Genomic DNA, 57,252 nt, shown 5'->3' with positions numbered 1-57,252 from the left:
CCGACATCGCCGGGCAATCGCCGCTGCATCACGCCGGCCTGCACGAACTGGTCGGCAAGGGCCGCAAGAACGCCGGCATCACCCTGCGTGAGAAGAAGCTGCGTGGGCATCTGGTGATCCGTGGCGACGCCCGCGACGCTACCTTCTCCGGCGGCGTGCACAAGGCCCTGGGCCTGGAGCTGCCGGTGGCGCTGACCCTGGTGGCCGATGGCGATACCTCGTTGCAGTGGTTGGGCCCCGATGAATGGCTGCTGATCGTGCCGGGTGGCACAGAGTTCGAAGTCGAACGCACGCTGCGCACGGCCCTTGAAGGCCAGCATGTCTCGGTGGTCAACGTCAGTGGCGGGCAGACCCTGCTGGAGCTGTCCGGGCCGAAGGTGCGCGAGCTGCTGATGAAGTCCACCAGCTACGACGTGCATCCGAGCAACTTCCCGGTCGGCAAGGCAGTCGGCACCGTGTTCGCCAAGTCTCAGCTGGTGATCCGCCACACCGGCGAGGAAACCTGGGAGCTGGTGATCCGCCGCAGCTTCGCCGACTACTTCTGGCTGTGGCTGCAGGACGCCAGCGCCGAGTATGGGTTGGCGGTCGAGGCCTGAAGCTGAACCAGAGGCATACGCTGACAGCCCCCTCTCACTCCGGGAGACGACTGCATGGGTGCAGGAGGTAGGGCGACGCAGGATGCCAAAGCCGAGGGTTGGGGTGAGGGGAAGGGTAGGTCGCTACGCCGCGTGCTTGGCGTCGGTCTCACAAGCAGCCACGAACAGCCCCCTCTCCCTCCGGGAGAGGGTTGGGGTGAGGGGAAAGGCAGACCGCGTTGTGTCGGATAGCCCTCACCCCCGGCCCCTCTCCCGGAGGGAGGGGGGTGAACAGCAATGGAGTTTTTTCGTAGGGTGGACGACGCTTTTTTCGTCCACCGCGGGACTGACGGCAGGATCAGATGTAGCCACGAACGGCTCCCTCTCCCGGGGGAGAGGGTTGGGGTGAGGGGAAGGCAGACCGCGTTGTGTCGGATAGCCCTCACCCCCGGCCCCTCTCCCAAGGGAGAGGGGTGAAAATCATAGGAGTTTGTTATGAGCCGCACCCCTGACACCTGGATTCTCACCGCCCATTGTCCGAGCGTGCTCGGTACCGTGGACGCGGTGACGCGCTTTCTCTTCGAGCAGCGCTGCTACGTCACCGAGCATCACAGCTTCGATGATCGACTGTCGTCGCGCTTCTTCATTCGCGTCGAGTTCCGCCAGCCGCAGGATTTCGACGAGGCTACCTTTCGCGCCGGTGTAGCCGAGCGTCTGGCGCCCTTCGACATGCAGGTCGAGCTGACCCCGCCGGGCTACCGCGCCAAGGTGGTGCTGATGGTGTCCAAGGCTGACCACTGCCTTAATGATCTGCTCTATCGCCAGCGCATCGGCCAGTTGGCCATGGAAGTGGTGGCGGTGGTGTCCAACCACCCTGATCTCGAACCGCTGGCACGCTGGCACGGCATTCCCTATCACCATTTCCCGCTCGATCCGGCCGACAAGCCGGCGCAGGAGCGCAAGGTGCTGCAGGTGATCGAGGACACCGGTGCGGAGCTGGTGGTGCTCGCCCGTTACATGCAGGTGCTCTCACCCGAGCTGTGTCGCAGACTGGATGGCTGGGCGATCAACATTCACCACTCGCTGCTGCCGGGTTTCAAGGGCGCCAAGCCCTACCACCAGGCCTACCAGAAGGGCGTCAAGCTGGTCGGCGCCACGGCGCACTACATCAACAACGACCTCGATGAAGGGCCGATCATCGCCCAGGGCGTGGAGGCGGTGGATCACGCCCACTACCCCGAAGACCTGATCGCCAAGGGCCGCGATATCGAATGCCTGACCCTGGCCCGCGCCGTCGGTTATCACATCGACCGCCGCGTGTTCCTCAACGCCAGCCGTACGGTGGTGCTCAACGCCTGAGGGCAATCGCAAACCCGAATATTGGTGGGCTTTAGCCCACCAGTCGCAACGAAGAACTTTGTGGGCCAAAGCGGATCGCCGCTCGGCCCACCCTACGGGAACCGCCCTGCCAGGCTTTACCGGCGGTGACCGGCAACAGACGCAACAAGCTCCAGTGCAAGGCCGCGCGACCCGTCGGTCGCGTCTTGTGTCCACAACAAGAAAGGAGAGTTACGCATGTCTGGTAATCGTGGTGTGGTTTATCTCGGTACGGGCAAGGTCGAAGTACAGAAGATCGACTACCCGAAAATGCAGGACCCGCGCGGCAAGAAGATCGAGCACGGGGTCATCCTCAAAGTCGTTTCCACCAACATCTGCGGCTCCGACCAGCACATGGTGCGCGGCCGTACCACCGCGCAGGTCGGCCTGGTGCTGGGGCATGAGATCACCGGCGAGGTGATCGAGAAGGGCCGCGACGTCGAGCGCCTGCAGATCGGCGATCTGGTTTCCGTGCCCTTCAACGTCGCTTGCGGCCGTTGTCGCTCCTGCAAGGAGCAGCACACCGGCGTGTGCCTGACCGTCAACCCGGCGCGTGCCGGCGGTGCCTACGGCTACGTCGACATGGGCGATTGGACCGGCGGTCAGGCCGAGTACGTGCTGGTGCCTTACGCCGACTTCAACCTGCTCAAGTTGCCGGATCGCGACAAGGCCATGGAGAAGATCCGCGACCTGACCTGCCTGTCCGACATCCTGCCCACCGGCTACCACGGCGCGGTCACTGCGGGCGTTGGCCCGGGCTCCACCGTTTACGTCGCGGGGGCCGGCCCGGTCGGTTTGGCCGCTGCCGCTTCGGCTCGGCTGCTGGGTGCTGCCGTAGTCATCGTCGGTGACGTCAACCCAACGCGCCTGGCGCATGCCAAGGCTCAGGGCTTCGAAATCGCCGACCTGTCCAAGGACACGCCGTTGCATGAACAGATCGCCGATCTGTTGGGCGAGCCGGAAGTGGATTGTGCGGTCGATGCCGTGGGCTTCGAAGCGCGTGGCCATGGCCATGCGGGCGCTCAGCAGGAGGCGCCGGCCACGGTGCTCAACTCGCTGATGGGGGTCGTGCGCGTAGCCGGCAAGATTGGCATTCCCGGTCTCTACGTGACTGAAGACCCGGGCGCGGTGGATGCGGCGGCGAAGATCGGTAGCTTGAGCATCCGCTTCGGCCTCGGTTGGGCCAAATCGCACAGCTTCCACACCGGTCAGACCCCGGTGATGAAGTACAACCGCGCGCTGATGCAGGCGATCATGTGGGATCGCATCAACATCGCTGAAGTGGTCGGTGTGCAAGTGATCAGCCTGGACGATGCGCCGCGTGGCTACGGCGAGTTCGATGCGGGTGTGCCGAAGAAATTCGTCATCGATCCGCACAAGAGCTTCAGCGCGGCGTGATGGCGTAGCCCGGATGCAATTCGGGAGGGAGTAACACGCGTTGTCCCGGATTGCATCCGGGCTACGTGGGGTGGTGCTGCGCATGGCGCCACCCAGCTGTTTTCACGGCCAAGGCGCATAGGCCTGCGCCTTCCTTTGGGAGCCTATGAGCTGATGCTGGTCAGATAAGTTTTTATCACCCTCTCTTACGTGCAGTAGAAGGGACGTTTTTGTAGGAGCCAGCTTGCTGGCGATGCTTTTTATGGCGAATCGCCGGCAAGCCGGCTCCTACAAAGATCGAGGGCAACGGCTTAACTGACAGGCATTAGCCTGCGGGCTCCTTTTTTAATTATTGCAGCCCGTATTTTTTCACCTTGTCGAACAGCGTGGTCTTGGCCAGGCCGAGTGCCTGTGCCGCCTGGCTGAGGTTGCCGGCGTGGCGCTCCAGCGCGCCGGCCAGCAGGTTGCGTTCGAAGGCTTCCACGGCTTCGTTGAAGCCCAGCGCGTTGCTGTCGGCCAGGCCGCTTTTCTTGAACACGGGCAGGCCGAGGGCGAAGCGCTCGGCAACGTTGCGCAGTTCGCGCACGTTGCCGGGCCAGTCGTGGGCGGTCAGCGCCGCCAGGGTGTGTCGATCCAGCTCCGGCACGCCGCGGTCGAAGCGTAGCGCCGCCAGTTGCAGGAAGTGTTCGAACAGCAAGGCGATGTCCTCACGCCGCTCGCGTAGCGGTGGCAGCTCCAGGGTCACCACGTTGAGGCGGTAATACAGGTCACTGCGAAACTCGCCGCGCTTGCCCAGCTCGCCGAGATCCGCCTTGGTCGCGGCGATCACCCGACAGTCGACCCTGATCGACTGGTTCGAGCCAAGCCGCTCCAGGCTGTGCTCCTGCAGCACGCGCAGCAGCTTGATCTGCAGGTTGATCGGCATGCTCTCGATCTCGTCGAGGAACAGGCTGCCGCCGTCGGCGTGCTCGATCTTGCCGATGCGGCGCTTGCCGGCGCCGGTGAAGGCATGCGCTTCGTGACCGAAAATCTCGCTCTCGAACAGGCTCTCCGGCAGGCCGCCGCAATTGAGTGCTACGAACTGCTTGTGCTGGCGTCGGCTGAAGTCGTGCAGGCAGCGGGCGATCAGCTCCTTGCCGGTGCCGGTCTCACCCTCGATCAGCACGTTGGCGTTGGTGTCCGCGACGTTGGCGATCAGTTCGCGCAACTGCTGCATGGCTGGCGAGCGGCCGATGATGCGCTGCTCCAGCGCCTGGCGCCCGGCCAACTGGCGGCGCAGGGCGCTGACCTCGCGGGCCAGGCTGCGCTGCTCCAGAGCGCGGCGGGCGACGTCCACCAGGCGTTCGGGGGAGAAGGGTTTTTCCACGAAGTCATAGGCACCGTCGCGCATCGCGCTGACCGCCATGCCGATATCGCCGTGGCCGGTGATCAGTACCACTGGCAGGCTCGGGTCACGCTGCTTGAGGCGGGTGAGCAGCTCCAGGCCATCGATGCCGGTCAGGCGTATGTCACTGACGACGATGCCGGCGAAGTCCGCGTCGACCTGCGCCAGCGCTTCTTCGGCGCTGCTGACGCCGATGCTGGGGATGTCTTCCAGCGCCAGGGCCTGCTGGCAGCCGAGCAGCACATGGGGATCGTCTTCGACGATCAGTACAGTCAGGCGGTCGCTCATGCTTGTGGCTCTCGCGGGTAGGGCAGGCTGAGGACGAAGGCGGTACCGCCCTCTTCGGGATGGCGCGCGGTGAGGCTACCGCCGGCAGCGGCGGCGAGGCTGGCAGAAAGGGTCAGGCCGAGGCCCAGACCCTGCTCGCCGGGCTTGGTGGTGAAGAAGGGCTCGAACAGGTGTGCGCGGGTTTCCGGGGCGATGCCGGGGCCATTGTCGCGCACTTCCAACTGATAATGCCCGGCCTCGCTGGCACCGCTCAGCCAGATCTGTCGGTCGGTCTGCGGCTGCAGGGCATCGAGGGCGTTGCTGATCAGGTTGACCAGAATCTGCTCCAGGCGAATCTGCTCGATGTTCAGGCGCGTCTCGGTGAACGCGTGGTGGATCTGTACGCGGGTGCGCTGCAGGCGCGGGTGCAACAGCAGCAGCGCCGCGTCTACCGCCTGTTGCAGCGAAGCCTCGCCCTGGTCGCCAGTGCGGCGGGCGAAGGCGCGCAGGCTGGCGGTGATCTTGCCCATGCGATCGACCAACTCGGCGATGTTCTGCAGGTTGCTGCTGGCGACATCCAGCGCGCCGCGCTGGAGAAAGCGCACGGCATTGGCGGACAGGGTGCGCAGCGCTGCCAGCGGCTGGTTCAGTTCGTGGGCGATGCTGGTGGACATCTGCCCGATCACCGCCAGCTTGCCGGCCTGCACCAGTTCGTCCTGGGCCTGGCGCAGGGTGGTTTCGGCCTGCTGGCGTTCACGCACCTCGGCTTGCAGGCGTTCATTACTGGCCTGCAGGTCGGCGGTGCGCTCGGTGATCTTGCGTTCCAGTTCGTCGTTGGCTGCCTGCAATGCCTCGCGAGCAGCCAGACGCGTGGCGATGACCTTGCGCCGCTCGTTCCAGGCGATCAGCAGAAAGGCCAGTAGTGCTGCCGCCACGGCCGCCAGCATGCCGTGGCTCATGGCCGCGCTGCGTTGCTCCTGCAGTGGGCTGAGCAGTGTCAGGTGCCACGGCGTATCTTCCAGACGACGCGTCTGCAGCAGGTAGTTGGCGGGCGTGCCGGCGGTGGCGAAGCTGACCTGTTCGATGCCTTCGTCCAGAGGCGAACGGTTGAACAGCTGCAGTTCTTCCAGCGCCGCCCAGTGATATTGCAGGCTGCGCGCCAGGTGCTCCTTGGTGGCTTCGTCGAGCGGGCGCACGGACTTCAGGCGCACCATCGGATCACTGGCGAGGATGATGATGCCGTTCTCGTCGCTGACGTAGGCTTCCAGCAGCGCGCGTTGCCAGCGCTCTTCGAGGGTGTCGAGGCGCACCTTGACCACCGCCACGCCGATGATGCGATTGCCCTCGCGCAGGCCATGGGCCAGGTAGTAACCAGGCTCGCCGGTGGTGCTGCCGATGCCGTAGAAGCGGCCGGGTCGGCCCTTGATGGCGTCCTGGTAATAGGCGCGGAACGACAGGTCTTCGCCGAGGTAGCTGTCGGCCTCGTCCCAGTTGCTGGTGGCGATCACCCGGCCGTCCGGGTCGAGTACGTAGATGGCCAGGCTGCCGCTGCGTTCGTTGAGGCCCTGCAGGTACACGTTGACGTGATGGCGACGGTAGGCCGTGGGTGCCAGCAGCAGGCGCGAGACGTTGCCTTCCAGCTCCAGCAGGCTGGGCAGGTAGGTGTATTTGGTGATTTCGCTTTCCACCGCGCGGGCGTTGAGTTCCAGCTGGCGCTCGCCGTTCTCGGCCAGCGCGCGGATGCCGGCGCGGTCGCTGAGGTGATAGGCGGCGTAGCCGCAGCCGAGTACCAGCAGCAGGAACAGCAGAATCAGCGACAGGTGGCGGAGCAGGCGCGGTTTCACGATCAGATCGGCGCGAGGAGGGGCGGGCAGGCATTGCATCATAGTCGTCCCGGACTGGCCAGATGGGCGGGCAGTTGCCCTCTCCCCCGGCCCCTCTCCCATAAATGGGAGAGGGGAGCAAAGCCCGATCTTAGTGCTGAAGGATCTTCGCCAGAAACTGCTGGGCGCGTTCGGAACGGGCGTTGATGTCGCCGAAGAACTCCTCCTTCGGGCAATCCTCGACGATCTGCCCGGCGTCCATGAAGATCACCCGGTCGGCGACCTTGCGTGCAAAGCCCATCTCGTGGGTCACGCACATCATGGTCATGCCTTCCTGAGCCAGCTGTACCATCACGTCGAGCACTTCGTTGACCATCTCCGGGTCGAGCGCCGAGGTCGGTTCATCGAACAGCATCACCACCGGGTCCATTGCCAGGGCACGGGCAATGGCCACGCGCTGTTGCTGGCCACCGGAGAGCTGACCAGGGTGCTTGTGCGCATGGGCAGCCAGACCGACACGATCGAGCAGGGCCAGGCCTTTCTTGGTGGCTTCTTCCTTGCTGCGGCCGAGCACCTTGATCTGAGCGATGGTCAGGTTCTCGGTGATGGTCAGGTGCGGGAACAGCTCGAAATGCTGGAACACCATGCCGACACGCGAGCGCAGCTTGGGCAGGTTGGTCTTTTTGTCGGCGATGGAGGTGCCGTCGACGTTGATGTCACCCTTCTGGAACGGCTCCAGTGCGTTGACGCACTTGATCAGAGTCGACTTGCCCGAGCCGGACGGCCCGCACACCACGACCACTTCGCCCTTCTTCACCTCGGTGCTGCAATCGGTCAGCACCTGGAAATCCCCGTACCACTTGTTGACGTTCTGGATGGAAATCATACGGCTAACCTTTTTTGCAGGAGCTTGACCAGGCGCGAAGCGGCGAAGCTGATGGTGAAGTAGACCAGGCCGGCGAAGATCAGGAACTCATGGGGCTGGCCGATTATGTCGCCACGCGAGCGGGCGGCGTTGAGGAAGTCCATCAGGCCCACGGTGTACACCAGCGAGGTGTCCTGAAAGAGGATGATGCTCTGCTGCAGCAGCAGCGGCGTCATCTTGCGGAAGGCCTGCGGCAGGATGATCAGGCGCATGCTCTGGCCGTAGCTCATGCCGAGCGCCTGGGAGGCACCCATCTGGCCCTTGGGAATGGCCTGGATACCGGCACGCACGATCTCGCAGAAGTAGGCCGCCTCGAACATCACGAAGGCCACCAGGCACGAGCTGAATGCACCTATCGGGGTGTCTTCGCCGGTGATCCAGCGCAAGATGAACGGCACCGCGAAGTAGAACCAGGTAATCACCAGCAGCAGCGGGATCGAGCGGAAGTAGTTGACGTAGGTGGCAGCGATATTCGCCAGCAGCTTGTTGTGCGACAAGCGCATCAGGGCCAGCAGAGTGCCCAGTGCCACCCCGCCAATGATGCCCAGGGTCATCAGTTGCAGGGTCATCGCCATGCCATCCCACAGGCCTGGCAGGGCGGGGATGATTTCGCTGAAATCCATCATTTACCCCCTACGGAGATCAGGCCGGGCACGGCAACTTTCTTCTCGATCATGCGCATGATCATCATCAGACTCATGTTCAGGGTGAAGTAAATCAGCGTGGCCAGGGTGAAGGCTTCGAACAGGTTGGCGCTGAATTCGGCGGTCTGCTTGGTCTGTGCCAGCAGCTCCATCAGGCCGATCAACGAGGCCACCGAGGAGTTCTTGAAGATGTTGAGGAACTCGCTGGTGAGCGGCGGAATGATGATGCGGTAGGCCTGCGGCAGCAGCACGTTGCGGTAGATCTGCGGCAGGCGAAAACCCATGGCGTAGGCGGCGGCGGTCTGGCCCTTGGGCAGCGCCTCGATGCCGGTGCGTACCTGTTCGCAGACCCGCGCGGCGGTGAACAGGCCGAGGCACACCACCACCGAGAGGTAGGCCGAGGTGGCCGGGTTGAGGTCCTGCTTGAACCACAGCTCCAGCGGCTCGGGCAGCAGGTCCGGCACCAGGAAGTACCAGAGGAATAGCTGCACCAGCAGCGGCACGTTGCGGAAAATTTCCACGTAGGCGGTGGCCAGGCCGGACAGCCAGCGGTTCGGCAGAGTGCGCATCACGCCGAGCAGCGAGCCCAGCGCCAGGGCGATGATCCAGCCAGCCAGGGCGATGGCGATGGTCCAGCCCAGGCCGGTGATGAACCAGTCCAGGTAGGTTTCGCTGCCAATGCCGGTGGACTTGAAGTAGATGCCCCAGTCCCAGTTGTAATTCATTGCAGATTCCCTCTTGTGAGGAAACGATCTGCTGCGCGTCGGCTCTGCTGCGTTAAAAGCAGATTCGGAAGTCGCTTGCGACTAACGCACTTCAGTGCGGCCCCGAAGGGGCGAACGAAGTGAGTCATGCTCATGTGCTACAGCACACTCCGCTTCCTCATCTGTTTTACTCGCTGGCGCTCGCCCTTCGGGCCAGCCTTTGGCTGTTACTCCCGTTGGTCGTTGCGCCTTGCATAGCTCTAGCTCGCGAGATCGTGGATATGTTTCTACTTTGACGAAGGCAAGAGTTGCCCGTATCCGCGTAGGCGGACGGTCTCGGCTTCGTCAGGAATTAGGTTGGGGAAGCCGCTGGCTTCCCCGGGGTCCCCGCGCCGTCACGCCTTGTGAGCGTGGCGGCGCATCACCGTCAGATCTGTTCTGCAGATTTGTCGGTCGGGTTGGCGATCAGCTTCTTCAGCTCGTCGCTCATGGGGAAATTCAGGTTCAGACCTTTCGGCGGAACCGGCTGGAGGAACCATTTGGCGTAGATGTCGTTGATCTCGCCGGAGGCGAAGGTAGCGCTGATGGCCTTGTCGACCACTTGCTTGAAGCCAGCGTCACCCTTGCGCACCATGCAGCCGTAGATCTCGAAGGATTGCGGGGTGCCGACCACGGACCAGTCGTCCGGCTTCTTGGCCTTGGCCATTTCGCCGGCGAGCAGGGCGTCGTCCATCATGAAGGCGACGGCGCGGTTGGATTCGAGCATCAGGAAGGACTCGCCGTGATCCTTGGCGGAAATCACGTTCATGCCCATCTTCTTCTCGGCATTCATCGACTTGATCAGGCGCTCGGACGTGGTACCCGCGGTGGTCACCACGTTCTTGCCCTTGAGGTCTTCGAAATCGTTGATGCCGCTGGTCTTCTTGGCCAGCAGGCGGGTGCCCACCTCGAAGATGCCGACGGAGAAGTCGACCTGCTGCTGACGTTCGATGTTGTTGGTGGTGGAGCCGCACTCCAGGTCGACGGTGCCGTTCTGCACCAGCGGGATGCGGGTCTGCGAAGTGACCAGGTTGTAGCGTACCTTCAGGTCCTGCATGCCCAGTTCCTGCTTGATCGCCTCGACCACCTTCAGTTGCAGGTCATGGGAGTAGCCGATCGGCTGGCGCGAGTTGTCGCCGAAGTAGGAGAAGGGAATGGACGAGTCGCGGTGGCCCAGGGTGATGGTGCCGCTGTCCTTGATTTTCTTCAGGGTGCCGGTCAGTTCCGCAGCGGTCACCGGGGTGGAAAGGACGGCGGCGGCAATGGCCACGCTCAGTACACGGTGGAAGGTACGCATGAATCGAGTCCTCAATGTTGTTGTTGTGATGGCGCGGTACGCCACTTTGCTCAGGGAAGGTCTATCGCATTCCTGAGGAGGACGGAGCAGGATATGTGCCAGTGCCTGTTAATCCAGTAAATGTTTGAATTTAAAGATTTTTATTTTTAATTGACGACGTAATGCGTTCGGCTTGGCGAATAAGTCGGGGTGGCTCGTTCGGAAATCCGAACGACAGGGCGTCGACAGCTGCTGAGGTCGCGCGCACCAATGGCTTTGGAAGATCGGTGCGCACGGCGCACCCTACGTGGCGCGCTCGCGCAGGCGCTCGATACGGGCATCCTTGTCCCGCCACAGCTGGCTCACCCACTCCTGCAGGTACTGGCGGAATTCGGCGTCGTTCTCGTAGTCGCCCTGGTACAGCGCCGGGTCCAGTTCGAGGGTCTGGATATCGATGATCACCGTCGGCACCCGGCCGCTGAGCAAGGCCCAGAAGCCCGGAACCTGCTGGCCGGGATACACCAGCGTCACGTCCAGCACAGCATCGATCTGCTCGCCGAGGGTGGCGAGGACGAATGCCACGCCGCCGGCCTTGGGCTTGAGCAGGTAGCGATAGGGCGATTGCTGCTGGGCCTGCTTGGCCGGCGTGAAGCGGGTGCCTTCCAGGTAGTTGACCACGGTCACCGGCAGGCGCTTGAACTTCTCGCAAGCGGCCTTGGTGATCTCCAGATCCTTGCCCTTCATATGCGGGTTCTTGTCCAGAAATGCCTTGGAGTAGCGCTTCATGAAGGGGTAATCGAGCGCCCAGAAGGCCAGGCCGAGGAAGGGCACCCAGATCAGTTGCTGCTTGAGGAAGAACTTGAAGTAGGGCGTCTTGCGGTTGAACGCCTGCACCAGGGCGGGAATGTCGACCCAGGATTGGTGATTGCTGATCACCAGGTAGGAGCGGTCTCTGCGCAGCTCCGCATTGCCGCGAATGTCCCAGTGCGTCGGTGTCAGCAGGGCGAAGATGCGTTTGCAGTTCTCCGCCCAGAATTCGGCCACCCACATCACCCCTCGCGAACAGGTGTCGCGGGCGCTTTGCCCGGGCAAGACGAACTTGGCCAGGGCGATCAGCAGCAGTGGGCCGATCAGGGTCAGGGTATTGGCGAGCAGCAGGACGATGTTGGCGAGGCCGGTCAGCAGCGGGCGCATGTCGACTCCATGGCGGGCAGTGAGCGGCCATCTTATGCAAGCCCGGCATTTTGCTCAAAGCATCACCCACTGGCCTATTGCCAGGTCAGCGTCTATAAACCAATGATCGTCACCACGGGACATCCCGCCCACGGAAGGCGCTTCAACCTGCCGGTATGCATCATGCTCAAACGGATCGCCGTCGCTGATCTACGCGTCGGAATGTTCATCCAGGAGTTCTGTGGTTCCTGGATGGATCATCCCTTCTGGAAGTCCAAGTTTGTCCTCAACTCCGAAAAAGACCTCGCTCGTATTCGCGACAGTGCGATCACCGAGTTGTGGATCGACGTCAGCAAGGGCACCGATGTCGCCGTTGGTGTGAGAGCTGCGACAGAGGCCGAGGTCCAGTGCGAAGCCGAGGCGCGGTTGCTCGCCGCTATCGAGCCGCCCAAGGTCAAGATGCTGTCGATGGAGCAGGAACTGGAGCAGGCCGTGAAGCTCTGCGCGCGCTCCAAGCAGGCGGTGATGGACATGTTCAGCGATGCGCGCATGGGCCAGGCGCTGCAGTTCGAGCAGGCCGAATCACTGGTCGAGGAAATTTCGGAGTCGGTGATGCGCCACCCCAACGCCCTGATCAGCCTGGCGCGGCTCAAGCACAGCAATGAATACACCTACATGCACTCGGTCGCCGTGTGTGCGCTGATGATCGCTCTGGCGCGCCAGCTCGGTCTGCCCGAAGCAGCCGTGCGCGAGGCCGGGCTGGCCGGTTTGCTGCACGATATCGGCAAGATGGCCGTACCGCAGGAGCTGCTGGACAAGCCCGGCAAGCTCACCGACAACGAGTTCGCCAAGGTGCGCAAGCATCCGGAGGAGGGTGGCGGCATTCTGATCGCCAGCAAGCAGGTCAGTGCGTTGGTCCTTGATGTGTGCCTGCATCACCACGAGAAGGTCGATGGCAGTGGTTATCCACACCGTCTGCAGGGCGAGCAGATCAGCCTGATGGCGAAGATGGGCGCGGTCTGCGACGTGTACGATGCCATCACGTCCAACCGACCGTACAAGCAGGGCTGGGACCCGGCCGAGTCGATCCGCAAGATGGCCGAGTGGAAGGGGCATTTCGACGAGCTGGTGTTCCAGTCCTTCGTCAAGACCGTCGGCATTTACCCGGTCGGCGCGCTGGTGCGTTTGCAGAGTGGACGCCTGGCGGTAGTCATGGAGCAGAATCCCAAGGCGCTGCTGGCGCCCAGGGTCAAGGTGTTCTTCTCCGCCAAGTCGCGTTTGCCGTTGCCGCAGAGCGTTGTCGATCTGAGCAAGATCACCGATCAGGACCGCATCGTCGGCCGTGAGTCGGCTGAAGACTGGGGTTTCGAGCGGCTTGACGAGCTGTGGAGTGGGATGGATCTGGAGGGGCGCGGGCGCTAGTTTGCAGCACGTTGTAACGCTTTCAGAGGGAACATGCCGGGTGCAGGGCAGTCCCAGGTTCGGTCACCGCAAACGAGAGGACCTAACCTTGAAATACGCTCTGCTCCTGCTGGCCGCCGCCATCAGTCTGCCGACCATGGCCGATGAACAACCGGACCTTTACGGCCGCTACGAACTGATCAAGCTCCCTGCTCTGGGCCAGACCCTCAAGGCCAAGATGGACACCGGCGCGATGACTGCCTCGCTGTCGGCCAAGGACATCGAACCCTTCAAGCGCGACGGCGAAGACTGGGTACGCTTCCGCCTGGCTGTCGATGGCGCCGAAGATACGATTTACGAACACCCGCTGGTGCGTATCGCCGAGATCAAGAAGCGCGCCGAAGAGGGTGGCGCCGAGATCAAGGAAGTCGCCTACTCGCAGCGCCCGGTGATCGAGATGCCGATCTGCCTGGGCGAAGAAGAGCGCACCATCGAGGTCAACCTGACGGATCGCAGCACCTTCAGCTATCCGTTGCTGATCGGTGCCAGCGCCATGCGCGATCTTGGTGCAGCGGTGGACCCGGCCGAGCGATATACCCGCGATCGTCCCCAATGCTGAGTTAATTGTCGCATTTCGGAAAAGACTGATACCCATTGGCCATTACACTCGTCGAGAGTGCCCAGTATCGACTTCCTTGCCCCCGGGCGCGTCGGGCCTGCTTTTTGCTATATGCAATTCTTTGCCAGGCCTGTAGGCCCTTTAGGTCGTTGAGGTGTCGCTATGACGGGAGTACTCAAGCCGGGTGTACGGCTTCTGCAGCGTTTCAGTTTTGCCCACAAGTTTCAGCTGGTGTTCCTGTTGTTCGCGCTTCCGCTTGGTTACGCGCTGTGGATCATCAGCAGTGACTACCAGTCACGCCTGCAGTCCGTTGATTTCGAGGTGGAAGGCGCGCAAGCATTGGAACGCATGGCGCAGGTGCAGCATGAGCTGATTGCCCAGCGCACCCTGCTGGCGCGTTGGAAGGGCACCGAGAATGCTGCGCAGGGGCTGCTGCAGCAGCGCGAGGCCAAGCTCGACGAGGCCTTGCAGCAGGCTGCTGAACCGTTGCAGAGCGACCTGATCAGCGATCAGGCGCGCGAGCATTTCCAGGCCCTGCAGGGCGAACGCGATGGTTTGCGAGCTGCAGGGCTGACCAAGGTTGCCCTGCCCGATGCGCTGGAACGCTACCAGAAGGCACTTTTGTCGCTGATCGCCTTGCGTGAGCAGGTGGCGACGGACAGTACCCTGATTCTCGATCCACGCCTCGACACCTACCTGATGATGGAGCAGATCACCTACATCATGCCGCGTCTGCTCGAGCAGCTCGGTACCTTTGCCGCTCAGGGCCATGGCGCTGTGGTCTCCCAGCATTTCACCCTGCAGAGCCGGGTGCTGATCCGCGATCTGCGCCGCAGCCTGGACGAGCAACGGGCGCAACTGGTCAAGGCGCAGATTACCCTGTCGCGCGAGGCGCCGCAGGCCATGCGCCAACTGAGCGCGCCCTTTGACGCCTCGCTCAAGGCGTTCGATGAATTCCTCACCCAGATCGACCGCGACATGTTCGAGGCCAGCCCCATGGCGCTCACGCCTGAGCAGTTCGTGCAGCGTGTCGAAACGCTGGAGACCCAGTTGCAGGGCCTGCAGCAAGCGCTCTATCAGCAGTTCACCGCCAGCCTCGGTCATTACCGGCAGCAGGCGCTGCACTCGATGATCGAGGTGATCGGCGCCTTCAGCGTGCTGACCCTGCTGGCGATGTATGTGCTGATGTGCCTGAACGCCTCGATCCGCATCAGCACCAGCAACATCATCGAGGCCGCGCGTAGTCTGCGTGATGGCGACCTGCGCGTGCGCATGGAGGTCAACGGTCGTGACGATCTGGCCGCCATCGCCCAGGCGCTGAATACCGCAGTCGAACAGATGCGCGACTCGCTGCAAGGCGTCAACCGCGAAAGCCAGCAACTGGACAGCACGGTGCAACTGCTCGGTGGCCAGGCGCGTGACGCTCTGGATGCCGTCGAGCAGCAGCAGGCGCAGATGAGTCAGATCGCCACCGCGGCAACGCAGATGGCCGCCACCGCACAGAGCGTGGCGCAAAGCTGCGAGCAGGCCGCAGTGGAAGCGCAGCAGACCCGTGAAGTGGCGCTGAGCAGCAACCAGCGCAGTGAGCGCACCAGCGCCAGCATGCGCCATCTCAGCAGCCGTCTCGGCGACAGCGCTGCAGCGTTGCAGCAACTGCGTGATCAGACCCAGCAGATCAACCGCGTGGTCGAGGTGATCAAGGGTATTGCCGAGCAGACCAACCTGCTGGCGCTCAATGCCGCTATCGAGGCGGCGCGCGCGGGCGAGGCCGGTCGAGGCTTCGCCGTGGTCGCCGACGAAGTGCGCTCACTGTCCAGGCGCACCCAGGACTCGACCCAGGAAATCGCCCAGACCGTGGACAACCTGCAGCGCGTGGTTGGTCAGTCGGTCACTCTGATGGAAGAAGCCTGCAGCCAGGCCGACGGCGATATCGGCAGCGTGCTGGCCATGGGCGATGAACTGCAGAACATCGTCGACTCGGTGCAGCGCGTCAGCGACCGCCTGGCGCAGATCGCCACGGCTGCCGAGCAGCAGGCGGCCACCGCCGATGAGGTCAGTGGCAATATCCAGCAGGTCGATCAGGCCGCCGGACAACTACTCGATGGCGCCCAGGCCGTGAGCAGCGCCGCCGAGCAACTGCGCAGAGGCAGCGAAGGGCTGGCGCAGAATACTGGACGATTCAGCCTCCAGTGAGGCTGACCGCGGCGGCCAACTCTGCTAAAAACGGATAACAACAAAAGGAGTCGCCAGCATGAAAACCGCCGCAGAAGTTCTTCGCAATAAAGCCCATGCCTACGTTTACAGCGTCGACCGTGAGGATTCGCTGCTCGACGGTTTGCGGGTGCTGGCCGAAAAGGGTGTCGGGGCACTGGTGGTGCTCTCCGGCGGGCGCCTGGTAGGCATCGTCAGCGAGCGTGACTACGTGCGCAAGGTAGCGCTGGCCGAGCGTTCGCTGCTCAACACCAAGATCAGTGAAATCATGACCAGCGACGTCATCAGCGTCGGTCCGCGTGACAGCGTGCAGTACTGCATGGAGCTGATGACCGAGCGCCGCCTGCGTCACCTGCCGGTGCTGGCCGAGGGCGAGTTGATCGGCCTGCTGTCCATCGGTGACTTGGTCAAGGAAACCATCGCCGAACAGGCCGACCTGATCCGTCAGCTGGAGCAGTACATCCGCGGTGAGATTCCCTGAGCGCGTAGCCCGGATGCAATCCGGGGAACGAATGGCACGATTTCCCGGATTGCATCCGGGCTACGGGTGAGCGAAAACCTCGTGGGAGGCGCTTTCGACTCTGGCATCCTGCTTCGCTCTACCTCCTGCATCCATGCAGTCGCAGCGGCGCTTGTCGCGTAGGGCCGGTGTAACCCGCCAACCACCCCTGACGGGCAGCCCCGTTCTACGCTATCGCCCGCTTGACGCATGATCCAACCCCCGGCAGTCTGCCGCCGTCGCCCCACAGGTGCAGGACGCCCGATGCCGCAGATACTCATAGTCGAAGATGAAGCCGCGATTGCCGATACGCTGGTCTATGCCCTACAGGCCGAAGGCTTCGTCACGCACTGGTCGAGCCTGGGTGGCGAGGCGCTGACGCTGCTGGAAAACGGCGCCTTCGACCTGGCCATTCTCGATGTCGGCCTACCCGATATCAGCGGCTTCGAGGTGTGCAAGCGCCTGCGCCGTTTCTCCGAGCTGCCGGTGATCTTCCTCACTGCCCGCAGCGAGGAGATCGACCGTGTGGTTGGCCTGGAAATCGGCGCCGACGACTACGTGGTCAAGCCTTTCAGCCCGCGCGAAGTCGCGGCCAGGGTCAAGGCCATCCTCAAACGCGTGGCACCGCGTGAAACGCCCGCAGCCAGCGCGCCGAGCGTTTTCCAGATCGATGATGCCGCCTTTCGCATTCACTACCACGGCCAGGCCCTGAGCCTGACCCGTCACGAATTTCGCCTGCTGCGCACGCTGCTCGGTCAGCCACGCCGGGTCTATTCGCGCGAGCAATTGCTCGATGCCCTCGGCGTGGCCAGCGAGGCCGGCTACGAGCGCAACATCGACAGCCATATCAAGAGCGTGCGCGCCAAACTGCGCGCCATCGCCCCGAGCGAAGAGCCGATCCAGACCCATCGCGGCCTGGGCTACAGTTTCGAACCGGAGGCTTGAGTCATGCCACTTGGCGTGCGCATCTTCCTCGTCTACTTCCTCTTCGTTGGCCTGGCCGGCTGGTTCGTGCTGAGCACGGTGATGGACGAGATTCGCCCCGGCGTACGCCAGAGCACCGAGGAGACGCTGGTCGATACCGCCAACCTGCTGGCCGAGATCCTGCGCGACGAGGTCAAGGCCGGTACCCTCGACCAAGGCCGGCTGCACGAAGCGCTGGAGGCCTATGGCCGGCGCCAGCCCCAGGCCAGCATCTGGGGACTGACCAAGGCCGAGGTCAATCACCGCATCTACGTCACCGACGACAAGGGCATCGTCCTGCTCGACTCCACTGGTCTGGCGGTCGGCCAGGATTATTCACGCTGGAACGACGTGCTGCTGACCCTGCGTGGCCAGTACGGCGCCCGCTCGACCCGTGAAGACCCGGACGATCCCGATTCCTCGGTGATGTATGTCGCCGCGCCGATCAGGGACGGCGAGCGAATCATCGGCGTGGTCTCGGTGGCCAAACCCAACCGCACCCTGCAGCCCTATATCGAGCGCTCGCAAACGCGTCTTGGCTGGCTCGGTGCCGGGTTGATCGGCCTTGGCCTGTTGATTGGCGCGGGGCTGTCCTGGTGGCTCAGCGCCGCGCTGGGCAAGCTCACTCGCTACGCCCAGGCTGTCAGCGAGGGCCAACGCGCCGAGGCGCCCAGTGTGCGCGGCGGCGAACTGGGGCAACTGGCCAAGGCGGTGGAGCGCATGCGCACCGAGCTGGAAGGCAAGGCCTACGTCGAGCGCTACGTGCACACCCTGACCCACGAACTGAAAAGCCCGCTGGCCGCCATCCGCGGCGCCGCCGAACTGCTCGAAGGTGATATGCCGCTCGAGCAACGCCAGCGCTTCGTGGGCAATATCCAACAGGAAAGCGCGCGCCTGCAGAACCTGATCGAACGCCTGCTGCACCTGGCACAGGTGGAGCAACGCCAGGGTCTGGAGGAGCGCGTGCCGGTGCCTTTGGCGCCATTGGTGGAGGAACTGCTGCAAGCGCAACAGGCGCGTATCACCGCCGCCAACCTGCAGATCGAACAGGTTGTGCCAGCAGGCCTCAGCCTGCGCGGCGAGCGCTTCCTGCTACGCCAGGCACTGGCCAACCTGCTGGACAACGCCCTCGACTTCACTCCGCCCGGCGGGCGTATCCGCATCGCCGCCGAGCGCGATGGCGAGCGTATCGTCCTGCGCCTGTTCAACCAGGGTGAAGCCATCCCCGACTACGCGCTGGCGCGCCTGACCGAGCGCTTCTACTCCCTGCCGCGTCCCAACGGCGGCCGCAAGAGCACCGGCCTGGGCCTGAACTTCGTGCAGGAAGTGGCCGAGCTGCACGGTGGTGAGTTGCGCATCGGCAATATCGAGGGCGGCGTGGAAGTCATACTGCAGTTGCCGGGCGCCTGATTCGGTGCGCGCAGCGCATCCTGCAAAAGCGCCGCCATTCCCGTAGGGTGCGCCGCGCGCACCGCGCGTTTTCAGCTTTCCAGCAAGGGCAGCGTGACGGGCAAGCGCAGCAGCTCCACCTGCCACCAGGTCGGTAGCAGGCGACGCACTTCCGGCCGGGCGAAGCGGTCGTCGATCAGGTAGAGCACGCCCCGGTCTTCGGGCGTGCGGATCACTCGGCCGGCCGCCTGCACGACCTTTTGCAGGCCGGGGTAGAGGTAGGTGTAGTCGTAGCCATTGCCGAACAGGGCGTCCATGCGCTGGCGGATTTCTTCATTGATCGGGTTGAGTTGGGCCAGGCCGAGGGTGGCGACGAAGGCGCCTATCAGGCGTTCGCCGGGCAGGTCGACGCCCTCGCCGAACACACCGCCAAGCACGGCGAAGCCGATGCCGCGCCCGCCGATCTGGAAGCGTTCGATAAAGCCTTGGCGCGCCGCCTCGTCCATCTGCCGTGATTGCGTCCATAGCGGAATCTGCGGGTGATCACGGCGCAGCTGTTGCAGCACCTGTTCCAGGTACTGATAGCTGCTGAAGAAGGCCAGGTAGTTGCCGGGACGTTCGGCGTACTGGCGCGCCATCAATTGGCAGATCGGTGCCAGCGAGGCGTCGCGGTGCTGGTAGCGGGTCGACAGGTTGCGCACTACCTGCACGTGCAGTTGCTCGGCGCTGAACGGCGAGGCCACGTCCAGGCACTGGGTCTCTTCGGGCAGGCCGAGCAGGTCGAGGTAGTAGTGGCTGGGGCTGAGGGTGGCGGAGAACAGCGTGGCGCTGTGGGCGTCCTCGAAGCGCGGGCCGAGGAAGGGCGCCGGCAGGATGTTGCGGATGCACAGGGTCGAGTAGCTGCGCCCGTTGCCGGCATCAACGCGGTTGATGTCGAACAGCGAGTGCGGACCGAAGCTTTCCGCCAGGCGGCAGAACAGCATGGCGTCGAGATAGAAGCTGAGCAGTTCGCCGGCATTGCCCTCCGGCTGGTCGGTGAGCAGGTCGGTGATGGCGCTGACCGCTTTGCCCAGGGCGGCGAGCAGCAGGTCCGGCGCCAGCGGGTAGACCTGATAGGGCACCTGCTGCTCGCGGTGTAGTTGATCCCAGTGGCGGTCGATTCGTTCCAGCACGCTTTTCAGGCGCTTCGGCGCGTCGCGGCACATGGCCTTGAAGCGCGCCTGATCCAGCTCGGCGCTGTACATGCCGCGTCCGCGTTCCACCAGGTTGTGCGCTTCGTCCACCAGCAGGCAGACGCGCCACTGGTTGATCACGGTCAGGCTGTGCAGCAGGGCGCCGAGGTCGAAGTAGTAGTTGTAGTCGCACACCACCACGTCGCTCCAACGGCACAGCTCCTGGCTCAGGTAGTAGGGGCATACGCCGTGGGCGATGGCGATGTTGCGCACGGCCTGCTGATCCAGCCAGCGCTCCTTCAGCGCCGCGCTGCGTGCCGCCGGCAGGCGGTCGTAGAAGCCCTTGGCCAACGGGCAGGAGTCGCCATGGCAGGCTTTGCTCGGGTGTTCACAGGCCTTGTCACGGGCCACGTGTTCGAGCACGCGCAGCGGTGTGTCCGGCTCGCGCAGGCGCTGCAGGGCATCCAGTGCCAGGCGTCGGCCGGGTGTCTTGGCGCTCAAGAAAAACAGGCGGTCGAGCTGCTGGCCGGGCATGGCCTTGAGCTGCGGGAACAGGGTGCCGAGGGTCTTGCCTATGCCGGTGGTGGCCTGTGCCAGCAGGTAGTGGCCGTCGCGCGCGGCGCGATACACGGCTTCGGCCAGTTGCCGCTGGCCGTGGCGAAATTCGCCGTAGGGGAAGCTGAGGTTTTCCAGCGCCTGGTTACGTGCCTGCTGGTGCGCCTGTTCCTGCTGCGCCCAGTGAATGTAGCGGCGGCAGTGCAGGGCGAAGAACTCGCCCAGCGAGGCTGCGCTATGGCGCTCGCGGAACACCGTTTCCTGCTGGGTCATGACGTTGAAGTACACCACCGCCAGATCCAGTTCCTCGAAGCCCAGTTCCTGGCACAGCAGCCAGCCGTAGATCTTCACCTGCGCCCAGTGCAGCAGGCGGTGGTTGGCCGGGATACGCGAGATGTCGCCGCGGTGGGTCTTGATCTCCTCCAGCAGGCGAAACTCGGGGTCGAAGCCATCGGCGCGGCCACTGACCGTCAGCCCCTCGAACTGGCCGATCAGTGGCAGCTCGGACACGTAATCCGGGCCGCGCCGGGCCACCACCGTGGCGTGCCCGGCCATGCCTTCCTGCGCGGTGGGCGAGGGGGTGAAGCGCAGGTCGAGGTCACCTTCCTTGGCGGTGAACTCGCACAGCTCGCGCACGGCGATGCGCAGGCTCAATCGCTCCACTCCACATAGCAGACGCTGACCGGCATGCCGTGCTCGGCGCAGAAGGCCAGCCAGCGTTTCTGGTTGTCCTGCAGGCGGTCGCCCGGGCCTTTCACCTCGATCATCCGGTAGCGGCCTTCAGCGGGCCAGAACTGGATCAGGTCGGGCATGCCGGCACGGTTCTCGCGGATGTCGGCCAGCAGGCGGCGGAACCAGGCGGCCAGGTGCGCCGGCGGCAGGCAGACCAGCGCCTGTTCCAGGCGCTCGGCGTCGAGCAGCTCCCAGAACACGAAGGGCGACTGAATGCCGAATTTCTCGGCATGGGTACGACGCATGGCATCGATGTAACTGCCGTCCTCCAGGCGCGCCAGGCAGGCGGCGAACAGCTCGCTGCGGCGGGTGTGGAAGTCGGCGCGGTGCAGATCCACCGGGCCGGTGTGGAAGGGGTGGAAGAAGGCGCCGGGCAGCGGGGCGAAGATCGCCTCCCAGCAGAGCAGGCCGAACAGCCCACAGATCAGCGTGTTCTCCACGTAATGCACCGGCGCGTCCGGCTCGGCCAGGTGCATGGCCACGGCCAGCTCGACGCTGGCGGCGCGCGGCAGGCGCAGGTCGAGGCGATCCTCGATCAGCTTCGCCACCTTGGCCGCAGGCGGCAGGCCGAGGCGTTTGCGCAGGCGTGTGCGGGCTCGTTCGGCCAGTTGCGCTTCTTCGGCGTTGTGCGGCGCCGCGATCACCTGTTCGGCCAGCGCTAATGCTTCGGCATCTTGGCCCAGGCGCTCCAGCACACGGATTTGTCGCTGCCGCGAGCCCACCGCGCGGGTGTCGCGGTACAGCGCCAGCGCCGACTCCAGTTCACCAGCGCGTTCCAGGTGTTGTGCCAATTGCAGCAGCAGGCGCTGGTGGCGTTCGCCGATATGCGGGCTGTCGCTGCAGAAATCGCCCAAGTGCTGCAGCACCTCCGTGACCGCCATGCCGGCCTCGAAAGCGTCGCGGCAGGCGCGCAGGTGCAAGTAGTCGTCGACGTCCTGGCGGCTGCGAAAACCGCGGGAGCCGGGGGTGATCGGCACCTGTTCGTAGCGGAAAATGCCAAGGTCGGCCAGAACGAACTCCGACCAGTCCTGCGCCAGGTTGCCAAAGAACATCAGGCGCAGGCGGTCGCACAGCGGCCCGATGGCCAGGCTCAGCAGGCGCTCGTCCAACTGCGGGCACCAGTCGGCCAGGCTGCGCGGCTCAGTGTTTAGCTCGCGCAGATGGTCGAGCACTTCGCTTTTCTTCAGGTTGGCGCGTGGCAGGTCGCTGGCGAAAAGCGCGGCCAGTTCGTCCTTGAGCAGTAGGGCGCCCATCTCGTCGAAGCTCAGCGCGGCGCAGTCGATCAGCCAACCCAGTTCCAGCAGCGGAGCGGCAGCGCCGGGGATGTCGCCGATCTCGGCATAACGCAGTTTGCTGACGCGAAAGTGCACGCCTTTGCGCATCACCAGGCGCACCAGCAGCGCCTGGGCGGGCAGTGACAACTGGGGGAAATCCGCTACGAAGGCGCGCTCGGCGTCATCCATCAGGTCGCGGTGATGGGTATCGAGCCAGGCGAGGGCCTTGCGGAAGTTGGCCAGGTAATAGAGTTCAGGAGCGTCGAGGCTGAGCATGGTGCGAAGTTTTACTGGTTTTTTATACAGATTCCAGTGCCGTTCACCCGCTGCCGTGCCGAATAGACTGAAGGCGAGGACGGCGCTGGGCTACTGTTCGTGGCAACTATCTGTCTGATCGATAAGCGATTTCTCAGGTATCGATGGCGTCGATTGTCACTATCCCGAGATGTGCCTTTTGCCGTTCTGGGGCGTGCGTAACATAGCAACCGTAGCCAGTTACTCACCCCCTCTCAGGAGAACGAACATGAAAAAGCAAATCCTCGCCAGCCTCGTTATCGCCGCCCTGTCCGCCAGTGCTTTCGCCCTGCCGCAGATTGCCGCTCAACAGTCCGCAGCCCCTGTAGTCGCTGAAGATGGCGCAGATCGCGTCGGTGTGAACCGCGTAGCCGAAGGTGGCGCTGATCGCGTTGGCCTGAACCGCGTAGCCGAAGGTGGTGCTGACCGCGTTGGCCTGAACCGCGTAGCCGAAGGTGGCGCTGATCGCGTTGGTCTGAACCGCGTAGCTGAAGGTGGCGCTGACCGCGTTGGCCTGAACCGTGTAGCCGAAGGTGGTGCCGACCGCGTGGGCCTGAACCGTGTAGCCGAAGGTGGTGCTGACCGCGTAGGCCTGAACCGCGTAGCCGAAGATGGTGCCGACCGCGTAGGTGCCAGCCGTATCAGCTGATCCGGATATCCATCACGCGGGAGCAGTCTTATGCCGCATTGCAGTTAGAAAGGGCGCCCTGAATCGGCGCCCTTTCTCTTTCACCCATTCTCCACACAATCTCCACGCTCGCCCCATACGCCTCCCACCGCCGTTGCCCAGACTCTGCCGTACCTTCACTCGCTACGGAGAGCCGTACCATGAGCCGTTCCCTGGGCTTCAAGCTGGGCGCCATCGCCCTGCTGATTCTGCTGCTGATGATTCCCCTGCTGATGATCGATGGCCTGGTCGACGAGCGCCAAGGCCTGCGCCATGAGGTGCTGCAGGATATCGCGCGCAGTTCCAGCTACCGCCAGCAGATCACCGGGCCGATCCTGGTGCTGCCCTATATCAAGACCACCCACGAGTGGAAGACCAACGAGAAGACTGGCGAGCGCTACAGCGAAGAGCGTCAGCGGCGTGGTCGCCTGTACTTCCTGCCGGAGCGCTTCGTGCTCGAAGGGACAGTTGGCACCGAGCTGCGTGCCCGTGGCATCTACGAGGCGCGCCTGTACCGCAGCGACAGCCAGGTCAGCGGCCAATTCCGCCTGCCGGCGCGCCTGGGACTGGGTGACGAGCTGGGCTTCTACCGCTTCGAGAAACCCTTCCTCTCGGTCGGTATCAGCGATATCCGCGGCATCAGCAACGACCTGCAACTGCGCCTCAATGGCCAGACCCTGAGCTTCGCGCCAGGCAGTGCTGACGATAACTTCGGCGCCGGCGTGCATGCACCGATCCCGGCTCTGGATGCGCAGGGTGGGCAGACGCTCGAATTCGCCTTCGACCTCAAGCTGCAGGGCACCGAGCAGCTCTCGGTGGTGCCGGTCGGGCGCGATAGCCGGGTCAAGCTGAGCTCCGACTGGCCGCACCCGAGCTTCGTCGGTGAATATCTGCCGAGCAGCCGCGAGATCAGCGCTGCAGGTTTTACCGCCGAGTGGCAGACCAGCTTCTTCGCCACCAACCTGGAAGAGGCATTGCGCGACTGCGTAGGCGGTGATCGTTGCCAGGGGCTATTCGGCCGCAACTTCGGGGTGAGTTTCGTCGACCCGGTGGATCAGTACCTGAAGACCGACCGTGCGATCAAATATGCGCTGCTGTTCATCGCCCTGACCTTCGCCACCTTTTTCCTCTTCGAAGTGCTCAAGCGCCTGGCCGTGCACCCGGTGCAGTACGCCTTGGTCGGCCTGTCACTGGCGCTGTTCTACCTGCTGCTCTTGTCGCTCTCCGAGCATCTGGAGTTCGCCCTGGCCTACGGTCTGTCCGCCAGCGCCTGCGTCGGCCTGATCGGCTTCTACGTCAGCTTCGTGTTGCACAGCTGGCGGCGTGGCATGGGCTTCGGCGCCTTGCTGGCAGCCCTGTACGCCATGCTCTACGGCCTGCTCAACGCCGAGGACTACGCCCTGCTGATGGGCTCGCTGCTGGTGTTCGGTGTACTCGGCAGCGTGATGGTACTGACCCGCAAACTGGACTGGTACGGCGTCGGCCGCAGCGCTCCGCAAGCCTGAATCAATTGGCGCGGCGCAGGCCGCGCCCTGTCTCTGGAGGGAATCCCATGCGTCTTCTCATGCAGTTTTCCGCCTGCCTGGGCCTCGGCCTGGTGGTGGCGGTGATGATTCTCATCGGCCTGATGTTCTGCGGCTGGTTCAACCTGATCGACGGCCTGCTGCTGACTGGCAAGCCACTCGCCAGCCTGAGCCTGATGCTGCTGCCGGAGGGCTTCTGGAGTGCCCTGACCGGCATTCAGGACGCGGCGCAAAACAGCACGCTGCGCTCCTTCCTGTCGCTGTGCGCAGCCCTGGGTCAGGTCGGCCTGCTGCTGGCGCTGGGCTTCATGCGCCTGTGGTATCGGCCATGAGTGGGCGTATCGGTTTGCGCGAGGAGGCGCGTGCCGGGCATCTCTTGGCGCTGCGTATCGCCTGGTTGTTTCGCGATGTTCATCATGGGCAGTGGGCGGGCAGCCGCGTAGACTCGCGGTTCGTTGAACGGGAGTGCTTCAAGGATGAGAAAGAGACTGACCTCCGCGCTTGGCTGTCTGCTGCTGGCGAGCCTGGCACAGGCCGATGATTGTCGGCAGCAGTTGCCCACCTGGATCGAGATCGCCCACCCAGGCCATACAGCCAGTCGGGTGCTCGAGGATGAGCGCGGGCGCTATCGGGTGGATGCCGAACAGAGCATTTGCAAGGTCTGGCCGGCGCGGCCTGAGCTGACCTTGATCGCGATGCCACTGGTGCGCGCAGAGCACGAAAGTCACGGCGAGACGGATCTTGAAGTACTGCTGCTCGATAGCGTCAAGCACCATGTCGTGGCACGTTTGGTGGAGCCCAATCGGCTGGACTGGGATGCGATCTACGTGACCAGATTGGCCTTCGATACTGCGCCTTATCGCCTGCGTGGGGATGATCTGGCTTTTGGTCTGCGAATCTCGCGCGAGAACAGTTCGCGGGCGAATCCCTTCAGTGAAACGCAGCTGCATCTGTATGAGTTGGAGGCACAGCGCCTTCGGCCGCTGCTCGGGGAGTTGCCGGTCGCGCTGTCATGGGGCGAGTGGGATACCAACTGCACGGGAGAGTTCAGCGAAACCAAGGGGGTGGTCATCATCACCGAGCGTATCGGTAACCAGGGCTATCGCGACCTGCGGCTCAAGGACACACGCGTCGAACGACGCATGGCGCTGGTCGATGGTCAATGTCAGACCGTCGAAGAGAGCACGCATCGCTACCAGTTGCCCATCGAGTACGACGAGGAGCGCTATCTGCTGCCGATCGAACTGGCCTCCGACCCGCTCTGAAAGCACGCATCCCGGATGCAATCCGGGAACAGTGCAACAGACCATCCCCGGATTGCATCCGGGCTACAACGCTGAACGCCGGGTGAGCGCCGCCCACCTGGCGTTCATGGTTACAGGCTGACCGAAATCCCCGCCTGCAGCGTGCGCGGCTCACCCGGATAACTCCAGACGTTCCAGGCGCGTTCTTCGTAGTGCTTGTCGAGGACGTTGTTCAGGTTGAGGTTCAGGCGCACGCTCTCGGTCAGCGGGTAGTAGGCCAGCAGGTCGACCAGGCCATAGCCGTCCATGTCGAAGGTGTTATTGCTGGTCTGGCCCTGACGCTCGCTGACGTATTTCAGGCCAACGCCCAGGCCCAGGCCGGCCAGGGCTCCGCTGTCGAACTCGTAGGTGTCGAGCAGGTTGAAGCTGTGACGTGGCACGTTGGCCAGGCGCGAGCCCACCGGCATGGTGGTGCTGGTGCTTTCGCTGACTTCGGCGTCGACGTAGGCATAGCCGCCGATCACACGCCATTGTGGGGTGATGTTGCCCGCCAGGTTGATGTCGAGACCACGGCTGCGCACTTCGCCAGCGGCGATGCTGCGGGTGGTATCCAGCGGGTCGCTGGTCAGCACGTTCTCTTTCACGATATGGAACAGCGCGGCGGTCAGGCTGAGGTCGCGGTCGGCCATGTCGTACTTGATGCCGACTTCATGGGCGATGCCTTTTTCCGGATCGAAGGCGTTGCCGAAGCGGTCGGCGCCGCGGTTGGGCTTGAACGAGCGCGAGGTGTTGGCGAACACCGCCAGTTCGTCGGTGAGGTCGTAGATCAGGCCGAAGCGCGGGGTGACGGCGTTATGCGCCTGATCCCAGTTGCCGCCAGCGTTGAGCTTGTCCGCATAACTCTGCTCGAAGCGCTCGATACGCGCACCCACCTGCGCCTTGAGGCGTTCAGTGAGGGCGATCTGATCCTGCAGGTAGAAGGCGTAGGACTTCAGCGTTTCGGCGTCGTGGGTGGTGGTGCGGGTCAGCGCCGGCAGCGGCTGGCCATGCACCGGGTTGTACAGGTCGATGGGGTAAGCGCCGCCGCCCGCCGAGCGGATGATCAGCGAGTTGTAGTTGAACTTGTCGTACTCCACGCCCACCAGCAGGGTGTGAGCGAAGCCGGCGAGATCGAAGTTGCCTTCGGCGTTGGCCTGGGCGTTGACGTCGTTCCAGTTCAGCCAGCGCTCGTTGTAGTTGCGCCCGATGGTGCTGGCGCCTGCTGCCAAGCCGGTGTAGCTGTTGCTGTTGTTTTCTACGGCGCCGCCGTAGATCTTGCCATCGAGGTACTGTACGCCGCCGCGCAGGGTCCAGCTGTCGTTGAGCAGATGCTCGATGCGCAGTTGCGTGCTGGCGTTCTCGTTGGTCAGCTTGCCGGCGGCTTCTTCGCCGAGGAAGCGGTCGCGCGGCAGCTTGCCCTGCTGGTTGGCGTAGCGGGTGACGCCACGGTCGAGCGGGTGGCGGTTGTGCAGGTAGTCGCCCTCGAGGGTGACAGCGGTGTCTTCATTGAGCTGCCAGCGCAGTACCGGGGCGACGTTGTAGCGCTCGCTCTCGACGTCATCGCGGAAGCTGTCGCCGCCCTCGGCCACCAAATTCAGGCGGTAGGTGAAGGCGGCCTGCTCATCCAGCGCACCGGTGGTGTCGAGGGTGCCACGGCGCAGGCCCTCGCTGTTGACCTGGCTACCGAGCACGGTGCGGCGCTCGGCCTGCGGCTGCTTGCTGACGATATTGAAGGTGCCGCCCGGATCGCTGCGGCCATAGAGCATGGCTGCCGGGCCGCGTAGCACTTCGATGCGCTCGATGGTGCTGGCGTCGGGCATGTTCGGGTAACCACGGTTGACGGCGAAACCGTTGCGGTAGAACTCCTGGCTGTTGAAGCCGCGAATCAGAAATTCGGTCAGACCCTGGCCGCCGAAATTGTTGCCGCGCTCCACGCCGCCGGCATAGTCCAGCGCATCTTCCAGGCGTACCGCGCCGATGTCCTGCACCACCTGAGCGGGGACGACGCTGATCGACTGCGGGATCTCGTGAATCGGCGTGTCGGTGCGGGTCGCACTGGCCGAGCGACTCGCACGGTAACCCGCTACCGGGCCGTCGACCCGTTCGCTTGGTGCGGTGATCTGCATTTCTTCAAGCGCCAGTGGCGTGTCGTTGTCCGAGCTGGCGAAGGCGTTGTGACAGGCGAGGACGGGAAGGGCGAGCAGCGGTACGACCAGGCGTCGCATGGTGTGAATCCTTGGGGCGGGGGAGGGTGAGGGCCCGGGATTCTATTGTTTTAGAGAATCATTATCAAATGCGGCTTTGTCGCAGTGAATCACTTGAAAGATGCCGCTTCTCTACTAGCGTTTTTAGCGTTTGCAATGAATCCACGAAACGTCGCGATGCGGCTAATACCAATGTCTATCTGTCGGTCGGTACTGGCCTGCTGCTAGCTTGAAGCTGCATCAGAATAACAATAACCGGAGGCGTCTATGACTTCTGAACAAACAAATGCTGCGGCCTATTGGAAGGCCAATGTGCGGCTCATCACCTGGAGCCTGGTTATCTGGGCGCTGGTTTCCTACGGATTCGCCATGATTCTGCGTCCGATGGTCGCTGGGATCTCCGTTGGCGGTTCCGACCTCGGATTCTGGTTTGCACAGCAAGGCTCCATCCTCTTCTTCATCGGGCTCATTTTTCACTACGCGTGGAGACTGAACAAACTCGATAAAGAATATGGCGTCGAGGAGTAAGTGGTCATGAGCCAATTCGTCATCAACATGTTGTTCGTAGGCGCGTCCTTCGCGCTCTACATCGGCATCGCCATCTGGGCGCGCGCCGGCTCCACCAAAGAGTTCTACGTCGCTGGCGGTGGTGTGCATCCGGTCACCAACGGCATGGCGACAGCCGCTGACTGGATGTCCGCTGCATCCTTCATTTCCATGGCGGGCCTGATTGCCGCCGGCGGTTATGCCAACTCCACCTTCCTCATGGGCTGGACCGGTGGCTACGTGCTGCTGGCGATGCTGCTGGCGCCCTACCTGCGCAAGTTCGGCAAGTTCACCGTACCGGACTTCATCGGTGATCGCTTCTACAGTCGTGGCGCGCGCCTGACTGCAGTGATCTGCCTGGTGATCATCTCCGTGACCTACGTGATCGGTCAGATGGCCGGTGCCGGCGTTGCCTTCTCGCGCTTCCTCGAGGTGAGCAACTCCACCGGTATCTGGATCGCTGCGGCTGTGGTGTTCGCCTACGCCGTATTCGGCGGCATGAAGGGCATCACCTACACCCAGGTTGCTCAGTACGTGGTACTGATCGTGGCCTATACCATCCCGGCTATTTTCATCTCCCTGCAACTGACCGGTAACCCGATTCCGCCGCTGGGCCTGTTCGGTGATCATGTCGAGTCCGGCTTGCCACTGCTGCAGAAGCTCGATGAAGTGGTGCGTGACCTGGGCTTCGCTGCCTATACCGCCGATGTCGACAACAAGCTGAACATGGTGCTGTTCACCATGTCGCTGATGATTGGTACGGCCGGTCTGCCGCACGTGATCATCCGCTTCTTCACCGTGCCGAAGGTTTCCGACGCACGCTGGTCGGCTGGCTGGACCCTGATCTTCATCGCCATGCTCTACCTCACCGCGCCGGCCGTCGCCTCGATGGCGCGTCTGAACCTGGTGACCACCATCTATCCGGAAGGCGCTTCGGCCCCGTCCCTGTCCTACGAAGAGCGTCCTGAGTGGGTCAAGAACTGGGAACAGACCGGCCTGATCAAGTGGGAAGACAAGAACGGCGACGGTCGCATCCAGATGTACAACGATGCTACGCCGGCCTTTACCGCAACTGCTCAAGAGCGTGGCTGGAGCGGTAACGAGCTGACCGTGAACAACGACATCCTGGTTCTGGCCAACCCGGAGATCGCCAACCTGCCTGCATGGGTGGTAGGTCTGATCGCGGCGGGCGCCATTGCGGCGGCACTGTCGACGGCTGCGGGATTGTTGCTGGCGATTTCTTCGGCGATCAGTCATGACCTGATCAAGACCCTGATCAACCCGAAGATCAGCGAGAAGAACGAGATGATGGCGGCGCGGATATCGATGGCGTGCGCGATTCTGCTGGCGACCTATCTGGGCTTGAATCCACCCGGGTTCGCTGCGCAGGTGGTGGCGTTGGCCTTCGGTATCGCTGCTGCGACCCTGTTCCCGGTGCTGATGATGGGGATCTTCTCCAAGCGCATGAACGACAAGGGTGCGATCTGCGGTATGGTCGCCGGCCTGGTGATCACCCTGCTGTACATCTTCACCTACCTGGGCTGGTTCTTCATTCCGGAGACCAACATGCTGCCCAATACCCCGGACCAGTGGTTCATGGGTATCTCCCCGGCTTCCTTCGGTACCGTCGGCGCCCTGATCAACTTCGCCGTGGCCTACGGTGTATCGATGGTCACCGCCGAGCCGCCGCAGGAAATCCAGGATCTGGTGGAAAGCGTACGTACCCCCAAAGGTGCTGGTGCCGCTCTGAGCCACTGAGCATAATCCTGGCCTGACGCCATCTGTCGATGGTCCAGGGTCTGACAGACGGGCCTCCACTGGAGGCCCGTCTTTTTTCGGGAACAACCATATGTTGTGGACTTTGCTTGCCATCGTGGTCGCGGGGCTCGGCGCTGCCGGTATCGCTCTGCTGCTGCGCAAACTGACGCGTAACAAACTGCCGAAGTGGATCGTGCCGCTGTTCGGTGGTCTGGGGATGCTGGGTTATCAGGTGTTCTACGAGTATTCCTGGTTCGAGCATCAACAGGCGCGCCAGCCCAAGGAGTCGGTCGTGGTCGCGACCGAAGCGGGTCACGTGTTCTGGCGCCCGTGGAGCTACTTCGTACCGATGGTCACCGCCTTCACCGTACTCGACAGCAAGAGCGTCGTGCGCGAGCAGGTGGCGGACGCCCAAGTGGCCGAGTTCATGCTCTATCGCTTCGAGAAGCAACACATCGACCACGTTTCGCACCGCGCCCACCTGCTCAATTGCGCAACCGGCGAGTTGTTGCCGCTGGACGAGAAGAAACAGCCCCAGGTCGCTCAGCTCAAGCGTATCGACAAGGAGGAAGCGTTGTATCGTCAGGTGTGTCGCTAGCGCGCTGTCCATGCATCGCGGTGGTGGTGCACGCGGCGCACGCTATCCGAAAGCGCAGCATCGGTGCACGCGACCTGGGCGACCACCCCCTATTTGCGGATTCCTCTCACTTTAGGGTGCGCCGTGCGCACCGACCTTTCACTGACGGCGCCGGACTCGGGCGCTTTTCCGCGCCCGATAGACCCAGATCAATATACACGCCTGCCACCTGCATAGAATCGCCAGCCCCTGATTTTTCGAGCTTGCGGTCATGCCCCGTTTTCCCGAACTGTTGTCGCCAGCCGGCACCCTGAAGAACATGCGCTACGCCTTCGCCTACGGCTCCGATGCGGTGTACGCCGGGCAGCCGCGTTACAGCCTGCGGGTACGTAACAACGAGTTCGACCACGCCAACCTGGCTCTCGGCATCGCTGAGGCGCACGCCCAGGGCAAGCAGTTCTACGTGGTGGTCAACATCGCCCCGCACAACGCCAAGCTGAAGACCTTCCTCAAGGACCTGGCGCCGGTGATCGAGATGGCGCCGGATGCGCTGATCATGTCCGATCCGGGTCTGATCATGCTGGTACGCCAGCACTTCCCGCAGATGCCGATTCACCTCTCGGTGCAGGCCAATGCGGTGAACTGGGCCAGTGTCGAGTTCTGGCGCCAGCAGGGGCTGACGCGGGTGATCCTGTCGCGTGAGCTGTCGCTGGAAGAGATCGAGGAGATCCGTAGCCAGGTGCCAGGCATGGAGCTGGAGGTATTCGTCCACGGCGCGCTGTGCATGGCCTATTCCGGGCGCTGCCTGCTGTCGGGCTACATCAATCGCCGCGACCCCAACCAGGGCACCTGCACCAACGCTTGCCGCTGGCAGTACCAGGCCACGCCTGCGGCCGAGAACGAGTTGGGCGAGATCGTCCGTGTGGTCGACCCAACCCTCGGTCAGGGCGCACCGACGACCCAGGCTTTCGTGCTGGAAGAGGCCGGGCGTCCGGGCGAGGAGATGGCCGCCTTCGAAGACGAGCACGGCACCTACATCATGAACTCCAAGGACCTGCGCGCGGTGCAGCACGTCGAGCGGCTGGTGCGCATGGGCGTGCATTCACTGAAGATCGAAGGGCGCACCAAGAGCCACTTCTACGTGGCACGCACCGCGCAGGTCTATCGCCGCGCCATCGACGATGCACTGGCTGGCAAGCCTTTCGATCCGAGCCTGCTTGGGAGCCTGGAGTCATTGGCGCATCGTGGATACACCGAGGGCTTTCTGCGCCGCCACGTGCATGACGAATACCAGAACTACGAGCGCGGCTGCTCGCTTGCGGAGCGTCAGCAATTCGTCGGTGAGCTGACCGGCGAGCGCCGTGGCGAACTGGTCGAGGTCAGGGTGAAGAATCGCTTCACTGTGGGTGATGGGCTGGAGTTGATGACGCCGCAGGGCAATCTACGTTTCGCCCTGGAGCAACTGGAGAGCGCACAGGGGCAGGCGCAGCAAGTGGCGCCGGGCGACGGCCATGTGCTGTACCTGCCGTTGCCGGCGGAAGTGGGGTTGGATTATGGATTGCTGATGCGCGATCTTTAGCGCGGCAAAGATGGATCGCCGGCAAGCCGGCTCCTACGGGGGATTGCGTCGTAGGAGCCCGCTTGCGGGCGATGCGCTGTATATGGTCTGCCGACGCCGGGCCAGTCCGTAGGGGACGCTGTGCGCACCTTGAAGTTGTGAATAAGCTTCGTAGGGTGGATGACGCTTCACCCATTCACCAGGTTTGTTGCCCTCGAGGTGGATAAAAGAGCGTCGACTACGCGCCCCGATCCCCCTACGTGGCTACGCGGCGCCTGTTTACATGGCGTGCTGGCGCCGCCGCTGGCTGGCCAGTTGGCGCTCCAGTTCGCAGAGGGTGTCGATGCCCTGACGGCGCGCCTTGCTAAACAGCATCAGTGCCAGCTCGGCGGTGACCAGAGCGTCGGCGCTGGCGTTGTGACGCTGGTGCACCTGCAGGCCGAATTCGGCGACCCACTCATCGAGCCCGCCTTGGCGAATGCGCGATTGCGGGCACAGCAGCGGAGCGATTTCGGCGACATCGAAGAAACTGTGCTGCAGGCGATAGCCCAGGCTCTGGCGCAGTGCGCGGGCCAGCATGCGCTGGTCGAACTCGGCATGAAACGCCAGCAGCGGACTGCTGCCGACGAACTCCATGAAATCCAGCAGTGCCTCAGCCGGGTCCACGCCACGGGCCACTTCGCTGGGGGCGATGCCGTGGATCAGGGTGCTGGCGCTGGCCTGGTGATCGGGGCGGTGCAGCGTGCATTCGAACTGTTCGGCGAAGTCGATGGCGCCGTTGTCGATCACCACCGCGCCGATGGCCAGCACCTGATCGCGGCGCATGTTCAGGCCGGTGGTTTCCAGATCGAGCACGACGAGGCGCTGCTGGTGCAACGGGCGTTCGTCGAACGGCGCCGGCGCACTCAGAGCATCGCGGCGTTGCAGCTGCTGCTGGGTCAGGGCCGGACCACGGCCGGTGAACCAGGTGAACTTGCTCATAACTGATACCTCATGGTCAGGCTGCTCTGCAGGCGCTGCGCCTGGCGGAACGACTCGCGCAGAATACGCCGGTCCAGGTGGTTGAGGTGGTCGGGGTCGACCCGGTTGGAATAGGGTAGCTCGTCGCGTGCCTGCAGCTGATGCTGTTGCATGCGCGTCTGCTGAATGAAGTGGTAGGCCTCTTCATAGGCGGCGCCGTCCAGGGCGTCGATCACGCCCTTGGCGACCAGCGCGCGCAGGCGTTCCAGGGTGCCGACCGCGCTGATGCCGTTGGCCAGTGCGAGTAAACGGGCGCCGTCGACGAAGGGTGTCAGGCCCTGCACCTTGAGATCGAGGGTGTCCTTGTCGGCGCCGGAGCGTGCCACCACGAAATCGCGGAAGCGCCCGACCGGTGGGCGCTGACGCAGGGCGTTCTCGGCCAGCATCTTCTGGAACAGGCTGTTGCTGGCGACGCGGCCGAGCAATGCCTCACGCAGTTGCTCGCAGCCTTCGTCCGGGCCCCAGATGGTGCGCAGATCGAAGTAGATCGATGAGCCCAGCAGATTCTCCGGCGTAGCTTCGAGGACGAAGCCGGCGAAGCGCCGCGACCATTCCTGACGCGACAGGCACAGCTCCGGGTTGCCGGCCATGATGTTGCCCTTGCACAGGGTAAAGCCACATTGCGCCAGGCGCTGATTGATCTCGCGCGCGATCGGCAGCAGGCGCTCACGAATGGCAGTGGCCTCGCTGGCACTCTCGGCCTCGAAGAGAATGCCGTTGTCCTGGTCGGTGTGCAGGGTCTGCTCACGACGGCCTTCGCTGCCGAAGCACAGCCAAGTGAAGGGTATGCCTGGATCGCCCATGTCCTCGAGGGTCAGCTCGATCACCCGGCATACGGTGTGGTCGTTGAGCAGCGTGACGATATGGGTGATCTGCGTCGAGCTGGCGCCGTGGGCGAGCATGCGGTCGACCAGCAGGCGGATGTCGCTGCGCAGCCCGGCCAGAGTCTCGACCTTGCCAGCATGGCGGATGGTGCGCGCCAGGTGCACCAGGTCGACACGCTGCAGGCTGAACAGATCGCGCTCGGAAATCACCCCGCACAGCTTTTCGTGTTCCACCAGGCAGACGTGGGCGATATGCCGCTCGGTCATGGCGATAGCGGCATCGAAGGCGCTGGCATCCGGTGCCAGGTGGAAGGGGTTGGGCGTCATCAGGTTGTCGATGGGTTGGGCCAGGTCGACACCGTCGGCCACCACTCGGCGCAGGTCGCGCAGGGTGAAGATACCCAGCGGTTTGTCGGCCGGGTCGAGTACCACGATGCTGCCCACATGCTGTTCGTGCATCATGCGCACGGCATCACGCAGCGGCGTGTCGGGGGCGCAGCCGATGGGTTGGCGCATGGCCAGTTCGCCCAGGCGGGTATCCAGCGAATACTGCGCGCCGAGGGTTTCCACTGCGCGCAGCTGCACCTGCTGATTGACCTGATCGAGCAGACTGCTGACCCCGCGCAGGGCGAAGTCGCGCAGCGGGTTGGAAACGGCGAAGAGTTTGACGAAGGCAAGCTTGGACAGTAGCAGGCAGAAGGTATCTTCGGCGGCCAGGTGCTCGGTGCGCGTGGCGCGCTCGCCGATCAGCGCAGCCAGCGGGAAGCACTCGCCGGCGGTGATCTCGAAAGTGGTTTCCGTGCCACGCCGGGCGCTGTGCGGGCGCTCGCCATGCACACGGCCCTGCTTGACGATGTAGAAGTGCTCGACCGGGCCATCGCTGGGTTTGATGATCGAATCGCCCTCGGCATAGAAGCGCAGCTGACAGTGCTCGACCAGAAACGCCAGGTGGGCGGTGTCCATCTGGTTGAAAGGCGGGAACTTCTGCAGGAACTCCATGGTGCCGTGGATGTTCTGCAGCACCGCTGTCTTGCCCGCATCGGCCATCGCGTCGGCCTTGCTCATGGGCGTGCGCCTCGCAGTTTCGGGATGTTGTCAGTGTGGCCCTGGCCGGGCCTGTTGCCCATTGCACCTAAGTAGGGGGAGAGGAGGCGTAGCCCGGATGCAATCCGGGGCCGGCATCCCCGGATTGCATCCGGGCTACAGGGCTGTGGGAGGGGCTTTAGCCGCGACGTTGTACACCAAAGTCGCCGCTAAAGCGCCTCCCACAAGGCGGCGCCGCAACCAATAAAAAACCGCCCTCGCAGGCGGTTTTTTATTGGCTCGTAGGTGCAGCTTTCGCGGATAAATCCGCTCCTACAGGATGCGCGACTTAAAGGCCGTTCTTTTCCTTGAACTCGCGACGGCGGCGGTGCAGCACCGGCTCGGTGTAGCCGTTGGGCTGCTTGGTGCCTTCGATCACCAACTCCAGCGCGGCCTGGAAGGCGACGTTGTTGTCGAAGTCCGGGGCCATCGGGCGATACAGCGGGTCATTGGCGTTCTGACGATCCACCACCGGCGCCATGCGCTTGAGGCTTTCGACCACCTGCGCTTCGGTAACGATGCCGTGGCGCAGCCAGTTGGCCAGCAGCTGGCTGGAGATGCGCAGGGTGGCGCGGTCTTCCATCAGGCCAACGTCGTTGATGTCCGGCACCTTGGAGCAGCCGACGCCCTGGTCGATCCAGCGCACCACGTAGCCGAGGATGCCTTGCGAGTTGTTGTCCAGCTCGTTACGGATTTCCTCTGCGCTCCAGTTGGTGTCCTTGGCCAGTGGAATGGTCAGGATGTCGTCAACCGAAGCAGGTGCACGCTTGGCCAGTTCGGCCTGACGGGCGAACACGTCGACCTTGTGGTAATGCAGTGCGTGCAGGGCAGCGGCGGTCGGCGACGGAACCCAGGCGGTGTTGGCGCCGGACAGCGGGTGCGCGACTTTCTGCTCGAGCATAGCCGCCATCAGGTCCGGCATGGCCCACATGCCCTTACCGATCTGTGCACGACCCTGCAGGCCGGTGGCCAGACCGACGTCGACGTTGTTGTTCTCGTAGGCGCCGATCCAGGCTTCGCTCTTCATGGCGGCCTTGCGCACCACGGCGCCGGCTTCCATGGAGGTGTGGATCTCGTCACCGGTACGGTCGAGGAAGCCGGTGTTGATGAACACCACGCGCTCGCTGGCGGCCTTGATGCACGCCTTGAGGTTGACGGTGGTGCGGCGCTCTTCGTCCATGATGCCGACTTTCAGGGTGTTGCGGGCCAGGCCCAGCACATCCTCGACGCGGGCGAAGATCTCGCTGGTGAAGGCGACTTCTTCCGGGCCGTGCATCTTCGGTTTGACGATGTACACGCTGCCGGTGCGGGTGTTCTTGCGGCTGGTGTTGCCGATCAGGTTGTGCACCGCGATCAGGCTGGTGAACAGCGCGTCCTGGATTCCCTCCGGGATCTCGTTGCCTTCGGCGTCGAGGATGGCCGGGTTGGTCATCAGGTGACCGACGTTGCGCACGAACAGCAGCGAACGGCCGTGCAGGGTCAGCTCGGAGCCGTCCGGCTTGGTGTAGACGCGATCCGGGTTCATGGTGCGGGTGAAGGTCTGGCCGCCCTTGGATACTTGCTCGGCCAGGTCGCCTTTCATCAGGCCCAGCCAGTTCTTGTAGACCACCACCTTGTCATCGGCATCGACGGCCGCGACGGAGTCTTCGCAGTCCATGATGGTGGTCAGCGCCGCTTCCATCAGTACATCTTTCACGCCAGCGGCGTCGGTGCTGCCGATGGGGCTGGAGGCGTCGATCTGGATCTCGAAGTGCAGGCCGTTGTGCTTGAGCAGCACGGCGATCGGCGCGCTGGCCTCGCCCTGGAAACCGACCAGTTGCGCGTCGTCACGCAGGCCGCTGTTGCTACCACCCTTGAGGGCGACGACCAGTTTGCCGTCGACGATGGCGTAGCCAGTGGAGTCGACATGCGAGCCGGCAGCCAGCGGTGCGGCCTCGTCGAGGAAGGCGCGGGCGAAGGCGATGACCTTGTCGCCGCGGACCTTGTTGTAGCCCTTGCCTTTCTCGGCGCCACCTTCTTCGCTGATCACGTCGGTGCCGTACAGCGCGTCGTACAGCGAGCCCCAGCGGGCGTTGGAGGCGTTCAGGGCGAAGCGCGCGTTCATCACCGGTACCACCAGCTGTGGGCCGGCCAGGCGGGCGATTTCTTCGTCGACGTTGGTGGTGGTGGCGTGGAAGTCTTCCGGCTCCGGCAGCAGATAGCCGATTTCCTGGAGGAAGGCCTTGTAAGCAGCGGCGTCATGGGCCTGACCCTTGCGCGCCTGGTGCCAGGCATCGATCTGCGCCTGCAGTTCGTCGCGCTTGGCCAGCAGGGCACGGTTCTTCGGCGCCAGGTCCTTGATGACCGCAGCGGCACCGGCCCAGAACTTGTCGGCAGCGATGCCGGTACCGGGAATGGCTTCGTTGTTCACGAAGTCGTACAGGGCTTTGGCGACCTGCAGGCCGCCGACTTGAACGCGTTCAGTCATCACTTGCCTCACTCTCTCTGAGCTCTACTCAATAGCCGCTTTGGCGACGGGTTTTCCGTCTTGTAGTCCAAAGCGCGGCATACTACATCAAGAACCTGGGTAAATGCAGCGGGGTAGCGTCAGTCTGCGACCAAAAGACTATTTATGGTCACGATCAATACGCTATGTGTGCAAAAAAGTGCGCTATTGTTCCATAAAATAATCAAAACCGTACACGATTAATTGGGCTGACTACTGACAACAGCGCCAATATGGCCTACGCCTCCTCGCCTATACTGTTTTCTCGAGCATCCTGGAGCCCGCCATGACGGTATCTGCTGCTGTTGCTGCCGACCTTGGCGATCTCACCCGTCTGTTTGCTGGCTATCTGCGCTTCTATCAAGTGCCGCGCGACGAGGCGGAGATCGCCGCTTTCCTTGACCTGCGCCTGCAGCGTGGGGATTCACAGTTGTTCATCGCCCGCGACGAGCAGGGCGCCGCGCAGGGCTTCGTGCAGCTTTATCCCTTTCATTCTTCGTTGGCGCTGGAACCGGCCTGGTTGCTCAGCGATCTGTATGTCGACGAAAGCGCGCGCCGTTCGGGTGTTGGCGAGGCGCTGATGAATGCCGCTCGCGCGCATGCCGAGGCGACCGGCGCCTGCGGTCTGCAACTGGAGACGGCGAAGACCAATCTGGCCGGTCAGAGCCTTTACCAGCGGCTTGGCTATGTGCGTGACGAGCAGTTCTTCACCTATTGGTTGTCGCTACGCGGCTGACCTTCCTAATCCTGTGAACGAGTGAGGTAGTACATGGACCATCTGGTACTGACGGTGATTGCCGAGGATCAACCGGGTCTGGTCGAGCGTCTGGCCGGCTGCGTGGCCAACCATGGCGGCAACTGGCTGGAGAGCCGCATGGCGCGCATGGCCGGGCAGTTCGCCGGAATCGTGCGGGTGGATGTGCCGGCCGAGGCCCATGGTGGCCTGATCAAGGAGCTCGAAGCCCTCAGTGCACAGGGCATTCGTGTGCAACTGGCAGCGAGCGGCAGCGAACCGGGCGGGCGCTTCACCGCGATTCGTCTGGAATTGGTGGGTAACGACCGGCCCGGTATCGTCCGCGATATCACCCGTGTGCTGGCCGAGCAGGGCGTCAACCTGGAGAGCCTGCTGACCGAGGTGGCGCCAGCGCCAATGAGCGGCGAGTTGCTGTTCACCGCCGAAGCGCTGCTGGCCGTGCCGGAGACGCTGGCGCTGGAGCAATTGCAGGCACGCCTGGAAACCCTGGCCGATGACCTGATGGTGGAGCTGAATCTGCGCGCCGAGGATTGATATCCACGGCATAGGTGGATCAGCCTGTGGATAAACTGGGGAGCCCCGGCGCACTACCTAGTGCCCCGGGGCTTTTCATTGGCTGGCTAAAAATTCAGCAGGATCAATGGCTTGTGCACAAATATCGGGGATGGATCTGTGGATAAGCCGCGGATGACAGGCGCCGCGCCAGGGCTGGCGAGGCTTGGCGCTGGGTGGATGTTTTCTGTTCAGCGAGCGCTAGCAGGAAAGCCGGTGCACACGGCCTAGGTGGGCCCGCGACACCCTACGGTGTTCGCGAACCCCCGTAGGGTGGCCGTGCGCACCGCCGGGTTAAGCGTTCGAGCGCTTGCGCAGGTTCAGCCAGATATCCAGGCTGTATACAAAAAGTCCGGCCCAGATGCAGGCGAAGGCGAGCAGGGTGCTCGGCGAGAAGTGCTCATCGAACAGCAGGATGGCCTGCAGCAGCACCAGGGTCGGAGCCAGATATTGCAGGAAGCCTAGCGTGGTGTACGGCAGATGCCGCGCCGCGGCGTTGAAGCACACCAGCGGCACCAGGGTGATCGGCCCGGCGGCGGCCAGCCACAGTGCCTCGCTGCTGGTCCAGAAGCTGGCCTGGCTGCTCATCGCTGTAGGGTGCAGAACCAACCAGGCCAGCGCCACCGGCACCAGCAGCCAGGTTTCCACCACCAGCCCGGGCAGTGCCGCCACGGGCGCTTGTTTGCGGATCAATCCATAGAAACCGAAGGTCAGCGCCAGCACCAGCGACACCCAGGGCAGGCTGCCGACCTGCCATAGCTGCTGCAGCACGCCCAGTGCGGCCAGTGCGACGGCCAGCCACTGCAGGCGACGCAGGCGCTCGCCGAGAATCAGCAGACCGAGCAACACGTTGATCAACGGGTTGATGTAGTAGCCCAGGCTGGCTTCGATCATGCGGTCGTTGTTCACCGCCCACACGTACACCAGCCAGTTGGTCGCGATCAGCAGGCCGCAGCCGGCCAGCACTGCCAGGCGTTTGGGGTTGTCGCGCAGCTCGCGCCACCAGCCAGGGTGCTTCCAGACGAGCAGCAGCAGGCCGCCGAACAGCGCGGACCAGAGCACGCGGTGCACGATGATCTCCATCGCCGGCACGCTTTGCAGGGCTTTGAAGTAGAGGGGGAACAGGCCCCAGATGATGTAGGCGGTGAGACCCAGAATGTACCCGCGTTGCGGGTTGGCGGTAGCCATCGAGAATCCTTGGTTAGGCAACTAACGGTTGCCGCGAAATTCTAGCGCTCTGTCCGCTGCCTTGTCTGTTCGTTCAGCTTTTTCCGTACACCGCAGCGCCGGCAAAGTCGTAAGGCAAACTTTACGCGGCGTGTGCAACTGTATCGGTCGGCGCGCTGTGCGGGCTGATGATCAGTCCCGCGATGATCTGGGCAGTGGCTGACCCTTGCCGCCGCTTGGGCAGTCAGCGGTGCGAGCGGCGCACCCTACCTGACGGCATCGAGATGGCGCCTCAGAACAGTCTCAGCGGCTCTTCGTCCAGTGCGGCCATCTGTTCGCGCAGAGAGAGAATCTGATCGCCCCAGTAGCGTTCACCGGCAAACCAGGGGAAGGCCAGGGGGAACGCCGGGTCGTCCCAGCGGCGGGCGATCCAGGCGCTGTGATGCATCAGACGCAGGGCGCGCAGGCCTTCGATCAACGGCAGCTCGCGGGCGGCGAAGTCGTGGAATTCCTGGTAGCCGTCGACCAGTTCGGCCAACTGGCCGAGGCGCTCATGACGCTCGCCGGCCAGCATCATCCACAGGTCCTGCACAGCCGGGCCCATGCGGCAGTCGTCGAGGTCGACGACATGGAAGGCGTCATCGCGGTGCAGCAGGTTGCCCGGGTGACAATCGCCATGCAGGCGAATCGGTGTATAGCGTACGCGGGCGAACAGTTCATCGAGGCGCGCGAGCAGATCGCGCGCTACCGATTCGTACGCGGGCAGCAGGCTGCGCGGCACGAAACCGCCGTCGAGCAGGGAGGCCAGGGCTGCATGGCCGAAGTTGTCCACAGCCAGGGTTTCACGATGAGCGAAAGGACGGCTGGCGCCGATGGCGTGCATGCGTCCGAGCAACTGGCCGAGGCGATACAGCTGCTCGAGATTGCCCGGCTCCGGTGCGCGGCCACCACGACGGGGAAACAGGGCGAAGCGGAAGCCGCCGTGCTCGAACAGTGTCTCGCCATCGCGCGCCTGTGGCGCCACCACCGGGACCTCATGCTCGGCCAGCTCGGCACTGAAACTGTGCTCCTCGCGGATCGCCGCATCGCTCCAGCGATCCGGGCGATAGAACTTGGCGATCAGCGGCGTTTCGCCCTCAATGCCTACCTGATAGACGCGGTTCTCGTAGCTGTTGAGTGCCAATACGCGGGCGTCGCTGAGGTAGCCGATGCTCTCCACGGCATCAAGCACCAGATCCGGGGTGAGGGTGGAAAAAGGATGACTCATGAGCGGCTCCGCGTGAGTGGGCGCCCAGTCTACCGGCTTGCGCTAAACGTAGGGCGGATGTAACCCGCCGTTAGCGCTATTAGCGGGTGGCGCCCGCCCTATAGTTGAGTGCCGAGCAGCACCTGACTGGCGGCGAACTGCGCGCGCACCGGATCACCGACGCGCAGGCCCAGCTCGGCCAGCCGAGCGGATTCGATCAGGGCACACAGGGTCTGGCCGCCGGGCAGACTGATGCGCACGTCGCTGGGGCCGTCGTTGGCCGGCAGAATCTTTTCGATGCGGCCTTCGAGTGCGTTGTGCTGTTCGGCACGAGGAGCCTGTAGTGGCTGCAATTCCAGCCATCCAGCCTTGATCAGGGCTACCACGTTACTGCCTTCGCTCAGTTGCAGGTTTTCCGTGCTGTCATGGGTGATCTGCGCCTGCAGGTGGCCGCCGCCTGGTAGTTCGATATCGATCAGGTCGTTGTGCCCGTGGGTGTGAATCGCGCGTACACGACCGGTCAGTTGGTTGCGCGCACTGGTGCGTAGCATCAGGCGGCCGAGTAGCTCCAGGTCGGCATCGTCACCGGCGGCCTGCAACAGTTGCGTCTGCAATACCTGCAGGCGTTGCTGCAGCGCCAGCAGGCGTTCGCCAGCGGGTGTCAGGCGCGCGCCACCGCCGCCCTTGCCTCCGACGCTGCGGCTGACCAGGGGCTGCTCGGACAGGTTGTTCAGCTCGTCGATGGCATCCCAGGCCGCCTTGTAGCTCAGCCCGACGGCTTTGGCGGCGCGGGTGATGGAGCCTTGTTCGGCGATCTGCTCGAGCAGGGCCAGGCGTTTCGGGCGGCGGCTGAGCAATTGGGCGATGGAATCGAGCTGCGACATGGTTCAGGCGTTGCCAGGGAGGATGTCGGGCACGGTGCGTGACTGCGCCAGGCGCGTCAAGTCAGCCATCGCCCGGCCGTGGCGTACGTGCCAGGCAATACACATCGACGCGCAGGGCGCCAGCGCGACGCAGCAGGTGGGCGAGCACGCCCGCCGTGGCGCCTGTGGTGAGCACGTCGTCGACCAGCGCCAGATGAGCGCCGGCGACCTTGGCTTGCAGTTCCAGGCTGAAGGCCTGACGCAGATTGCGCTTGCGCGTTGCGGCATCCAACCCTTGCTGTGCGGGTGTATCGACGCGGCGCTGGAGCCAGTCATTTTGCACCGGCAGCTTCAGGCTGGTACCCAGCCAGTCGGCGAGCATCTGTGCCTGATTGAAGCCGCGTCGTCGCTGGCGCTTGCGGGCCAGCGGCACCGGCAGCAGCGCCTGTGGGCGAGGCAGCCCTTCATCGAAGGCATGGCGCAGGTGTTCGGCCAGTAGTTCAGCGAGCAGACGGCCGTATGGCCATTGCGCCTGGTGCTTGAAGCGGGTGATCAGGTTGTCGACGGGAAAGGCATAGCGCCAGGGCGCTTCCACACGGCTGAAACTCGGCGGCTTGTTCTGGCAGGCGCCGCAGATCATGCCGTGTGCCGGCATTGGCACCGCACAGATCTGACATTGCGCTCCGAGCCAGGGCAACTCGGTCTCGCAGGCGGTGCAGATGTTGTGCGTGGGGTGGTCGGTGGCTTCGTCGCAAAGCTGGCAATGACGCCGTTGGCGTAGCCAGGCAAGGCGTGACAGTGAGGCGAGATCGAATGGCGACATGGCAGCTCGTCCATGAGCAGTGGTGCCTGGAGTTTAGTCAGCGTCAGCGGATGAGCCAGCCCATTACGATCAGACCGAGAAACAGCCAGATCACCCCGCCGATGATCGAGCCGCGCAACAGCGAACGAGCGCCGCTGAACAGAAACAGCAGGCCGATGATCAGCAGGATGATGCTGAAGATCGACACGTCCATGCCAATGGCCCTGGCCAGGCCATGGAGAAAGTCGTCGATGGCATCGGCCATGGCACCCAACACGCCGGACAGCATGTCGACGATGAAACGGATGGCGCGACCCAGCGCTTCGCCGAGCCCTTCGAAAAAACCTTCAACCTGCATGCAGAACATCCTGTGGGAGGGGTAAGCATTTGGCCTTGTGCCATGACATAAGTTCTATTGGTCAATAATTGATCATACGTAAACCTGTGTCTTTGTTGTGGTTGACAGCATCCAATCGCCACTTATGATGGCCAAAGCCTGAATGCCCCGTGTGGGCCTGACAACAGATGCCACCAAGCGTCGAAGGACTTCTCAGATGAGCGCAACCGCTGCAATCACCACCCGCCACGACTGGAGCCTCGCCGAGGTTCGCGCGCTGTTCGAGCAGCCTTTCAACGACCTGCTGTTCCAGGCGCAAAGCGTGCATCGCCAGCACTTCGATGCCAACCGCGTACAGGTCTCGACCCTGCTGTCGATCAAGACCGGTGCCTGCCCGGAAGACTGCAAGTACTGCCCGCAGTCCGGCCACTACAACACCGGCCTGGACAAGGAAAAACTGATGGAAGTGCAGAAGGTGCTGGAGGCGGCCGCCGAGGCCAAGGCCATCGGTTCCACGCGCTTCTGCATGGGCGCGGCGTGGAAACATCCATCCGTCAAGGACATGCCCTACGTATTGGAGATGGTCAAAGGCGTGAAGAAGCTCGGCCTGGAAACCTGCATGACCCTCGGTCGTCTCGATCAGGAGCAGACCCAGGCGCTGGCCGAAGCGGGGCTGGACTACTACAACCACAACCTCGATACCTCGCCGGAGTTCTACGGCAACATCATCACCACCCGCACCTACGGCGAGCGCCTGCAGACCCTGGCCTACGTGCGCGAAGCGGGGATGAAGATCTGTTCTGGCGGCATTCTCGGCATGGGGGAGTCGGTTGACGACCGCGCTGGGCTGCTGATCCAGCTGGCGAATCTGCCGGAGCATCCGGAAAGCGTGCCGATCAACATGCTGGTCAAGGTCAAGGGCACGCCGCTGGCCGAGGAGAAGGACGTCGACCCGTTCGATTTCATCCGCACCCTGGCCGTGGCGCGGATCATGATGCCCAGGTCCCACGTGCGCCTGTCCGCGGGCCGCGAAGCGATGAATGAGCAGATGCAGGCCCTGGCCTTCATGGCTGGCGCCAACTCGATCTTCTATGGCGAGAAGCTGCTGACCACCGCCAACCCGCAGGCGGACAAGGACATGGCCCTGTTCAAGCGCCTCGGTATCAAACCCGAAGAGCGCGAAGAGCATGCCGATGAGGTGCACCAGGCGGCCATCGAGCAGGCGCTGGTCGAGCAGCGCGATTCCAAGCTGTTCTACAACGCCGCTTCGGCCTAAACCGCTGTTTATGTAGGGGCCAGCTTGCTGGCGATTGCCGTTGATCGCCGAGACGTCGGACAGCGGCAAGTCGGTTCCTACAGGGTATGCATATGCCTTTCGATTTATCCGCCCGCCTGGCCGAGCGTCAGGCCGTCGATCTGTTCCGCCAGCGCCCGCTGTTGCAGACCCCACAGGGGCCGCAGGTGCGCGCGGACGATCAGGAACTGCTGGCTTTCTGTTCCAACGACTATCTCGGCCTGGCCAACCACCCCGAGGTGATTTGTGCCATGCAGCAGGGCGCGGAAAAATGGGGCGTCGGTGGCGGTGCCTCGCATCTGGTTATCGGCCACAGCACGCCGCACCATGAACTTGAAGAAGCATTGGCCGAGTTCACCGGCAGGCCGCGTGCGTTGCTGTTCTCTACCGGTTACATGGCCAACCTGGCGGTCGTCACCGCCTTGCTCGGGCAGGGCGACAGCGTGCTGCAGGACCGTCTCAACCACGCCTCGCTGCTCGATGCCGGCCTGCTTTGTGGCGCGCGGTTCTCGCGCTACCTGCACAACGATGCAGTCAGCTTGGCCAACCGCCTGCGCAAGGCTACAGGCAACTGTCTGGTGGTCACCGATGGCGTGTTCAGCATGGACGGCGATCTGGCCGATCTGCCGGCATTGTGTGCCGAGGCGCGTGCCACGCAGGCCTGGGTAATGGTCGATGACGCCCATGGCTTCGGCCCACTGGGCGCCACCGGCGGCGGTATCGTCGAGCACTTCGGTCTGGGCCAGGATGACGTGCAGGTGCTGGTCGGTACGCTGGGCAAGGCCTTTGGTACCGCCGGCGCATTCGTCGCCGGCAGCGAGGAACTGATCGAGACCCTGATCCAGTTCGCCCGCCCCTACATCTACACCACCAGTCAGCCGCCGGCCGTGGCTTGCGCCACGCTGAAAAGCCTGGAGCTGCTGCGCAGCGAAAGCTGGCGTCGTGAGCATCTGAACCGACTGATCGCACGCTTTCGTCAGGGCGCTGCCGAAATCGGCCTGAGCTTGATGGACAGTCCCACGCCGATTCAGCCGATTCTGGTGGGCGACAGCGCGCGGGCGCTGAAACTCTCGTCCCTGCTCAAGGATCGCGGCCTGCTGGTCGGCGCCATCCGCCCGCCGACCGTGCCTGCCGGTAGTGCCCGCTTGCGCGTGACGCTGTCCGCTGCGCACAGCGATGCGCAGCTTGAGCTGCTGCTCGAAGCGCTTGCCGAGTGTTGGCCACAGGTGCAGATCGATGCGTGAGACGCTGATTCTGTTGCCGGGCTGGGGCCTGAACGGCGCCGTACTGCAACCGCTGGCCGAGGCGCTGGGTAGCGATATGCAGGTGCAGGTGCCGGCCCTGCCGCGACTGAGCAGTGCGGCGGCGGCCGATTGGCTCGACGAGCTGGATACGCGCTTGCCACATGACTGCTGGCTGGCCGGCTGGTCGCTTGGCGGCATGTTGGCGGCAGCCCTGGCTGCACGTCGTGGCGAGCGCTGCCGTGGCCTGATCACCCTGGCCAGCAACGCCTGTTTCGTCGCCAGCGATGCCTGGCCGCCGGCAATGCCGGCGCAGACTTACGCAGCCTTCTATCAGGACTGCCAGGAGAATGCTGGCGCGACCCTCAAGCGCTTCGCCATGCTCTGTGCCCAGGGCAGCGCCGACACACGCGGCCTGTCACGACAGCTGCAGAACCATCTGGCGTCCAGCGACGAGCCATCCTTGCTGGCCGGGCTGCGCTTGCTGGCGACTCTCGACAATCGCGTGGCGCTGGCGGCTTTCACCGGGCCGCAATTGCACCTGCTGGCCGAGCAGGATGCGCTGGTGCCGGCTGCAGCGGGTGATGCGCTGCTGGCGCTGTTGCCAACGGGTGAGGTGGACGTGCTGGAAGATTGTGGTCACGCCTTCGTACTCCACCAGGCGGATGCTCTGGCGGCCTTGATGCTCGATTTCATCTGCGAGGCCAATGATGTCTGAGCTGCGTGGGGTACGTGGTATGGACCCGCTTTACCAATCCCTTGGTGCGCACAGCGCACCCTGCGGTGATGCGGCGTTACCGGACAAGCGCCAGGTCGCCGCGTCGTTTTCCCGCGCGGCAGAAAGCTACGATGCGGTGGCCGAGTTACAGCGCAACGTCGGCACCCAGCTGCTGGTGCGTTTGCCGGCCTCGCTGCAGCCGCGTCATTGGCTGGACCTGGGCTGCGGCACGGGCTATTTCACCCGCGCTCTGGCCGAGCGTTATGCACAAGGCGAAGGGCTGGCGGTGGATATCGCCGAAGGCATGCTGCGTCATGCCAGGCCTCAAGGTGGCGCTGCTCATTTCATCGCTGGCGATGCCGAGGCTCTGCCGCTGCAAGGTGACAGCGTCGACCTGATGTTCTCCAGCCTGGCGCTGCAATGGTGTGCCGATTTCCCGAACGTGTTGAGCGAAGCGCAGCGGGTGCTGCGCCCCGGTGGTGTGCTGGCGTTTTCCAGCCTGTGCGTCGGCACCCTGCAAGAGCTGCGTGACAGTTGGCTGGCGGTCGATTGTTTCGTCCACGTCAATCGCTTTCGCCGCTTCGAGGATTACCAGCAGATATGTGCGGTCAGCGGCCTGCAACCGCTGATGTTACAGCGCCAGGCCGAGGTGCTGCACTTCGCGGATCTGCGCAGCCTGACCACCTCGCTCAAGGATCTCGGCGCGCACAACCTCAACCCGGGACGACCGGGCGGGTTGACCGGGCGCTCACGCATTCGCGCGCTGATCGAGGCCTACGAGCGTTTTCGCCAGACGCAAGGGCTGCCGGCGACCTATCAGGTGGTGTACGGCGTGCTGCAGAAACCTTCATAGGAACGAGCCTCGCTCGCCAAAAAGCTTCGCGAGCAGAGCTCGCTCCCACGGGGGATCAGATGACCCAAGCCTACTTCGTCACCGGAACGGACACCGAAATCGGCAAGACCACTATCGCCGCTGGCCTGCTCCATGCGGCGCGCCAGCAGGGTCTGAGCACCGTAGCGGCCAAGCCGGTCGCTTCCGGTTGCATGCGAACCGCCGACGGATTGCGCAACGACGACGCGCTGGCCTTGCTCGCCCAGTGTTCGTTGCCGCTGCGCTACGACGAGGTCAACCCACTGGCCTTCGAGCCGGCCATTGCCCCGCATCTGGCAGCCCGTGAGGTAGACGTCAAACTGGATGTTGCCAGCCTGCTGCCGCCGGTACAGGCGATTCTGGCCAAGGGTGCAGACTTCTCGCTGGTGGAGGGCGCGGGTGGTTGGCGTGTGCCGCTGGCCGGCGAGGAAAACCTGTCGGACCTGGCCATGGCGCTGGGTATCCCGGTGATTCTGGTGGTGGGTGTGCGCCTGGGCTGCATCAACCATGCATTGCTCAGTGCCGAAGCCATCGAGCGGGACGGGCTCAGGCTGGCCGGCTGGGTGGCCAATATCGTCGAGCCGAAGACCTCACGCCTGGAGGAGAATCTCGCCACCCTCAGCGAGCGGCTACCAGCGCCGTGCCTGGGGCGGGTGCCGCACCTGGGCAAAGCGACGGCCGCAGCAGTAGCGGAACACCTCAATCTCGAGTTGTTGGCAGACTGGTAATAAACAGTAAAGTGACCATAGCCTTTTGCCTGTACGTTTTTTAGCCGTTTTCTGCTTCAATACCCGCCATTAGGTTCTACATCCCTCAGGGGGCTGCCGATGGAAATCTCCGCCAACGCATTCAATTCGGGTTTGAACGGTATTCAGGCCGGGCAACGCCGTGTCGAACAGGCAGCCGCTGGTATCGCCAGCAACACCATCAACCCCTCTCAGCAGGCCACCCAGACCCCGCCGCAGAACCAGGTCAACCCGAGCTCAGAGATTTCCGAGCGTAGCCGTCCCGACCTGACCGAAAGCCTCGTTGCGTTGCGCGTCGGTGAAAACGAAGTGCGCGCCAACGCGCGCGTCGTCGACACGGCTGACGAGGTCCTGGGCACCTTGATCGATACCCGCGCTTAAATCGTCTCAGCGCGGCCGCGCGGATGCGGCCAGCAGCGGGGCAGGAGGGCGCTCATGCAGATCGGCAGTAGCCTGCCACCTTTCACCCCCGCGCCGTCCGCCAGTTCGGCGAGACCGCTGTCGTCCGATGTTTCCCCTGATATTGCCCGTGCCGACCAGGCGCCTGTCGCCGCGCCACAGGAGCAGCAGGCCGACTCCGCTGCCTCCGGCCGAGAAGAGGCGGATCGCGATACCAACTCATCGACGCGCGCAGGCGAGCCCGAGCCAAGCCCTCAGGAGCAGCGCCAGCAGCAGCTGGAAATCGCCGATCTCGTGCAACGTGACCGCGAGGTGCGCACCCACGAGCAGGCGCACGCTGCTGTGGGCGGGCAATACGCCGGTGCGCCCACCTACAGCTTCAAACGCGGCCCTGATGGGCAGCGATACGCCGTTTCCGGTGAAGTCAGCATCGATACCGCTCCCGTCCCCAACGATCCCGAAGCGACGCTGCGCAAGATGGAAATCGTCCTGCGTGCAGCGCTCGCGCCCATCGAACCTTCCCCGCAGGACCTGCGTGTAGCTGCTCTGGCTCAGTCGCAGGCGGCGCAGGCGCGCGTCGAACTGGCCGAGCAGCGACGAGAAGAAGCTACCAACGCCATCGAGCAGCGCAAGGCGCGTGACCAAGCCAGACAAGCGGATGAGCAGCCCGCCGAGCAGTCGCAGCAGGCTCTGCCGCCAGCGCCTAATCTTGATCTGTATCGGCGTCTGGGCGAGTTGCCGGCGCCGGAGCCTCGCATCGATCTGGTCGCGTAGTCGGCCGATTGGCAGCGCTTGACAAGGGGTTGGCGTAAACGTATGTTTCAAACGCCTGTTTGATTGCTTTGGCCGCAACCGCGCGGCCAGGCAGCCGGGACTGATCCCGAGAGCGACCGCCAAGACGGTCACCCCAACTACTAGGAATCCACCGCAGAGGTTTACCGTTATGCCTGACTACAAGGCCCCCTTGCGTGACATTCGTTTCGTTCGTGACGAGCTGCTGGGTTATGAAGCGCACTACCAGAGCCTGCCTGGCTGCCAGGACGCCACTCCGGACATGGTCGATGCCATCCTCGAAGAAGGCGCCAAGTTCTGCGAGCAGGTGCTGTCGCCGCTGAACCGTGTGGGTGACACCGAGGGTTGCACCTGGAGCGAATCCGGCGTGAAAACCCCGACCGGCTTCAAAGAGGCTTATCAGCAGTTCGTCGAAGGCGGCTGGCCGAGCCTGGCGCATGACGTCGAGCACGGTGGCCAAGGTCTGCCTGAGTCGCTCGGCCTGGCCATCAGCGAGATGGTTGGTTCGGCCAACTGGTCCTGGGGCATGTACCCGGGTCTGAGCCATGGCGCGATGAACACCATCGGTGCTCACGGTACCGACGAGCAGAAGCACACCTACCTGACCAAACTGGTTTCCGGCGAGTGGACCGGCACCATGTGCCTGACCGAGCCGCATTGCGGCACCGATCTGGGCATGCTGCGTACCAAGGCCGAACCGCAGGCCGACGGCAGCTACAAGGTCTCCGGTACCAAGATCTTCATTTCCGCTGGTGAGCACGACATGGCCGACAACATCGTCCATATCGTTCTGGCCCGCCTGCCCGATGCACCGGCTGGCACCAAAGGCATTTCGCTGTTCATCGTGCCGAAGTTCCTGCCCAATGCTGAAGGCGGCGTAGGCGAGCGCAACGCCGTTTCCTGTGGTTCCATCGAGCACAAGATGGGCATCCACGGTAACGCCACCTGCGTGATGAACTTCGACGGTGCTACCGGCTATCTGATTGGCCCGGCCAACAAAGGCCTGAACTGCATGTTCACCTTCATGAACACCGCTCGTCTGGGTACCGCGCTGCAAGGTCTGGCCCATGCCGAAGTCGGCTTCCAGGGTGGCATCAAGTACGCTCGCGAGCGTCTGCAGATGCGTTCGCTGACTGGCCCGAAAGCGCCGGAAAAAGCCGCTGACCCGATCATCGTGCATCCAGACGTGCGTCGCATGCTGCTGACCATGAAGGCGTTCGCCGAAGGCAACCGCGCCATGGTCTACTTCACCGCCAAGCAGGTGGACATCGTCCAGCACAGCCAGGACGAAGAAGAGAAGAAAGCCGCCGACGAACTGCTGGCTTTCCTGACGCCGATCGCCAAGGCCTTCATGACCGAAGTGGGCTTCGAAGCCGCTTCCCACGGCATGCAGATCTACGGTGGCCACGGCTTCATCAGCGAGTGGGGCATGGAGCAGAACCTGCGCGACTGCCGCATCTCGATGATGTACGAAGGCACTACCGGCGTTCAGGCGCTCGACCTGCTGGGCCGCAAGGTGCTGATGACTCAGGGCGGCGCTCTGAAGAACTTCACCAAGATCGTCCACAAGTTCTGCCAGGCCAACGAAGGCAACGATTCCGTCAAGGAATTCGTCGAGCCGCTGGCCAAGCTGAACAAGGAGTGGGGCGACATCACCATGAAGATCGGCATGGCCGCGATGAAAGATCGCGAAGAAGTCGGTGCCGCCTCCGTGGACTACCTGATGTACTCCGGCTACGCCTGCCTGGCCTACTTCTGGGCCGACATGGCGCGTCTGGCTGCCGAGAAGCTGGCTGCCGGTACTGATGACGAGGCTTTCTACAAGGCCAAGCTGCAGACCGCTCGCTTCTACTTCGCGCGCATCCTGCCGCGCACCCGTACGCATGTCGAAGCCATGCTGTCGGGCGCCAGCAACCTGATGGAGATGGAAGAAGAGCACTTCGCTCTGGGCTTCTAAGACTGGCTCTGAGCCATCTCTTTCGGTTGAATCACAACGCCGCCCCTCGGGGCGGCGTTGTCGTTTTTGCGCCGGGCACTGAAGGGAATGTCGCATCCTGTCGCTGTTTTCAAGCGTCTAAGCAGGCAGAATGCCTTCATCTCTCGCAAAGGATATCAGCGTGATCCGTCCGGCCAATCTGCGCCTCAGTCATTTCTTCTCGTCGCTGCCCTTGCTGGCCGGTGGGATCGTGGCTGCTCTGCTGCCGGTGCTGAGCGAGTTCTTCATTTCCCTGTTCAACGTATTACCGACACTGCTGTTACTGCTCGGCGGTGCGTTCTGCCTGGTCTATGGCCGTCAGCGGGAAGTTTTCCTGCTGCTGGCGCTGTATGTCGGCTACTTCCTGCTGGATATCCAGGTCGATCACTTTCGTGACAACGGCCAGGTACGGGGCGACGCGGCTCTGGTCTTCCATCTGATCTGCCTGTTGCTGCCGCTGCTTTACGCCCTCTACGGCTGCTGGGAGGAGCGCTCGCACCTGGCGCAGGACATGCTCGCTCGCGCCCTGGTCCTGCTGGCAGTCAGCGCGGTGGCCTTCGGCCTGGCGCGCCGTTATCCACAGGGTATCGCCGACTGGCTGGCACAGATTCACTGGCCGTCGCTGCATGGCGCCTGGATGAACCTGGCGCAACTGGTCTATCTGGCGTTCCTGCTCGCTTTCATCGCTCTGTCAGTGCAGTACCTGCGCAAGCCCAGGCCGCTGCATGCGGCGCAATTGGTGGGGCTGTGCGGTCTGCTGTGGATGTTGCCGCAGGTGTTCATCCTGGCCAACGCGTTGCAGGTGATGATCAGCATGGTGATGCTCATGCTGGTGGCTGCCGTGGCGCACGAGGCCTACCAGATGGCCTTCCGTGACGAGCTCACCGGGCTGCCTGGCCGGCGTGCGCTCAACGAGCGCCTGCAGCGCCTGGGGCGCGACTATGTGATCGCCATGGTCGACGTCGATCACTTCAAGAAATTCAACGATACCCACGGCCATGATGTGGGGGATCAGGTGTTGCGTCTGGTCGCCGGTCAACTGCGCAAGGTTGGCGGTGGCGGCAAGGCCTATCGCTATGGCGGTGAGGAGTTCACCTTGCTGTTTCCCGGCAAGAGTGTGGAGCAATCTCTACCGCACATCGAGGCAGTACGTCTGTCCATCGAGCAGTACCGCATGCAACTGCGTGATCCGCAAAGCCGCCCGCGTGATGACCGTGAAGGCAAGCAGCGCCGGGCCGGCAAGGCCGCCAGCGAGGTGTCGGTGACCGTGAGCATGGGCGTCGCCGAGCGTCAGGCCGAGCAGCGCACGCCGCAGGAAGTGATCAAGGAGGCGGACAAGGCGCTTTACAGCGCCAAGGCCGCAGGACGCAATTGCATCCGTAGCTCCGGACAGCGTCGCGGGGCCGTCAAGCTGGCCTCCGGGAGTGAATAACGGCGCTGGCAGACGAGCGGTCGGCAGGGGCTTTCCTTGTCCTCGGTCAATCAGATAGTTAGTGACCTGGCGTGAACTATTGGTCACAACAAGACCCTATGTGTCTATAAAGTTGTTCAAGTAAACTCGGTCCTCTCACGTAAGTCCGTTTTTGAGGATGTGTCATGGCCGATTACAAAGCCCCCTTGCGCGACATGCGCTTCGTGCTCAATGAAGTATTCGAAGTCTCCAAGCTCTGGGCCGAGCTACCGGCCCTGGCCGAGGTGGTCGATGCCGATACCGCCAGCGCCATCCTGGAAGAAGCTGGCAAGGTCACCGCAGGCAGCATCGCCCCGCTGAACCGCAGTGGTGACGAAGAAGGCTGCTCCTGGGACAACGGTGCGGTGAAAACCCCGGCCGGTTTCCCCGAGGCCTACCAGACCTACGCCGAGGGTGGCTGGGTCGGTGTCGGCGGTTCGCCGGAGTTCGGCGGCATGGGCATGCCCAAGGTGATTGGCGCCCAGGTCGAGGAGATGGTCAATTCGGCCAACCTGTCCTTCGGTCTGTATCCGATGCTGACCGCCGGCGCCTGCCTGTCGATCCTCAACCACGCCAGTGAAGAGCTGAAGGCGCAGTACCTGCCGAACATGTACGCAGGTGTCTGGGCCGGCTCCATGTGCCTGACCGAGCCGCACGCCGGCACCGACCTGGGCATCATCCGCACCAAGGCCGAACCTCAGGCAGATGGCAGCTACAGGATCAGCGGCACCAAGATCTTCATCACCGGCGGTGAGCACGATCTGACCGAGAACATCATCCACCTGGTGCTGGCCAAGCTGCCCGACGCGCCGGCCGGGCCGAAAGGTATCTCGCTGTTCATCGTGCCCAAGGTGATGGTCAATGCCGACGGCTCCCTCGGTGAGAAAAACGCGCTGGGCTGCGGCTCCATCGAGCACAAGATGGGCATCAAGGCTTCGGCCACCTGCGTGATGAACTTCGACGGCGCCACCGGTTACCTGGTCGGCGAAGTGAACAAGGGCCTCAATGCCATGTTCACCATGATGAACTACGAGCGTCTGGGCGTTGGCATCCAGGGCCTGGCGCTGGGCGAGCGCAGCTACCAGAGCGCCATCGAGTATGCCCGCGAGCGCATCCAGAGCCGCGCGCCGACCGGCCCGGTGGCCAAGGACAAAGCGGCCGACCCGATCATCGTGCATCCAGACGTACGCCGCATGCTGCTGACCATGAAGGCGCTGAACGAGGGCGGCCGGGCCTTCTCCAGCTATGTCGCCATGCAGCTGGACACCGCCAAGTACAGCGAGGACAAGGAAATCGCCAAGCGCGCCGATGAGCTGGTGGCGCTGCTGACCCCGGTGGCCAAGGCCTTCCTCACCGACATGGCGCTGGAAACCACCGTGCATGGCCAGCAGATCTTCGGTGGCCACGGCTTCATCCGTGAGTGGGGCCAGGAGCAGCTTGTTCGGGATTGCCGTATCACCCAGATCTACGAAGGCACCAATGGCATCCAGTCGCTGGACCTGATGGGGCGCAAGATCGTTGGCAGCGGTGGCAGCTTCTACAAGCATCTGGCCGACGAGATCAAAGGCTTCATCGCTGCGGCCGATGCCAATCTCGACGAGTTCACCAAGCCACTGGCAGCCGCCGTGCAGAACCTTGATGAGTTGACTGCCTGGGTACTGGATCGTGCGAAGAACAACCCCAACGAGATCGGAGCGGCCTCGGTGGAGTACCTGCAGGTGTTCGGCTACACCGCCTATGCCTACATGTGGGCCTTGATGGCACGTGCTGCGCTGGGCAAGGAAGCGCAGGACGAGTTCTACGCCAGCAAGCTGGGCACCGCGCGCTTCTACTTCGCTCGCCTACTGCCGCGCATTCACTCGCTGAGTGCGTCGGTCAAGGCCGGTAGCGAGTCGCTGTATCTGCTGGATGCTGCGCAGTTCTGACGTTCAGTCGCGTTCGATGAAAGCCCCGGCCAGCGTGCCGGGGTTTTTGTTTCAGAAGCAAATGCGAAAGGAGTCATTGGCAGGCTCGATTGCATTCTCGATAATGATCTGTAAGCGTTATGGTATAACGTTGCCTATCGAATGTTTACCGTTCGACACGCCATTGCGTCAGCGCGCGCATTATTTGATCTGCCCAGAGGTTTTCATGAAGGTGTCCCGCCATCCATTGGCTTGGGCCGTTGCTGTCGGTCTGTTGCCTGCTGTTCCAGTTCTTGCTGCTAATCAGCCGGTCGAGTTGGAGTCCACCGTAATCAGTGCCAGCCCATTGGCGGGTTCCGCCGCCCGAATGACCACGCCGGCCGCCGTGCTTGAAGGCGACGAGCTGATCGAGCGGCGTCAGGCGACGCTGGGCGGTACGCTGGACCTGCTGCCCGGTGTGCGCGGCAGTTCATTCGGCGCGGGCGCCAGTCGTCCGGTGATCCGGGGACAGGATGGTGCGCGGGTCAAGGTGCTTTCCGACGGCGTCGATGTGCTCGATGCTTCGACCATCAGCCCGGACCATGCGGTCACTGTCGAGCCCATGCTGATCGAGCGTATCGAGGTGCTCAAGGGGCCGGCCACCCTGCTTTACGGCGGTGGTGCCATCGGTGGCGTGGTCAATATCATCGACAAGAAAATCCCGACGCAGGTTCCGGCTGATGGCTATGAAGGCGAGCTGGAGTGGCGCGGCAATACGGCGGCCAACGAAAGTGCCGGCGTGTTCGGTCTGACGGTCGGCAGCGGCAACTTCGCGGCGCGTGTCGAGGGCCTCAAGCGCAATGCCGACGAATACGAGATTCCCGGTGCCGAGGGTGATCCGCGTTCGAACAAGCAGGTCGGTTCCTACAACGATACCGAAACGGGCACGCTCGGCGGCAGTTGGGTCGGTGAGCGTGGCTATCTGGGGCTGGCGCACACCTGGCAGAAGAATCGTTACGGACTGCTGGCGCACGAGCATGCCGACTGCCACACCCATGGCCCCGGTAACTGGCACTGCGTGGATGGCCATGATCACGGGCACGGGGGCCACGACGACCACGACCACGACGACCATGGCGAAGGCGTGCCCTATATCGACATGGATCAGAAACGCTGGGACCTGCGTGGCGAGCTCAGTGACCCGTTTGCCGGTTTCGAAAGCGCACGCCTGCGTGTCGGCCACAGCGATTACGAGCACCGCGAAATTGAGGGGGGCACTGCGTCGACGACCTTCAACAACAAGGCCACCGACGCACGTGTCGAGCTGACCCACGCGCCGGTGTTCGGCTGGCGTGGAGTGATGGGTGTGCAGACCCTGCGCCGTGACTTCGAGGCGCTGGGCGAAGAGGCCTATGTGCCGCCGACGCTGACTCGAAATCACGCGCTGTTCCTGCTCGAGGAATACAGCCTGAATGACTGGCGATATGAGCTGGGGCTGCGTCACGAGTGGCAGCGCATCGACGTCGACAGCGACCAGTCCAATGCCCGTCACCGTGGCACCTCTGTTTCCGCTGGCGCGGTCTGGACCTTCGCGCCGCAGTACTCGCTGGGCTTCTCGCTGTCGCGCTCGCAGCGCCTGCCGACCGCCGAGGAGCTGTATGCCAATGGGCCGCACGCGGCGACGCGCACCATTGAGCTGGGTAATCCGGATCTGGATGAAGAAACTGCACACAACGCCGAGCTGACCCTGCGTAAGTTCGCTGGGCGCACCACCTTTAGCCTGAGCGTCTATCGCAACCAGGTCAGCGACTATATCTACGCGGCAGACAGCGGTCATTCACCCGGTGCCGGCTATCGCGAAATCGAGTACCGGCAACACGACGCAGTGCTGACCGGTGCCGAAGGTGAGGTGCGCTTCCAGGCCACTGATGCCTTTGCCATGACCCTGTTCGGTGATCACG

Annotated in this window: 48 protein-coding genes (2 of these 48 cut by a window edge); 30 read left to right on the top strand and 18 right to left on the bottom strand. The window is 63.4% G+C overall.

The window, feature by feature from the left end; all coding sequences use genetic code 11:
• The 3 genes from GV002_RS20100 to fdhA all read left to right on the top strand — a co-directional run.
• Positions 1-596: the 3' portion of a sarcosine oxidase subunit gamma gene (locus tag GV002_RS20100; protein ID WP_160020020.1), read on the top strand. 34 nt of this gene lie to the left of the window's left edge; only the last 596 of its 630 coding nucleotides appear in the window; the start codon falls outside the window, past its left edge; the stop codon is at positions 594-596.
• 474 nt (positions 597-1,070) lie between these two features.
• Entirely contained in the window at positions 1,071-1,934 is an 864-nt protein-coding gene (purU, locus tag GV002_RS20095) for a formyltetrahydrofolate deformylase (RefSeq protein ID WP_160020019.1), read from the top strand.
• Positions 1,935-2,150: 216 nt separating this feature from the next.
• Positions 2,151-3,350 carry a formaldehyde dehydrogenase, glutathione-independent gene (gene fdhA / locus GV002_RS20090; RefSeq protein WP_160020018.1) on the top strand — a complete coding sequence of 400 codons (1,200 nt, stop codon included), beginning with the start codon at positions 2,151-2,153 and terminating at the stop codon, positions 3,348-3,350.
• Between the two features lie 328 nt (positions 3,351-3,678).
• Here fdhA and GV002_RS20085 read toward each other — a convergent pair whose 3' ends face one another.
• From GV002_RS20085 to GV002_RS20055, 7 genes are all read right to left on the bottom strand, one after another.
• Positions 3,679-5,001 (bottom strand): sigma-54-dependent transcriptional regulator, encoded by a 1,323-nt coding sequence (locus GV002_RS20085; protein WP_160020017.1) that lies wholly within the window; start codon positions 4,999-5,001, stop codon positions 3,679-3,681.
• Entirely contained in the window at positions 4,998-6,866 is a 1,869-nt protein-coding gene (locus GV002_RS20080; protein WP_160020016.1) for a sensor histidine kinase, read from the bottom strand. Before GV002_RS20080 ends, GV002_RS20085 begins: the two co-directional genes overlap by 4 nt.
• An 88-nt stretch (positions 6,867-6,954) precedes the next feature.
• The gene (locus tag GV002_RS20075) at positions 6,955-7,689 is read right to left on the bottom strand and encodes an amino acid ABC transporter ATP-binding protein (RefSeq protein ID WP_017675811.1); all 735 of its coding nucleotides are present in this window, start codon (positions 7,687-7,689) and stop codon (positions 6,955-6,957) included.
• A complete protein-coding gene (locus tag GV002_RS20070; protein WP_178094737.1) occupies positions 7,686-8,354 on the bottom strand; it encodes an amino acid ABC transporter permease in 669 nt (222 codons plus the stop codon). Before GV002_RS20070 ends, GV002_RS20075 begins: the two co-directional genes overlap by 4 nt.
• On the bottom strand, positions 8,351-9,097 hold the full coding sequence (locus GV002_RS20065) for an amino acid ABC transporter permease (RefSeq protein WP_079782594.1): 747 nt from the start codon (positions 9,095-9,097) through the stop codon (positions 8,351-8,353). The genes GV002_RS20070 and GV002_RS20065 overlap by 4 nt, the downstream gene beginning before the upstream one ends.
• A 406-nt stretch (positions 9,098-9,503) precedes the next feature.
• A complete protein-coding gene (locus GV002_RS20060; RefSeq protein ID WP_160020014.1) occupies positions 9,504-10,412 on the bottom strand; it encodes a glutamate/aspartate ABC transporter substrate-binding protein in 909 nt (302 codons plus the stop codon).
• A gap of 282 nt (positions 10,413-10,694) precedes the next feature.
• A complete protein-coding gene (locus GV002_RS20055) occupies positions 10,695-11,585 on the bottom strand; it encodes an acyltransferase (protein WP_160020013.1) in 891 nt (296 codons plus the stop codon).
• 162 nt (positions 11,586-11,747) lie between these two features.
• Between GV002_RS20055 and GV002_RS20050 the strand changes: the two genes are divergently transcribed.
• From GV002_RS20050 to creC, 6 genes are all read left to right on the top strand, one after another.
• The gene (locus GV002_RS20050) at positions 11,748-12,986 is read left to right on the top strand and encodes an HD-GYP domain-containing protein (protein ID WP_160020012.1); all 1,239 of its coding nucleotides are present in this window, start codon (positions 11,748-11,750) and stop codon (positions 12,984-12,986) included.
• 88 nt (positions 12,987-13,074) lie between these two features.
• A complete protein-coding gene (locus GV002_RS20045; protein ID WP_160020011.1) occupies positions 13,075-13,584 on the top strand; it encodes an ATP-dependent zinc protease in 510 nt (169 codons plus the stop codon).
• Between the two features lie 162 nt (positions 13,585-13,746).
• Positions 13,747-15,777 (top strand): methyl-accepting chemotaxis protein, encoded by a 2,031-nt coding sequence (locus GV002_RS20040; RefSeq protein WP_160020010.1) that lies wholly within the window; start codon positions 13,747-13,749, stop codon positions 15,775-15,777.
• 58 nt (positions 15,778-15,835) lie between these two features.
• A complete protein-coding gene (locus GV002_RS20035) occupies positions 15,836-16,276 on the top strand; it encodes a CBS domain-containing protein (protein ID WP_017675802.1) in 441 nt (146 codons plus the stop codon).
• Positions 16,277-16,558: 282 nt separating this feature from the next.
• Positions 16,559-17,239: a two-component system response regulator CreB gene (creB, locus tag GV002_RS20030; protein WP_160020009.1), complete on the top strand. Its 681-nt coding sequence runs from the start codon at positions 16,559-16,561 to the stop codon at positions 17,237-17,239.
• Positions 17,240-17,242: 3 nt separating this feature from the next.
• Positions 17,243-18,667 (top strand): two-component system sensor histidine kinase CreC, encoded by a 1,425-nt coding sequence (gene creC / locus GV002_RS20025; RefSeq protein WP_160020008.1) that lies wholly within the window; start codon positions 17,243-17,245, stop codon positions 18,665-18,667.
• A 71-nt stretch (positions 18,668-18,738) separates the two neighbouring features.
• Here the strand turns inward: creC and GV002_RS20020 are convergent, their stop codons facing one another.
• Both GV002_RS20020 and GV002_RS20015 read right to left on the bottom strand, forming a co-directional pair.
• The gene (locus GV002_RS20020) at positions 18,739-21,027 is read right to left on the bottom strand and encodes an ATP-dependent DNA helicase (RefSeq protein WP_160020007.1); all 2,289 of its coding nucleotides are present in this window, start codon (positions 21,025-21,027) and stop codon (positions 18,739-18,741) included.
• Complete coding sequence (locus tag GV002_RS20015) at positions 21,024-22,655, bottom strand: VRR-NUC domain-containing protein (protein ID WP_160020006.1); 1,632 nt, start codon at positions 22,653-22,655, stop codon at positions 21,024-21,026. The genes GV002_RS20020 and GV002_RS20015 overlap by 4 nt, the downstream gene beginning before the upstream one ends.
• A 247-nt stretch (positions 22,656-22,902) precedes the next feature.
• On the opposite strand from GV002_RS20015, the gene GV002_RS20010 reads away from it, so the two are divergent.
• From GV002_RS20010 to GV002_RS19995, 4 genes are all read left to right on the top strand, one after another.
• A complete protein-coding gene (locus tag GV002_RS20010; RefSeq protein ID WP_160020005.1) occupies positions 22,903-23,322 on the top strand; it encodes a phage infection protein in 420 nt (139 codons plus the stop codon).
• A 179-nt stretch (positions 23,323-23,501) separates the two neighbouring features.
• The gene (gene creD, locus GV002_RS20005) at positions 23,502-24,845 is read left to right on the top strand and encodes a cell envelope integrity protein CreD (protein ID WP_160020004.1); all 1,344 of its coding nucleotides are present in this window, start codon (positions 23,502-23,504) and stop codon (positions 24,843-24,845) included.
• Positions 24,846-24,892: 47 nt separating this feature from the next.
• Entirely contained in the window at positions 24,893-25,195 is a 303-nt protein-coding gene (locus tag GV002_RS20000; RefSeq protein WP_160020003.1) for a hypothetical protein, read from the top strand.
• A 144-nt stretch (positions 25,196-25,339) separates the two neighbouring features.
• Entirely contained in the window at positions 25,340-26,128 is a 789-nt protein-coding gene (locus tag GV002_RS19995) for a hypothetical protein (protein ID WP_160020002.1), read from the top strand.
• Between the two features lie 110 nt (positions 26,129-26,238).
• Here GV002_RS19995 and GV002_RS19990 read toward each other — a convergent pair whose 3' ends face one another.
• Positions 26,239-28,371: a TonB-dependent siderophore receptor gene (locus GV002_RS19990; protein WP_160020001.1), complete on the bottom strand. Its 2,133-nt coding sequence runs from the start codon at positions 28,369-28,371 to the stop codon at positions 26,239-26,241.
• A gap of 246 nt (positions 28,372-28,617) precedes the next feature.
• On the opposite strand from GV002_RS19990, the gene GV002_RS19985 reads away from it, so the two are divergent.
• From GV002_RS19985 to yegQ, 4 genes are all read left to right on the top strand, one after another.
• Positions 28,618-28,878, top strand: a complete 261-nt coding sequence (locus tag GV002_RS19985; protein WP_160020000.1) for a DUF4212 domain-containing protein — start codon at positions 28,618-28,620, stop codon at positions 28,876-28,878.
• Positions 28,879-28,884: 6 nt separating this feature from the next.
• Positions 28,885-30,654, top strand: a complete 1,770-nt coding sequence (locus GV002_RS19980) for a sodium:solute symporter family protein (protein WP_160019999.1) — start codon at positions 28,885-28,887, stop codon at positions 30,652-30,654.
• 91 nt (positions 30,655-30,745) lie between these two features.
• The gene (locus GV002_RS19975; RefSeq protein ID WP_160019998.1) at positions 30,746-31,252 is read left to right on the top strand and encodes a hypothetical protein; all 507 of its coding nucleotides are present in this window, start codon (positions 30,746-30,748) and stop codon (positions 31,250-31,252) included.
• 250 nt (positions 31,253-31,502) lie between these two features.
• Entirely contained in the window at positions 31,503-32,810 is a 1,308-nt protein-coding gene (gene yegQ, locus GV002_RS19970; protein ID WP_160019997.1) for a tRNA 5-hydroxyuridine modification protein YegQ, read from the top strand.
• Positions 32,811-33,068: 258 nt separating this feature from the next.
• Here yegQ and GV002_RS19965 read toward each other — a convergent pair whose 3' ends face one another.
• The 3 genes from GV002_RS19965 to GV002_RS19955 form a co-directional block, all read right to left on the bottom strand.
• Positions 33,069-33,770, bottom strand: a complete 702-nt coding sequence (locus GV002_RS19965) for a PolC-type DNA polymerase III (RefSeq protein ID WP_160019996.1) — start codon at positions 33,768-33,770, stop codon at positions 33,069-33,071.
• Complete coding sequence (locus GV002_RS19960) at positions 33,767-35,698, bottom strand: putative nucleotidyltransferase substrate binding domain-containing protein (RefSeq protein ID WP_160019995.1); 1,932 nt, start codon at positions 35,696-35,698, stop codon at positions 33,767-33,769. The genes GV002_RS19965 and GV002_RS19960 overlap by 4 nt, the downstream gene beginning before the upstream one ends.
• 307 nt (positions 35,699-36,005) lie before the next feature.
• Positions 36,006-38,183 (bottom strand): malate synthase G, encoded by a 2,178-nt coding sequence (locus GV002_RS19955; protein WP_160019994.1) that lies wholly within the window; start codon positions 38,181-38,183, stop codon positions 36,006-36,008.
• Positions 38,184-38,487: 304 nt separating this feature from the next.
• On the opposite strand from GV002_RS19955, the gene GV002_RS19950 reads away from it, so the two are divergent.
• Together GV002_RS19950 and GV002_RS19945 are read left to right on the top strand one after the other, a co-directional pair.
• A complete protein-coding gene (locus GV002_RS19950; RefSeq protein WP_160019993.1) occupies positions 38,488-38,937 on the top strand; it encodes a GNAT family N-acetyltransferase in 450 nt (149 codons plus the stop codon).
• A gap of 33 nt (positions 38,938-38,970) precedes the next feature.
• Positions 38,971-39,489, top strand: coding sequence for a glycine cleavage system protein R (locus GV002_RS19945; RefSeq protein WP_074855414.1), 519 nt, complete (start codon positions 38,971-38,973; stop codon positions 39,487-39,489).
• 312 nt (positions 39,490-39,801) lie between these two features.
• Here the strand turns inward: GV002_RS19945 and rarD are convergent, their stop codons facing one another.
• From rarD to GV002_RS19920, 5 genes are all read right to left on the bottom strand, one after another.
• Positions 39,802-40,695: an EamA family transporter RarD gene (gene rarD, locus GV002_RS19940; protein WP_160019992.1), complete on the bottom strand. Its 894-nt coding sequence runs from the start codon at positions 40,693-40,695 to the stop codon at positions 39,802-39,804.
• Between the two features lie 271 nt (positions 40,696-40,966).
• Positions 40,967-41,941, bottom strand: a complete 975-nt coding sequence (locus GV002_RS19935; RefSeq protein ID WP_160019991.1) for a serine/threonine protein kinase — start codon at positions 41,939-41,941, stop codon at positions 40,967-40,969.
• Positions 41,942-42,039: 98 nt separating this feature from the next.
• Positions 42,040-42,804 carry a TOBE domain-containing protein gene (locus GV002_RS19930; protein WP_160019990.1) on the bottom strand — a complete coding sequence of 255 codons (765 nt, stop codon included), beginning with the start codon at positions 42,802-42,804 and terminating at the stop codon, positions 42,040-42,042.
• 61 nt (positions 42,805-42,865) lie between these two features.
• Positions 42,866-43,606 (bottom strand): ComF family protein, encoded by a 741-nt coding sequence (locus GV002_RS19925; protein ID WP_160019989.1) that lies wholly within the window; start codon positions 43,604-43,606, stop codon positions 42,866-42,868.
• A gap of 43 nt (positions 43,607-43,649) precedes the next feature.
• Positions 43,650-43,943, bottom strand: a complete 294-nt coding sequence (locus GV002_RS19920; RefSeq protein WP_072424965.1) for a hypothetical protein — start codon at positions 43,941-43,943, stop codon at positions 43,650-43,652.
• 196 nt (positions 43,944-44,139) lie between these two features.
• Here GV002_RS19920 and bioB point away from each other — a divergent pair, with 196 nt between their 5' ends.
• The 11 genes from bioB to GV002_RS19865 all read left to right on the top strand — a co-directional run.
• Positions 44,140-45,198: a biotin synthase BioB gene (gene bioB, locus GV002_RS19915; protein ID WP_160019988.1), complete on the top strand. Its 1,059-nt coding sequence runs from the start codon at positions 44,140-44,142 to the stop codon at positions 45,196-45,198.
• Positions 45,199-45,290: 92 nt separating this feature from the next.
• The gene (bioF, locus tag GV002_RS19910; RefSeq protein WP_160019987.1) at positions 45,291-46,460 is read left to right on the top strand and encodes an 8-amino-7-oxononanoate synthase; all 1,170 of its coding nucleotides are present in this window, start codon (positions 45,291-45,293) and stop codon (positions 46,458-46,460) included.
• On the top strand, positions 46,453-47,175 hold the full coding sequence (locus GV002_RS19905; protein WP_160019986.1) for an alpha/beta fold hydrolase: 723 nt from the start codon (positions 46,453-46,455) through the stop codon (positions 47,173-47,175). The genes bioF and GV002_RS19905 overlap by 8 nt, the downstream gene beginning before the upstream one ends.
• A 19-nt stretch (positions 47,176-47,194) precedes the next feature.
• Complete coding sequence (gene bioC / locus GV002_RS19900; protein ID WP_160020212.1) at positions 47,195-48,028, top strand: malonyl-ACP O-methyltransferase BioC; 834 nt, start codon at positions 47,195-47,197, stop codon at positions 48,026-48,028.
• Positions 48,029-48,087: 59 nt separating this feature from the next.
• Positions 48,088-48,774 carry a dethiobiotin synthase gene (bioD, locus tag GV002_RS19895; protein ID WP_160019985.1) on the top strand — a complete coding sequence of 229 codons (687 nt, stop codon included), beginning with the start codon at positions 48,088-48,090 and terminating at the stop codon, positions 48,772-48,774.
• Positions 48,775-48,873: 99 nt separating this feature from the next.
• The gene (locus tag GV002_RS19890) at positions 48,874-49,173 is read left to right on the top strand and encodes a hypothetical protein (protein WP_160019984.1); all 300 of its coding nucleotides are present in this window, start codon (positions 48,874-48,876) and stop codon (positions 49,171-49,173) included.
• Between the two features lie 54 nt (positions 49,174-49,227).
• Complete coding sequence (locus GV002_RS19885) at positions 49,228-49,965, top strand: putative metalloprotease CJM1_0395 family protein (protein WP_160019983.1); 738 nt, start codon at positions 49,228-49,230, stop codon at positions 49,963-49,965.
• Positions 49,966-50,134: 169 nt separating this feature from the next.
• Positions 50,135-51,940 (top strand): phenylacyl-CoA dehydrogenase, encoded by a 1,806-nt coding sequence (locus GV002_RS19880; protein ID WP_108233804.1) that lies wholly within the window; start codon positions 50,135-50,137, stop codon positions 51,938-51,940.
• Positions 51,941-52,070: 130 nt separating this feature from the next.
• Positions 52,071-53,390: a GGDEF domain-containing protein gene (locus tag GV002_RS19875; RefSeq protein WP_372241840.1), complete on the top strand. Its 1,320-nt coding sequence runs from the start codon at positions 52,071-52,073 to the stop codon at positions 53,388-53,390.
• Between the two features lie 164 nt (positions 53,391-53,554).
• Complete coding sequence (locus GV002_RS19870) at positions 53,555-55,333, top strand: acyl-CoA dehydrogenase C-terminal domain-containing protein (RefSeq protein ID WP_160019982.1); 1,779 nt, start codon at positions 53,555-53,557, stop codon at positions 55,331-55,333.
• A gap of 205 nt (positions 55,334-55,538) precedes the next feature.
• Positions 55,539-57,252, top strand: partial view of a TonB-dependent receptor gene (locus GV002_RS19865; protein ID WP_160019981.1) — the 5' portion only. Its footprint extends 347 nt past the window's final position; only the first 1,714 of its 2,061 coding nucleotides appear in the window; its start codon is at positions 55,539-55,541; the stop codon falls past the right edge of the window.

This window comes from Pseudomonas sp. 8O, from assembly GCF_902506495.1.
In the GTDB taxonomy this organism is placed as follows: domain Bacteria; phylum Pseudomonadota; class Gammaproteobacteria; order Pseudomonadales; family Pseudomonadaceae; genus Aquipseudomonas; species Aquipseudomonas chaetocerotis.
Note: the sequence above shows the minus strand (reverse complement) of the source record. Positions and strands in the feature narration are given on the sequence as shown.

Bases quoted from the DNA above. Each gene is read 5' to 3' on its own strand.
- GV002_RS20070 (WP_178094737.1), bottom strand. From the start codon at position 8,354: ATGATGGATTTCAGCGAAATCATCCCCGCCCTGCCAGGCCTGTGGGAT.
- GV002_RS19925 (WP_160019989.1), bottom strand. From the start codon at position 43,606: ATGTCGCCATTCGATCTCGCCTCACTGTCACGCCTTGCCTGGCTACGC.
- GV002_RS19945 (WP_074855414.1), top strand. From the start codon at position 38,971: ATGGACCATCTGGTACTGACGGTGATTGCCGAGGATCAACCGGGTCTG.
- GV002_RS20000 (WP_160020003.1), top strand. From the start codon at position 24,893: ATGCGTCTTCTCATGCAGTTTTCCGCCTGCCTGGGCCTCGGCCTGGTG.
- GV002_RS20050 (WP_160020012.1), top strand. From the start codon at position 11,748: ATGCTCAAACGGATCGCCGTCGCTGATCTACGCGTCGGAATGTTCATC.
- GV002_RS20065 (WP_079782594.1), bottom strand. From the start codon at position 9,097: ATGAATTACAACTGGGACTGGGGCATCTACTTCAAGTCCACCGGCATT.
- GV002_RS20040 (WP_160020010.1), top strand. From the start codon at position 13,747: ATGACGGGAGTACTCAAGCCGGGTGTACGGCTTCTGCAGCGTTTCAGT.
- GV002_RS19890 (WP_160019984.1), top strand. From the start codon at position 48,874: ATGGAAATCTCCGCCAACGCATTCAATTCGGGTTTGAACGGTATTCAG.
- creD (WP_160020004.1), top strand. From the start codon at position 23,502: ATGAGCCGTTCCCTGGGCTTCAAGCTGGGCGCCATCGCCCTGCTGATT.
- GV002_RS19880 (WP_108233804.1), top strand. From the start codon at position 50,135: ATGCCTGACTACAAGGCCCCCTTGCGTGACATTCGTTTCGTTCGTGAC.
- GV002_RS19930 (WP_160019990.1), bottom strand. From the start codon at position 42,804: ATGTCGCAGCTCGATTCCATCGCCCAATTGCTCAGCCGCCGCCCGAAA.
- bioC (WP_160020212.1), top strand. From the start codon at position 47,195: ATGGACCCGCTTTACCAATCCCTTGGTGCGCACAGCGCACCCTGCGGT.
- GV002_RS19870 (WP_160019982.1), top strand. From the start codon at position 53,555: ATGGCCGATTACAAAGCCCCCTTGCGCGACATGCGCTTCGTGCTCAAT.
- GV002_RS19995 (WP_160020002.1), top strand. From the start codon at position 25,340: ATGAGAAAGAGACTGACCTCCGCGCTTGGCTGTCTGCTGCTGGCGAGC.
- bioB (WP_160019988.1), top strand. From the start codon at position 44,140: ATGAGCGCAACCGCTGCAATCACCACCCGCCACGACTGGAGCCTCGCC.
- yegQ (WP_160019997.1), top strand. From the start codon at position 31,503: ATGCCCCGTTTTCCCGAACTGTTGTCGCCAGCCGGCACCCTGAAGAAC.
- GV002_RS20075 (WP_017675811.1), bottom strand. From the start codon at position 7,689: ATGATTTCCATCCAGAACGTCAACAAGTGGTACGGGGATTTCCAGGTG.
- GV002_RS20015 (WP_160020006.1), bottom strand. From the start codon at position 22,655: ATGCTCAGCCTCGACGCTCCTGAACTCTATTACCTGGCCAACTTCCGC.
- GV002_RS19935 (WP_160019991.1), bottom strand. From the start codon at position 41,941: ATGAGTCATCCTTTTTCCACCCTCACCCCGGATCTGGTGCTTGATGCC.
- GV002_RS20080 (WP_160020016.1), bottom strand. From the start codon at position 6,866: ATGATGCAATGCCTGCCCGCCCCTCCTCGCGCCGATCTGATCGTGAAA.
- creC (WP_160020008.1), top strand. From the start codon at position 17,243: ATGCCACTTGGCGTGCGCATCTTCCTCGTCTACTTCCTCTTCGTTGGC.
- rarD (WP_160019992.1), bottom strand. From the start codon at position 40,695: ATGGCTACCGCCAACCCGCAACGCGGGTACATTCTGGGTCTCACCGCC.
- bioD (WP_160019985.1), top strand. From the start codon at position 48,088: ATGACCCAAGCCTACTTCGTCACCGGAACGGACACCGAAATCGGCAAG.
- GV002_RS20035 (WP_017675802.1), top strand. From the start codon at position 15,836: ATGAAAACCGCCGCAGAAGTTCTTCGCAATAAAGCCCATGCCTACGTT.
- GV002_RS20010 (WP_160020005.1), top strand. From the start codon at position 22,903: ATGAAAAAGCAAATCCTCGCCAGCCTCGTTATCGCCGCCCTGTCCGCC.
- fdhA (WP_160020018.1), top strand. From the start codon at position 2,151: ATGTCTGGTAATCGTGGTGTGGTTTATCTCGGTACGGGCAAGGTCGAA.
- GV002_RS19985 (WP_160020000.1), top strand. From the start codon at position 28,618: ATGACTTCTGAACAAACAAATGCTGCGGCCTATTGGAAGGCCAATGTG.
- creB (WP_160020009.1), top strand. From the start codon at position 16,559: ATGCCGCAGATACTCATAGTCGAAGATGAAGCCGCGATTGCCGATACG.
- GV002_RS20060 (WP_160020014.1), bottom strand. From the start codon at position 10,412: ATGCGTACCTTCCACCGTGTACTGAGCGTGGCCATTGCCGCCGCCGTC.
- bioF (WP_160019987.1), top strand. From the start codon at position 45,291: ATGCCTTTCGATTTATCCGCCCGCCTGGCCGAGCGTCAGGCCGTCGAT.
- GV002_RS20085 (WP_160020017.1), bottom strand. From the start codon at position 5,001: ATGAGCGACCGCCTGACTGTACTGATCGTCGAAGACGATCCCCATGTG.
- GV002_RS19975 (WP_160019998.1), top strand. From the start codon at position 30,746: ATGTTGTGGACTTTGCTTGCCATCGTGGTCGCGGGGCTCGGCGCTGCC.
- GV002_RS19905 (WP_160019986.1), top strand. From the start codon at position 46,453: ATGCGTGAGACGCTGATTCTGTTGCCGGGCTGGGGCCTGAACGGCGCC.
- GV002_RS20055 (WP_160020013.1), bottom strand. From the start codon at position 11,585: ATGCGCCCGCTGCTGACCGGCCTCGCCAACATCGTCCTGCTGCTCGCC.
- GV002_RS19955 (WP_160019994.1), bottom strand. From the start codon at position 38,183: ATGACTGAACGCGTTCAAGTCGGCGGCCTGCAGGTCGCCAAAGCCCTG.
- GV002_RS19885 (WP_160019983.1), top strand. From the start codon at position 49,228: ATGCAGATCGGCAGTAGCCTGCCACCTTTCACCCCCGCGCCGTCCGCC.
- GV002_RS19965 (WP_160019996.1), bottom strand. From the start codon at position 33,770: ATGAGCAAGTTCACCTGGTTCACCGGCCGTGGTCCGGCCCTGACCCAG.
- GV002_RS19960 (WP_160019995.1), bottom strand. From the start codon at position 35,698: ATGAGCAAGGCCGACGCGATGGCCGATGCGGGCAAGACAGCGGTGCTG.
- GV002_RS19920 (WP_072424965.1), bottom strand. From the start codon at position 43,943: ATGCAGGTTGAAGGTTTTTTCGAAGGGCTCGGCGAAGCGCTGGGTCGC.
- purU (WP_160020019.1), top strand. From the start codon at position 1,071: ATGAGCCGCACCCCTGACACCTGGATTCTCACCGCCCATTGTCCGAGC.
- GV002_RS19950 (WP_160019993.1), top strand. From the start codon at position 38,488: ATGACGGTATCTGCTGCTGTTGCTGCCGACCTTGGCGATCTCACCCGT.
- GV002_RS19990 (WP_160020001.1), bottom strand. From the start codon at position 28,371: ATGCGACGCCTGGTCGTACCGCTGCTCGCCCTTCCCGTCCTCGCCTGT.
- GV002_RS19980 (WP_160019999.1), top strand. From the start codon at position 28,885: ATGAGCCAATTCGTCATCAACATGTTGTTCGTAGGCGCGTCCTTCGCG.
- GV002_RS19875 (WP_372241840.1), top strand. From the start codon at position 52,071: ATGCCTTCATCTCTCGCAAAGGATATCAGCGTGATCCGTCCGGCCAAT.